The 57,511-nt window shown below is 40.4% G+C and carries 58 protein-coding genes and 16 tRNA genes (1 of these 74 cut by a window edge); 10 read left to right on the top strand and 64 right to left on the bottom strand.

Annotated features, from left to right (window positions below):
• Positions 1-150: 150 nt before the first annotated feature.
• From AB986_RS17705 to AB986_RS17785, 17 genes are all read right to left on the bottom strand, one after another.
• A tRNA-Ile gene (locus tag AB986_RS17705) sits at positions 151-227 on the bottom strand.
• An 83-nt stretch (positions 228-310) separates the two neighbouring features.
• A tRNA-Ala gene (locus tag AB986_RS17710) sits at positions 311-386 on the bottom strand.
• A gap of 32 nt (positions 387-418) precedes the next feature.
• Positions 419-492 (bottom strand) — tRNA-Gly (locus tag AB986_RS17715).
• A gap of 38 nt (positions 493-530) precedes the next feature.
• Positions 531-607 (bottom strand) — tRNA-Pro (locus AB986_RS17720).
• Between the two features lie 20 nt (positions 608-627).
• Positions 628-704: transfer RNA gene (locus AB986_RS17725), tRNA-Arg, on the bottom strand.
• 27 nt (positions 705-731) lie between these two features.
• Positions 732-808, bottom strand: a tRNA-Arg gene (locus tag AB986_RS17730).
• Between the two features lie 10 nt (positions 809-818).
• Positions 819-904: transfer RNA gene (locus AB986_RS17735), tRNA-Leu, on the bottom strand.
• A gap of 35 nt (positions 905-939) precedes the next feature.
• Positions 940-1,024, bottom strand: a tRNA-Leu gene (locus AB986_RS17740).
• Between the two features lie 7 nt (positions 1,025-1,031).
• Positions 1,032-1,107 (bottom strand) — tRNA-Lys (locus AB986_RS17745).
• A 17-nt stretch (positions 1,108-1,124) separates the two neighbouring features.
• Positions 1,125-1,200: transfer RNA gene (locus tag AB986_RS17750), tRNA-Thr, on the bottom strand.
• A gap of 7 nt (positions 1,201-1,207) precedes the next feature.
• Positions 1,208-1,282: transfer RNA gene (locus tag AB986_RS17755), tRNA-Gln, on the bottom strand.
• Between the two features lie 34 nt (positions 1,283-1,316).
• Positions 1,317-1,392: transfer RNA gene (locus AB986_RS17760), tRNA-Asp, on the bottom strand.
• A gap of 102 nt (positions 1,393-1,494) precedes the next feature.
• Positions 1,495-1,570: transfer RNA gene (locus AB986_RS17765), tRNA-Val, on the bottom strand.
• A gap of 85 nt (positions 1,571-1,655) precedes the next feature.
• Positions 1,656-1,730, bottom strand: a tRNA-Glu gene (locus AB986_RS17770).
• 219 nt (positions 1,731-1,949) lie between these two features.
• Positions 1,950-2,040 (bottom strand) — tRNA-Ser (locus AB986_RS17775).
• A gap of 3 nt (positions 2,041-2,043) precedes the next feature.
• Positions 2,044-2,118: transfer RNA gene (locus AB986_RS17780), tRNA-Asn, on the bottom strand.
• Positions 2,119-2,295: 177 nt separating this feature from the next.
• The gene (locus AB986_RS17785) at positions 2,296-2,748 is read right to left on the bottom strand and encodes a SprT family protein (protein WP_048312983.1); all 453 of its coding nucleotides are present in this window, start codon (positions 2,746-2,748) and stop codon (positions 2,296-2,298) included.
• Between the two features lie 100 nt (positions 2,749-2,848).
• Between AB986_RS17785 and cmpA the strand changes: the two genes are divergently transcribed.
• Complete coding sequence (cmpA, locus tag AB986_RS22130) at positions 2,849-2,962, top strand: cortex morphogenetic protein CmpA (RefSeq protein ID WP_136948697.1); 114 nt, start codon at positions 2,849-2,851, stop codon at positions 2,960-2,962.
• A gap of 10 nt (positions 2,963-2,972) precedes the next feature.
• On the opposite strand, the gene AB986_RS17790 is transcribed toward cmpA, so the two are convergent.
• From AB986_RS17790 to acpS, 15 genes are all read right to left on the bottom strand, one after another.
• Positions 2,973-5,147: a Tex family protein gene (locus tag AB986_RS17790; protein WP_321212265.1), complete on the bottom strand. Its 2,175-nt coding sequence runs from the start codon at positions 5,145-5,147 to the stop codon at positions 2,973-2,975.
• A gap of 184 nt (positions 5,148-5,331) precedes the next feature.
• Entirely contained in the window at positions 5,332-5,934 is a 603-nt protein-coding gene (locus AB986_RS17795) for a PP2C family serine/threonine-protein phosphatase (RefSeq protein WP_048312985.1), read from the bottom strand.
• A 2-nt stretch (positions 5,935-5,936) separates the two neighbouring features.
• On the bottom strand, positions 5,937-6,728 hold the full coding sequence (gene sigB / locus AB986_RS17800) for an RNA polymerase sigma factor SigB (RefSeq protein ID WP_048312986.1): 792 nt from the start codon (positions 6,726-6,728) through the stop codon (positions 5,937-5,939).
• The gene (gene rsbW / locus AB986_RS17805) at positions 6,697-7,152 is read right to left on the bottom strand and encodes an anti-sigma B factor RsbW (protein WP_048313049.1); all 456 of its coding nucleotides are present in this window, start codon (positions 7,150-7,152) and stop codon (positions 6,697-6,699) included. Before rsbW ends, sigB begins: the two co-directional genes overlap by 32 nt.
• A 23-nt stretch (positions 7,153-7,175) precedes the next feature.
• Positions 7,176-7,505: an STAS domain-containing protein gene (locus AB986_RS17810; RefSeq protein WP_048312987.1), complete on the bottom strand. Its 330-nt coding sequence runs from the start codon at positions 7,503-7,505 to the stop codon at positions 7,176-7,178.
• A 73-nt stretch (positions 7,506-7,578) separates the two neighbouring features.
• On the bottom strand, positions 7,579-8,589 hold the full coding sequence (locus AB986_RS17815) for a PP2C family protein-serine/threonine phosphatase (protein ID WP_048312988.1): 1,011 nt from the start codon (positions 8,587-8,589) through the stop codon (positions 7,579-7,581).
• Positions 8,590-8,604: 15 nt separating this feature from the next.
• Positions 8,605-9,006 (bottom strand): anti-sigma regulatory factor, encoded by a 402-nt coding sequence (locus AB986_RS17820; RefSeq protein ID WP_048312989.1) that lies wholly within the window; start codon positions 9,004-9,006, stop codon positions 8,605-8,607.
• Between the two features lie 3 nt (positions 9,007-9,009).
• Positions 9,010-9,366: an STAS domain-containing protein gene (locus AB986_RS17825; protein WP_048312990.1), complete on the bottom strand. Its 357-nt coding sequence runs from the start codon at positions 9,364-9,366 to the stop codon at positions 9,010-9,012.
• A 12-nt stretch (positions 9,367-9,378) separates the two neighbouring features.
• Positions 9,379-10,200, bottom strand: a complete 822-nt coding sequence (locus AB986_RS17830; protein WP_048312991.1) for an STAS domain-containing protein — start codon at positions 10,198-10,200, stop codon at positions 9,379-9,381.
• Positions 10,201-10,436: 236 nt separating this feature from the next.
• Positions 10,437-10,787 carry a type II toxin-antitoxin system endoribonuclease NdoA gene (gene ndoA, locus AB986_RS17835; protein WP_048312992.1) on the bottom strand — a complete coding sequence of 117 codons (351 nt, stop codon included), beginning with the start codon at positions 10,785-10,787 and terminating at the stop codon, positions 10,437-10,439.
• Between the two features lie 4 nt (positions 10,788-10,791).
• Positions 10,792-11,076 (bottom strand): CopG family ribbon-helix-helix protein, encoded by a 285-nt coding sequence (locus AB986_RS17840; RefSeq protein ID WP_048312993.1) that lies wholly within the window; start codon positions 11,074-11,076, stop codon positions 10,792-10,794.
• Between the two features lie 128 nt (positions 11,077-11,204).
• Positions 11,205-12,371 (bottom strand): alanine racemase, encoded by a 1,167-nt coding sequence (gene alr / locus AB986_RS17845; protein ID WP_048312994.1) that lies wholly within the window; start codon positions 12,369-12,371, stop codon positions 11,205-11,207.
• A 161-nt stretch (positions 12,372-12,532) separates the two neighbouring features.
• Positions 12,533-13,537: a LolA family protein gene (locus tag AB986_RS17850; protein ID WP_236690414.1), complete on the bottom strand. Its 1,005-nt coding sequence runs from the start codon at positions 13,535-13,537 to the stop codon at positions 12,533-12,535.
• A gap of 60 nt (positions 13,538-13,597) precedes the next feature.
• A complete protein-coding gene (locus AB986_RS17855; RefSeq protein ID WP_048312995.1) occupies positions 13,598-15,130 on the bottom strand; it encodes a bifunctional ADP-dependent NAD(P)H-hydrate dehydratase/NAD(P)H-hydrate epimerase in 1,533 nt (510 codons plus the stop codon).
• A gap of 57 nt (positions 15,131-15,187) precedes the next feature.
• Positions 15,188-15,547 carry a holo-ACP synthase gene (gene acpS, locus AB986_RS17860; protein WP_048312996.1) on the bottom strand — a complete coding sequence of 120 codons (360 nt, stop codon included), beginning with the start codon at positions 15,545-15,547 and terminating at the stop codon, positions 15,188-15,190.
• Positions 15,548-15,830: 283 nt separating this feature from the next.
• On the opposite strand from acpS, the gene AB986_RS17865 reads away from it, so the two are divergent.
• Positions 15,831-16,595: a rhomboid family intramembrane serine protease gene (locus AB986_RS17865; RefSeq protein ID WP_048312997.1), complete on the top strand. Its 765-nt coding sequence runs from the start codon at positions 15,831-15,833 to the stop codon at positions 16,593-16,595.
• A gap of 155 nt (positions 16,596-16,750) precedes the next feature.
• On the opposite strand, the gene AB986_RS17870 is transcribed toward AB986_RS17865, so the two are convergent.
• From AB986_RS17870 to AB986_RS17895, 5 genes are all read right to left on the bottom strand, one after another.
• The gene (locus AB986_RS17870) at positions 16,751-17,521 is read right to left on the bottom strand and encodes an STAS domain-containing protein (RefSeq protein WP_053216246.1); all 771 of its coding nucleotides are present in this window, start codon (positions 17,519-17,521) and stop codon (positions 16,751-16,753) included.
• Positions 17,514-18,164, bottom strand: a complete 651-nt coding sequence (locus AB986_RS17875; protein ID WP_048312998.1) for a cobalamin B12-binding domain-containing protein — start codon at positions 18,162-18,164, stop codon at positions 17,514-17,516. Before AB986_RS17875 ends, AB986_RS17870 begins: the two co-directional genes overlap by 8 nt.
• Positions 18,165-18,220: 56 nt before the next feature.
• A complete protein-coding gene (locus tag AB986_RS17880) occupies positions 18,221-19,663 on the bottom strand; it encodes a PH domain-containing protein (RefSeq protein ID WP_053216247.1) in 1,443 nt (480 codons plus the stop codon).
• Positions 19,653-20,135, bottom strand: coding sequence for a PH domain-containing protein (locus AB986_RS17885; protein WP_048313053.1), 483 nt, complete (start codon positions 20,133-20,135; stop codon positions 19,653-19,655). The genes AB986_RS17880 and AB986_RS17885 overlap by 11 nt, the downstream gene beginning before the upstream one ends.
• Positions 20,136-20,584: 449 nt before the next feature.
• Positions 20,585-21,487: a hypothetical protein gene (locus AB986_RS17895; protein ID WP_048313000.1), complete on the bottom strand. Its 903-nt coding sequence runs from the start codon at positions 21,485-21,487 to the stop codon at positions 20,585-20,587.
• Between the two features lie 387 nt (positions 21,488-21,874).
• Between AB986_RS17895 and AB986_RS17900 the strand changes: the two genes are divergently transcribed.
• Positions 21,875-22,513, top strand: coding sequence for an O-methyltransferase (locus AB986_RS17900; RefSeq protein WP_048313001.1), 639 nt, complete (start codon positions 21,875-21,877; stop codon positions 22,511-22,513).
• A gap of 72 nt (positions 22,514-22,585) precedes the next feature.
• On the opposite strand, the gene AB986_RS17905 is transcribed toward AB986_RS17900, so the two are convergent.
• Positions 22,586-23,575, bottom strand: coding sequence for an NADPH:quinone oxidoreductase family protein (locus AB986_RS17905; RefSeq protein ID WP_048313002.1), 990 nt, complete (start codon positions 23,573-23,575; stop codon positions 22,586-22,588).
• Positions 23,576-23,703: 128 nt separating this feature from the next.
• Between AB986_RS17905 and AB986_RS17910 the strand changes: the two genes are divergently transcribed.
• Positions 23,704-24,291 (top strand): TetR/AcrR family transcriptional regulator, encoded by a 588-nt coding sequence (locus tag AB986_RS17910; RefSeq protein ID WP_048313003.1) that lies wholly within the window; start codon positions 23,704-23,706, stop codon positions 24,289-24,291.
• 401 nt (positions 24,292-24,692) lie between these two features.
• Here AB986_RS17910 and uvsE read toward each other — a convergent pair whose 3' ends face one another.
• Complete coding sequence (gene uvsE / locus AB986_RS17915) at positions 24,693-25,658, bottom strand: UV DNA damage repair endonuclease UvsE (protein ID WP_048313004.1); 966 nt, start codon at positions 25,656-25,658, stop codon at positions 24,693-24,695.
• A gap of 147 nt (positions 25,659-25,805) precedes the next feature.
• Between uvsE and AB986_RS17920 the strand changes: the two genes are divergently transcribed.
• Both AB986_RS17920 and AB986_RS17925 read left to right on the top strand, forming a co-directional pair.
• Positions 25,806-26,663, top strand: a complete 858-nt coding sequence (locus AB986_RS17920) for a DegV family protein (protein ID WP_048313005.1) — start codon at positions 25,806-25,808, stop codon at positions 26,661-26,663.
• 115 nt (positions 26,664-26,778) lie between these two features.
• Positions 26,779-28,728, top strand: a complete 1,950-nt coding sequence (locus AB986_RS17925) for an oxidoreductase (protein WP_048313006.1) — start codon at positions 26,779-26,781, stop codon at positions 28,726-28,728.
• A gap of 49 nt (positions 28,729-28,777) precedes the next feature.
• On the opposite strand, the gene AB986_RS17930 is transcribed toward AB986_RS17925, so the two are convergent.
• The 5 genes from AB986_RS17930 to mscL form a co-directional block, all read right to left on the bottom strand.
• A complete protein-coding gene (locus AB986_RS17930; protein ID WP_048313007.1) occupies positions 28,778-29,536 on the bottom strand; it encodes a nucleotidyltransferase domain-containing protein in 759 nt (252 codons plus the stop codon).
• Between the two features lie 92 nt (positions 29,537-29,628).
• Entirely contained in the window at positions 29,629-29,958 is a 330-nt protein-coding gene (locus AB986_RS17935) for a tRNA-binding protein (protein WP_048313008.1), read from the bottom strand.
• Positions 29,959-30,028: 70 nt separating this feature from the next.
• Positions 30,029-30,667 (bottom strand): nucleotidyltransferase domain-containing protein, encoded by a 639-nt coding sequence (locus AB986_RS17940; protein ID WP_048313009.1) that lies wholly within the window; start codon positions 30,665-30,667, stop codon positions 30,029-30,031.
• 96 nt (positions 30,668-30,763) lie between these two features.
• Entirely contained in the window at positions 30,764-31,450 is a 687-nt protein-coding gene (locus tag AB986_RS17945; RefSeq protein WP_048313010.1) for an alpha/beta hydrolase, read from the bottom strand.
• A gap of 109 nt (positions 31,451-31,559) precedes the next feature.
• Positions 31,560-32,075: a large conductance mechanosensitive channel protein MscL gene (gene mscL / locus AB986_RS17950; protein ID WP_048313011.1), complete on the bottom strand. Its 516-nt coding sequence runs from the start codon at positions 32,073-32,075 to the stop codon at positions 31,560-31,562.
• Positions 32,076-32,244: 169 nt separating this feature from the next.
• Here mscL and AB986_RS17955 point away from each other — a divergent pair, with 169 nt between their 5' ends.
• Positions 32,245-33,459, top strand: a complete 1,215-nt coding sequence (locus AB986_RS17955; RefSeq protein WP_053216248.1) for a DUF819 family protein — start codon at positions 32,245-32,247, stop codon at positions 33,457-33,459.
• A gap of 47 nt (positions 33,460-33,506) precedes the next feature.
• Here the strand turns inward: AB986_RS17955 and AB986_RS17960 are convergent, their stop codons facing one another.
• The 5 genes from AB986_RS17960 to AB986_RS22490 form a co-directional block, all read right to left on the bottom strand.
• Positions 33,507-34,256: an SDR family oxidoreductase gene (locus tag AB986_RS17960; protein ID WP_048313012.1), complete on the bottom strand. Its 750-nt coding sequence runs from the start codon at positions 34,254-34,256 to the stop codon at positions 33,507-33,509.
• Positions 34,257-34,369: 113 nt separating this feature from the next.
• A complete protein-coding gene (locus tag AB986_RS17965) occupies positions 34,370-34,834 on the bottom strand; it encodes a thioredoxin family protein (RefSeq protein ID WP_048313013.1) in 465 nt (154 codons plus the stop codon).
• The gene (locus tag AB986_RS17970; RefSeq protein ID WP_048313014.1) at positions 34,831-35,268 is read right to left on the bottom strand and encodes a disulfide oxidoreductase; all 438 of its coding nucleotides are present in this window, start codon (positions 35,266-35,268) and stop codon (positions 34,831-34,833) included. The genes AB986_RS17965 and AB986_RS17970 overlap by 4 nt, the downstream gene beginning before the upstream one ends.
• Before the next feature lie 129 nt (positions 35,269-35,397).
• Positions 35,398-36,498, bottom strand: a complete 1,101-nt coding sequence (locus tag AB986_RS17975; RefSeq protein WP_048313015.1) for a M24 family metallopeptidase — start codon at positions 36,496-36,498, stop codon at positions 35,398-35,400.
• Between the two features lie 606 nt (positions 36,499-37,104).
• Positions 37,105-37,272, bottom strand: a complete 168-nt coding sequence (locus AB986_RS22490; protein WP_161797404.1) for a hypothetical protein — start codon at positions 37,270-37,272, stop codon at positions 37,105-37,107.
• A gap of 169 nt (positions 37,273-37,441) precedes the next feature.
• On the opposite strand from AB986_RS22490, the gene AB986_RS17980 reads away from it, so the two are divergent.
• A complete protein-coding gene (locus tag AB986_RS17980; protein WP_048313016.1) occupies positions 37,442-38,344 on the top strand; it encodes an aldo/keto reductase in 903 nt (300 codons plus the stop codon).
• A 127-nt stretch (positions 38,345-38,471) separates the two neighbouring features.
• Here AB986_RS17980 and AB986_RS17985 read toward each other — a convergent pair whose 3' ends face one another.
• The 3 genes from AB986_RS17985 to AB986_RS17995 all read right to left on the bottom strand — a co-directional run bounded on the left by AB986_RS17985 (position 38,472) and on the right by AB986_RS17995 (position 40,351).
• Entirely contained in the window at positions 38,472-38,876 is a 405-nt protein-coding gene (locus AB986_RS17985; protein WP_053216249.1) for a DoxX family protein, read from the bottom strand.
• Positions 38,877-38,935: 59 nt separating this feature from the next.
• Entirely contained in the window at positions 38,936-39,505 is a 570-nt protein-coding gene (locus tag AB986_RS17990; RefSeq protein WP_048313017.1) for a biotin transporter BioY, read from the bottom strand.
• Between the two features lie 72 nt (positions 39,506-39,577).
• Positions 39,578-40,351, bottom strand: a complete 774-nt coding sequence (locus AB986_RS17995; protein ID WP_048313018.1) for a divergent polysaccharide deacetylase family protein — start codon at positions 40,349-40,351, stop codon at positions 39,578-39,580.
• Between the two features lie 208 nt (positions 40,352-40,559).
• On the opposite strand from AB986_RS17995, the gene AB986_RS18000 reads away from it, so the two are divergent.
• A complete protein-coding gene (locus AB986_RS18000; protein WP_048313019.1) occupies positions 40,560-41,072 on the top strand; it encodes an acyl-CoA thioesterase in 513 nt (170 codons plus the stop codon).
• Positions 41,073-41,602: 530 nt separating this feature from the next.
• Here the strand turns inward: AB986_RS18000 and AB986_RS18005 are convergent.
• The 11 genes from AB986_RS18005 to AB986_RS18055 all read right to left on the bottom strand — a co-directional run bounded on the left by AB986_RS18005 (position 41,603) and on the right by AB986_RS18055 (position 55,337).
• Positions 41,603-41,941 (bottom strand): DUF1516 family protein, encoded by a 339-nt coding sequence (locus tag AB986_RS18005; RefSeq protein ID WP_048313020.1) that lies wholly within the window; start codon positions 41,939-41,941, stop codon positions 41,603-41,605.
• A gap of 365 nt (positions 41,942-42,306) precedes the next feature.
• Complete coding sequence (locus tag AB986_RS18010; protein ID WP_048313021.1) at positions 42,307-43,452, bottom strand: mannitol-1-phosphate 5-dehydrogenase; 1,146 nt, start codon at positions 43,450-43,452, stop codon at positions 42,307-42,309.
• A 2-nt stretch (positions 43,453-43,454) separates the two neighbouring features.
• Positions 43,455-43,892, bottom strand: coding sequence for a PTS mannitol transporter subunit IIA (locus AB986_RS18015; protein ID WP_048313022.1), 438 nt, complete (start codon positions 43,890-43,892; stop codon positions 43,455-43,457).
• Between the two features lies 1 nt (position 43,893).
• Positions 43,894-46,014 (bottom strand): BglG family transcription antiterminator, encoded by a 2,121-nt coding sequence (locus AB986_RS18020; protein ID WP_048313023.1) that lies wholly within the window; start codon positions 46,012-46,014, stop codon positions 43,894-43,896.
• A 27-nt stretch (positions 46,015-46,041) separates the two neighbouring features.
• Complete coding sequence (locus tag AB986_RS18025) at positions 46,042-47,811, bottom strand: PTS mannitol transporter subunit IIBC (protein ID WP_048313024.1); 1,770 nt, start codon at positions 47,809-47,811, stop codon at positions 46,042-46,044.
• Between the two features lie 265 nt (positions 47,812-48,076).
• The gene (locus tag AB986_RS18030) at positions 48,077-50,197 is read right to left on the bottom strand and encodes a heavy metal translocating P-type ATPase (RefSeq protein ID WP_048313025.1); all 2,121 of its coding nucleotides are present in this window, start codon (positions 50,195-50,197) and stop codon (positions 48,077-48,079) included.
• 104 nt (positions 50,198-50,301) lie between these two features.
• Entirely contained in the window at positions 50,302-51,021 is a 720-nt protein-coding gene (locus AB986_RS18035; RefSeq protein WP_048313026.1) for a ZIP family metal transporter, read from the bottom strand.
• A gap of 253 nt (positions 51,022-51,274) precedes the next feature.
• A complete protein-coding gene (gene copZ / locus AB986_RS18040; RefSeq protein ID WP_048313027.1) occupies positions 51,275-51,481 on the bottom strand; it encodes a copper chaperone CopZ in 207 nt (68 codons plus the stop codon).
• Between the two features lie 19 nt (positions 51,482-51,500).
• Positions 51,501-53,909 (bottom strand): heavy metal translocating P-type ATPase, encoded by a 2,409-nt coding sequence (locus AB986_RS18045; protein ID WP_084006638.1) that lies wholly within the window; start codon positions 53,907-53,909, stop codon positions 51,501-51,503.
• Positions 53,910-53,922: 13 nt separating this feature from the next.
• Positions 53,923-54,243, bottom strand: coding sequence for a metal-sensing transcriptional repressor (locus AB986_RS18050; protein WP_048313028.1), 321 nt, complete (start codon positions 54,241-54,243; stop codon positions 53,923-53,925).
• 149 nt (positions 54,244-54,392) lie between these two features.
• Positions 54,393-55,337 (bottom strand): arginine deiminase family protein, encoded by a 945-nt coding sequence (locus AB986_RS18055; protein ID WP_048313029.1) that lies wholly within the window; start codon positions 55,335-55,337, stop codon positions 54,393-54,395.
• 127 nt (positions 55,338-55,464) lie between these two features.
• On the opposite strand from AB986_RS18055, the gene AB986_RS18060 reads away from it, so the two are divergent.
• Positions 55,465-56,772: an amino acid permease gene (locus AB986_RS18060; protein WP_048313030.1), complete on the top strand. Its 1,308-nt coding sequence runs from the start codon at positions 55,465-55,467 to the stop codon at positions 56,770-56,772.
• On the opposite strand, the gene AB986_RS18065 is transcribed toward AB986_RS18060, so the two are convergent.
• On the bottom strand, positions 56,769-57,511 hold the 3' portion of the coding sequence (locus AB986_RS18065) for a YqcI/YcgG family protein (RefSeq protein WP_048313031.1). Its footprint extends 16 nt past the window's final position; 743 of the gene's 759 nt are visible here — the last part of the coding sequence; its start codon lies off the right edge, out of view — the gene reads right to left on this strand; it ends in the stop codon at positions 56,769-56,771. The two genes, AB986_RS18060 and AB986_RS18065, sit on opposite strands and share 4 nt — an antisense overlap.

Genomic DNA, 57,511 nt, shown 5'->3' on the forward strand with positions numbered 1-57,511 from the left:
AACAATGTTTTGTTTCCGTAGAAACAACTACTTACATGGCGTTTCGTTCAGTTTTCAAAGATCGATTTGTTTCTTTCAATGTCGTTTTCAGCGACCAAACCATCATATCATGTGTGGTTTGTGCTTGTCAACACCTTTTTTTAGAAAAGATGGTGGGCCTGAGTGGACTCGAACCACCGACCTCACGCTTATCAGGCGTGCGCTCTAACCAGCTGAGCTACAGGCCCNTTCTTTCGTTGCTGTTTTCAGCGACCAAACCATCATATCATGTGTGGTTTGTGCTTGTCAACACCTTTTATTAAAAAGAATATGGTGGAGCCTAGCGGGATCGAACCGCTGACCTCCTGCGTGCAAGGCAGGCGCTCTCCCAGCTGAGCTAAGGCCCCGTTNACCAGCTGAGCTACAGGCCCATCTTAATTGGAGCGGGTGATGGGGATCGAACCCACGACATCAGCTTGGAAGGCTGAGGTTTTACCACTAAACTACACCCGCAAAATCAATGGTCGGGAAGACAGGATNGTTGGTAAAAATGGTCGGGAAGACAGGATTTGAACCTGCGACCCCTTGGTCCCAAACCAAGTGCTCTACCAAGCTGAGCTACTTCCCGACATTTATTTAAGTAAGAAATGGTGCGCCCGAGAGAAGTCGAATCCCTAACCTTCTGATCCGTAGTCAGACGCTCTATCCAATTGAGCTACGGGCGCNTTTAAAAGAAAGATGAAAATAAAAATTGGTGCGCCCGAGAGAAGTCGAATCCCTAACCTTCTGATCCGTAGTCAGACGCTCTATCCAATTGAGCTACGGGCGCATATTATATTTGGTGCGGTTGAGAGGACTCGAACCTCCACGGGGTTTCCCCCACTAGCCCCTCAAGCTAGCGCGTCTGCCATTCCGCCACAACCGCACATCGTTACTTGATGTAAACTATTATAAAAGAATTGGTGCGGGTGAAGGGACTTGAACCCCCACGTCGTAAGACACTAGATCCTAAGTCTAGCGCGTCTGCCAATTCCGCCACACCCGCAAATAAATGGTGAGCCATGAAGGACTCGAACCTTCGACCCTCTGATTAAAAGTCAGATGCTCTACCAACTGAGCTAATGGCTCTTTTCAATAAGAAAAGCTGGTGCCGGCCAGAGGACTTGAACCCCCAACCTACTGATTACAAGTCAGTTGCTCTACCAATTGAGCTAGGCCGGCAANAACATGGCTGGGCTAGCTGGATTCGAACCAGCGCGTGACGGAATCAAAATCCGTTGCCTTACCGCTTGGCTATAGCCCAACAATTTATATAATCAGATTAACGTTAAAATTAATGGCGGTCTCGACGGGAATCGAACCCGCGATCTCCTGCGTGACAGGCAGGCATGTTAACCGCTACACCACGAGACCTCTATACTGATTACATATCATGTTAATGAAACAAGTATTTAAAAATAAGTTGGTGACCCGTACGGGATTNTATATGTACCCTTACGGGTTATAAGAAAAATATGGTGGAGGATGACGGGCTCGAACCGCCGACCCTCTGCTTGTAAGGCAGATGCTCTCCCAGCTGAGCTAATCCTCCANAGGCAGGCATGTTAACCGCTACACCACGAGACCTCTATACTGATTACATATCATGTTAATGAAACAAGTATTTAAAAATAAGTTGGTGACCCGTACGGGATTCGAACCCGTGATACCGCCGTGAAAGGGCGGTGTCTTAACCACTTGACCAACGGGCCATAAAAATGGCGGAGAAGGAGGGATTTGAACCCTCGCGCCGCTTGCGCGACCTACACCNCAGGGTTTGCTCCCTGAAAACTAGATAGCACTTCCAACGATTCCAATAAGAATGTCTAGCTACGTGAGCCAAATCTTCGATCGTTTCACCTTTTTCGCCTGACGCATAAAGCGCGTCTGACTCAAAAGCTTCCAACGCTTGTCGGATTTAAACGNAAAAATGGCGGAGAAGGAGGGATTTGAACCCTCGCGCCGCTTGCGCGACCTACACCCTTAGCAGGGGCGCCCCTTCAGCCACTTGGGTACTTCTCCGTTTGGCTCCACAGGTAGGATTCGAACCTACGACCGATCGGTTAACAGCCGATAGCTCTACCACTGAGCTACTGTGGAATAATATGTGATTTGTTGTCTCCGTTATCGGCGACATTTAATATAATATCGCATCCAGCAATTAAAGTCAACAGCTTTTTAATATTTTCTTAAACTGTTTTAAAAGCGATTTGGACGTGCTCTCCGAAGAGACTTTATTAATTTACCACATACCTAAAGGAGCGTCAATGACAAGTTTCAAGAAATTTTGCGTAACCTACCTCTACACCTGCCACATACGTATTTCGCTGTATCCATTTTTCTCTTTCTTTTAAACTTCGTCATACAGTCTCTGCATTCATATAGATGTTTGTATTCCTCTATTCGCCTTTGACCAGGGACTACCTGACAGTAACGCGACCCACCAACTTGATTCAGGAGTTTCTTAAAATCCTGATCTTGATGCTTATACCCTTTACGCTTAAGATGCAGATGATAATGGCAAAGCTCATGCTTTATGATCCCAATAAGTTCTTCCATCCCAAATTGATCAAAGTGTTTTTTATTAAACTCAAGATTATGAGAACGCAGTAAGTAACGCCCACCCGTTGTTCTTAACCTTGAATTAAAAGTTGCAGCGTGATTAAAAGACAACTCGAACCACTCTTCTGAAATAGATTCAACTAGTTTCTGCAATTCCTCATCCTTCATATTCTCACCTCATTACTTATTGAACACATACAAGCAGCACCTCATAAACTAATTTACATCACCATCGCGAAAGTGTCATCTTATAAAGGAGGAGATTCTGATGCCTGTCTGGTTTAAAAGACAGCTTAAGCAAGCTTACCTTGATAAAGACCGACGTCAAATCAAACTACTAAACCAATGCTGGTTTTTTTATAAAAGAAAACACCGCCCCTGAGGGGCAGTGCTTATGAAGGATTAAGCATTGTAAGAGCGATTCGCTCCCTCTTTAAATCAACACTATCTACCCAAACTGTTACAACTTGTCCTACATGGACGACTTCCATTGGGTTTTTCACAAATTTATTCGTTAACTTTGATATGTGAACAAGCCCATCTTGTTTTACACCTATATCTACAAATGCGCCAAAGTCCACTACATTACGTACTGTACCTTCTAACTCCATTCCTTGCTCAAGGTCTTCCATTTTAAGAACATCCGTTTTCAAGATAGGTTGCGACAGTTCATTCCGTGGATCTCTTCCTGGTTTGCGAAGAGAGGCAACAATATCTTCAAGCGTCAATTCCCCAATTTCAAGCTGTTCAGCAGTGTCTTTAATGGAGATGGAGGCAAGTGCCTGAACTAGCTTTTCCGAACCAATATCTTTAGGGCTACAGTTCAGTTGTGTCAGAAGAGCCTTTGTTACTTCATAACTTTCAGGATGGATTTCTGTTTGATCAAGAGGTTGCTTACCTCCCAAAATTCTAAGGAACCCTATACATTGCTCATATGTTTTAGCGCCAAGTCTCGGAACCTTCTTCAACTGAACACGACTTGTAAACTTTCCTTCCTCATCGCGTTTCTTAACGATATTCGTTGCAACTGCTCGAGAAAGACCTGCTACATATTGAAGAAGTGATATAGATGCTGTGTTTACATTAACCCCCACTTGGTTAACTGATGTCTCCACTACAAATGTAAGCTGGTCATTTAACTTCTTCTGAGATACATCATGTTGATATTGCCCAACTCCGACTGATTTTGGATCAATTTTCACAAGTTCAGCAAGCGGATCCTGAATTCTTCTTGCAATAGAAACGGCAGAACGCTCTTCAACCTGTAGAGATGGAAATTCTTCTCGTGCAAGGTCAGATGCAGAATAGACGCTTGCTCCAGCTTCATTTACGATTAAATAGGCTAATTCCGCGTCCACTTCTTTAATAACGTTAGCAATAAATTGCTCTGTTTCACGAGAAGCCGTTCCATTTCCAATTGCAATCATCTCTATATCATAGTCCTCAATCATCTTCTTTACAATTGCCTTTCCTTTGTCGACCTCTGATCTAGGAGGAGTAGGATAGATGACTGAAACGTTCAACATTTTACCAGTATCATCTACAATCGCTAACTTACATCCAGTTCGATAGGCAGGGTCAACACCAAGTACCCGCTTCCCTTTTAGAGGAGGTTGAAGTAAAAGATGCTTAAGATTCTCTGAAAAAATATGAATAGCTTGATCTTCAGCTTTTTCTGTTAACTCTTTACGTATCTCTCTTTCAACAGATGGCTGAATTAGACGCTTATAACTGTCTACCATTGCTTCTTCTAAAAGAGTAACGCATGCATTCTGATGAATGTTAATTGTTTTTCTTTTTAAATAATCATGAATTGAATCGATAGGTGGCGTAATAGATACGCGTAAAACTCCTTCTTTTTCACCCCTATTGATTGCTAGAATACGGTGAGGAACAATTTTGGAAATCCCTTCTTCATACTCATAATACATTTCAAAGATCTGCTTTGGATCATCTTCCGCGGATTTCACCGCCGTTTGAAGAAGCCCATGTTTAAACGTCTTTAAACGAATCCATTTTCTTGCTTCAGCATCATCTGAAATCCATTCTGCAATTATATCTTTCGCTCCCTGAATGGCATCTTCAACAGAAGTAACGTCATTCTCCCCGGAAAGAAAGTTCACAGCTTCTTCAGAAGGTTCACGGTCTCCTACAGTCGTAATCCATTTGGCAAGAGGCTCTAACCCCTTTTCCTTCGCAATAGTCGCTTTTGTCCGCTTCTTTTGCTTATAAGGACGATAAAGATCTTCTACCTCCTGAAGCTTTGTTGCTTTAAGAAGCTGAGACTTCAATTCATCTGTTAGTTTGTCTTGCTCTTGTATAAGGCGTATCACTTCTTCTTTACGGTTCTCAAGGTTTTGTAAATAAGTCCATGCTTCCTGAATATCTCTAAGCTGCACCTCATCTAGACCACCAGTAAGTTCCTTACGATACCTCGCTATAAAGGGAACCGTATTCCCACCGTCTAGAAGGGTAATCACTTCTCGTACACTGCGCTCAGCAATATTTAAGTTTTGCGCCACTTTATGAAAATGTTCTGCCTGTTGTTTATCTGCCGTAATTCCCAAAACCATTCCTCCTTAGGACCATTTGAATAATAGTATAAGTTTACCGAATAAAAGGTCTCGTTAAAAGTCTCCCGTTGAGAAAAGAGCCACGAAATAGAAACATCTTCCATTCCTAGCTCACCCAAACATACTGATACCATGGACAAAATAAAAAAGCTCTTCCTTCTAGATGCGGAAGAGCTTTTTAAACAGTTTTCCCTACAAGCAGGGTAATGTCATCATTTGTTGACGGAAGAGAATTCGTTAAATGCTGAAAAGATTCTTGTACTGAATCAAAACGAGCAATCATTGCATAATTTTTGGAGCTAATTTGAACTCCATCTGAATATGTGACAAATGAAGATCCTGATGGATAATCAATTGTTTGTACTTTTACTTTCTGAGCCTTTCCAGATAAATACCCAGAGAATGAGATTGGACGATTAATGCTTCCATCGGGTTGATAGATAATTAAGTTTATATTGCCTATGCCGCTAAATTCCATCTGCCTTGTCTTCAAATCAAGCTTAAATATAGAAAGAACACAGCCTCGTTTCCCTCTCATCTCTTCATTCGCACGCTTCATCAAGGATTCAACATCTTCATCTTGATACTCTTTCACTACATTAATAGCGGCAAGAGAGGAATCTTTAGCCATATCTCCACTTCCAAGACCATCAGCTACTGCACAAATAAAATATTCTGGTGTTTCGGCTACATAATAGCTGTCACCACACATCTGATTGCCAGCTTTCGGTTTCTGATAGGCTGCTACAGTGAGCTTTTTGAAATCATGATGGTGAATCATAATTAAAAGGCCTCCGTCGGTTCAATTCGAATGGCTTGCCTTAATTTTTCAAGCGCTCTACGCTGTAGACGTGATACGTGCATCTGAGATATGCCTAGTTTCTCTCCCGTTTCTTTCTGACTCATGTTCTCGAAATAAGTGCAATTAAGAATTTCTTGTTCTCGCTCTGTTAATACTGCGAAAGCTTTTTTAAGAAGCATTTGCTGATCAACTAAGTCGAATCCTTGTTCTTGATCGCCTACAAGATCCAAAAGGGTCACCGTACTACCTTCTTGATCTGCTTCAATCGAACTATCTACCGAAAGTGCCTGGTAGCTCTTGCCCATTTCCATCGTCTCAAGAACTTCTTCTTCAGAAACATTCAAGTATTCAGCAAGTTCATCAACCTTAGGAGAACGTTGTAATTCATTTGTTAGTTCTTCAACAGCCTTCTTAATACGTGGACCTAGTTCTTTAATTCTTCTAGGAACATGAACACTCCACGTTTTATCACGAATGAAACGTTTGATTTCTCCTACAATCGTTGGAACAGCAAACGATTCAAAACTTCTGCCGAACTCAGGGTCATACCGACGTAGCGCGGCTAGCAATCCGATCATCCCAACTTGTGCTAGATCATCATGTATGCTTTTGCCTTTAGAAAACTTACGAGCAAGAGATTGAACTAAATCCTGATACCTTTCAACCAATTTTAGTTGAACGACTTCATCAGTAGGATCATTTTGATATTGTTCAATCCACTCATACACTTCGTTGTTGTTATTATTGCGGGGATGAGGAGATTGTGTCGGCATCTACTTCCACCCCATCTCTATGGAGGAACTTCGTCATCATAACTACTACTCCGTCCTCTCCACTGATTTCCACTTTGTCCATCAGCGATTCAATAAGAAAGAGACCTAGTCCTCCCTCACTGAGTTGTTCCACAGATTTATCACTATCAACTGGGCCTAGCTTCTCAGATACCTTGGTGTAATCGAAGCTTTGACCACGGTCAAGCACCATCATTTCAAGGCGGTCTTCATATATGCCAAATCCAATTGTAATTTGACCTTTTTCATCTTCCTTATATGCATGGTTCACTGCATTAGTACATGCTTCTGATAAAGCAATTTTGATGTCTTCAATTTCATCATAAGAGTAACCCATACGATTTGCGATACCAGAAACCGTTAATCTTGTAACACCAACAAACTCTGCCTGAGCAGGGATTTTCATTTCAACGAAATCTGAAATGTTTATCACTTGGATCCCCCCTTTACGTCTTCAATATCGATCACTTCATCGAGGCCAGTGATTTCAAAAAGACGCTGAACGCGTGAAGTCATACCAGTCAATTTAATCGAGCTACCGTGCTCTTTAGACGATTTAAGTGCCCCAACAAACACACCTAAGCCTGTGCTGTCCATATAGTTAACATCACCAAGGTGAACTAATGTTTCATGACCTTCTTTTCCGGTTAGCGGAAGCAAAGCTTCACGAAGCTGAGGTGCTGTATAAGCATCTATTTCACCAGCTATATGTAAATGATGTGTATTCTCATGATCTTCTTGTTTGATCTGTAAATTCATAACATTACCCCCTGTAGGTTGCATCAAATAATAAATAATATCATTATTTCCTTATTCCACGACTTAAGAGAAGTTAAACCTCTCTTCTTAAAATTACCAATGTAAAATCATCACGAAGTTCAAATTCTTGCAACCGCTCAAGTTCTCTATATACTTCGTCAACGATTTCCTGAGCAGAAAGGTGAATATACTTACGTATCATTGCCACAATTTCATCTCGCTCAATAAATCCACTACTCGAACGACACTCCGTTACACCATCAGATAGCATAATAACCATATCATTCCCATATAAGACACGCTGATATTCCTGATATGATGTTTTCTTAGAAACACCTAGAACAAGCCCTTTTGTATAGAGCTCCTCAAACTCATCTTTCTCTGCATCGTAAAAAAAGCCCGGCTCATGACCGGCGCCAGCATAATAAAATGAATGGACCCTTGGGTCATATAATCCGTAAAACATTGTAATAAACATATTAGGATCTACATTCTGTTCAACCACTCGGTTCAAATTCTCAAGCACGGCTCCTGGTTGCATTCGCTGTTCAGGCGCACTATCCATTGTGTACTTAATCATACTCATACATAACGCAGCAGGGATGCCTTTTCCGATTACATCGGCAATTGCTACACTCATGCAATTATTCTCATCCTGAACAAAATGATAGTAATCTCCACTCATCTTTTGAGCAGGTTTACTAATAGCACCAATATCGAGACCTTTCACATCAGGCTTATCACCCGCCAACAACGTTTGCTGCATATTAGCAGCAATTTCAATTTCTGACTCTAGCTGTTGTTGACGGCTTCTAAGACTTTGGTGCTCCCTGTAGGCAAACCCATAACCAATCATCATCTCTAACAAGAAATCATAAGAGTTTTTAAGACGTTGTGGAATATCAGGAAATAGTTCTTCAAGTACACTTACATGAAGGCTAACAGCTTCTTCAGGGGAAATTTTTTGCTCAATCATTTTCCTGCTAAACTGCTGTCCTTTGTATAGTGTTTGCTCCGACTGCTCTTGTAAATAATTCTCTAATATAGATTTGTATTTTTGATATTGAAGATCTCGGTCATCCATAGTGGCCTATCCTCCTTAACGGAGCCATTTAATAGAAGTAATAATTGTTCCTTCATTTTCTTTCGAATCAATCGTAAACTCATCCATTAAGCGTTTAACTCCCGGAAGACCTGCTCCAAGACCACCAGAGGTGGTAAAACCATCTTCCATTACTTTTCGTATATCCTTAATTCCAGGACCCGAGTCAGACGCTTCAATTTTAAGACCTAATTTACCACCGTTTTCCACACGTTCAATGGCAACTTCGCCACTTCCAGCATAAAGGTATATGTTACGAGCGAGTTCAGAGATTGCCGTTGTAATTCGAGCCTGATCAACTGTGCCAAACCCAAGTTCTTTAGCAATGTTTCTACCCGACTGTCTCGCCTTAACAATATCCCATTCATTTCGAACTTCCACACAGGATTGGATATTCATAGCTTATCCCCCCAATTCCTGTTGTAATTTCTCTAACCCCTGTTCTAAATCTAATGCAGTTGGGACATTTTTCATCATGATGCCGAGATCGATCAACGTGATAGCAACAGCAGGTTGAATTCCTGTTAGCACCACTTTTGCCCCCATTAAATTCGACATGCGTACAACATCACCTAGTACTTTGGCGATAAATGAATCAATCATATCGACAGATGTCAGATCAATTACAACGCCCTTTGCTCCGGTTTCGTGAATCTTTTCGAGCAAATCCTCCTGAAATTGAAGTGCCGTTTTGTCATCAAGGTCTACCTGAATTGTAATTAACAGATATTGATTTAGTTTCAATATAGGAATTCGCATGGTCTTCCCCCCTTACTCAAGCTCAATCATTTGTCGTTTAGTCAATTCTAACGCTGATTTCATACCTTTAAATAGTGTACTCTTAGTCGGGAATTGTCCCAAATCAATTCCAAGGTTAACAATTGTTTGCGCAATCTCAGGTCTAATACCAACTAGAATACATTGTGCTCCAACAAGGCGGACTGCTTCAGCTGCCTGAATAATATGGTGAGCAACCATTGTATCCACAACAGGAACACCAGTAATATCAATAAGAACTACTTGAGATCTATGTTTAATAACACCCGTCAACAAGTTCTCCATGATAAGTTTAGCGCGTTCTGTATCAATGGTTCCGATGAGTGGCATTACACTGATATTCTCAAAAACTGGAATAAGAGGTGCAGATAATTCTTGAAGAGCAACTTTCTGGATGGATACAGTATTCTCCCAATTCTTAGCACTCTCATTAATTAGCTGATTAACAATAGGATCAATCCAACGATCAATTTCATCGTACATAGCGAATACTTTTTCATTAGACTGATTTGCATCCAGAATGATTGCTAAGATAATACGGCGGAAATTCTGCAAACCTTGCGTAATATAGCTAAGTCTCCACCCTATTTTCATTAAGTGCTCGGCAAACTCTGTCATACGATCTGTTGGCTTATGAACATTTTGTTCAATATGCGTGTAGATAATCTCAAACAATTCTTGATTTGTTTCCTCGTAAGCTCTATCTGTTATTGATTGTAGCCGATGTTCATCACGTACTCTTTCCATCTCGTCCATCCATCTAGTATAAATACGTTCACGGCTTTCATTCAATAATTGTATTACTAACTTGTCCATCTTGCTCCTCCCTACGATCTTACTGCGTTCATTTATCTTCTCATTGCGAGGAACTCCCCGCAATCATTATGCTTTCCTAATTCTAGCGCATCACATCATTTTAATCTTAACACACTTTTCGACAGAACTAGAATATTACCTGCCATACCCCACACGAAAAGCATCAAATAATTCCTTTAAGATACAAAAAAACTGCTCATAAGAGCAGCTTCGCTTGGGTATTATTCTATGCGTTTTCAAAAATCAATAAGTCCAAGGCTGATCTGCAGGGCTTCTTGTACCCGTTGCATCATACCCTCATCAAGGTGAGTGATCTTATCAGTTAGACGCTGTTTATCAATGGTACGTATTTGTTCGAGCAATATAACAGAATCCCGTTCAAATCCATAACGCTTGGCATCAATTTCCACATGGGTGGGAAGCTTCGCTTTTTGAATTTGGGCAGTAATTGCTGCAACAATGACAGTAGGACTAAAACGATTCCCAATGTCGTTCTGGATAATCAAGACAGGCCTTACGCCACCCTGTTCAGAACCTACAACAGGAGAAAGGTCAGCAAAATACACATCACCTCGTTTGACAATCAAGCCATTACACCCCGCTTACTAAGCGGTCCACGGTGTGCTCTGCTTCCTCCTCAACAAGAAAGGCTTCTGCTGCAAGGTTCAAGTTAATCTTAGCCATCTCCATGTACCCCTGGCGCATGGCATCACGAATTTGTCGCTTCTTGCGTTCGCGAATATACATTGTCGTGGCCTGTGATATGAACTCGTTACGATCGAGCTGTTCCTGTTGAATGATACCATCCACCTCATTTAAAATATGTTGTGGGAGAGTTACAACAATCGATTTTTTGTTTGCCTCTGACACAAACATACACCTCCGAAGCACTGCTACTCATATTGTATTCCACCATTAATCTTACCATTGCTGACGACGCATTGCAAAACAACTTTCCACAAGACTATTTCATCATATTCTTGCAAAATCCTTCTTTTATTTTACTATTTTTTTAAAATTGTATTCATTACGCCCTTTTTTTCTCCGTCATCCCGAAAAATTCTCGGAACACGTGGTCCAATCATACAAGGAATTTCATAGTTTATCGTCTCAAGTCGCTCAGCAATGTCATCTATTGTAATTTCTTCTGAACCCTGTTGACCTATTAGCGTGACATGCGTCCCAATAGTAGTTGGGTGAGGTAGTCGAACCATAAACTGATCCATACAAATACGACCTACAATTGGTGCTTGTTCACCATTCACTAGTACATACCCATCTCGTAACTTTCGGATCCAACCATCCGCATAGCCAATAGGAACTGTCCCAATCCATTCCCCTTCCGTTGTATGATAAGTCGATCCATAACTAATCGGTTCCCCTTCTTTCATTTGCTTCACGTGAACAAGTTGACTATGAAGACTGAAAGCGGGATAAAGATTAAAAGGTTGAACTGATTTCATTTCTTGTGAAGGACTAAGACCATACATCGAGATCCCAACACGTATCATATTCCCAATGCGTTCAGGTATTCTGATAGCGCCGGCGCTGTTTCCGAGATGAATCCATGTAGGCTCAATGCCTTCCGATTCTAAATAAGAGGCCATTTCCTCAAATCTGTTACGTTGCACTTCAATAAATGAATTATCGGGTTCATCCGCTGTAGCAAAGTGTGTATAGAGACCCTCGACATTAACTAGAGGCTTATTTCTTAACCACTCTACTATCAGTTTAGCTTCCTTTTCTTCCTTTATACCTAGTCGTCCCATTCCAGTGTCTAATTTCAAATGAATCGCAAGAGATAGACCGCTTAATATAGCTTCAGCTTGCTCCAACCATTCCAATTGAAAGACTGTCAAAGTGATGTCCTGTTCCGCTGCCAATTTGGCATGAATTGGCGGAACCCACCCTAGTACTAGAATTGGTGCAGTAATTCCTTCTTCACGAAGTGCAAGCGCCTCATCGAGAATCGCTACCGCTAGGTAAGATGCCCCTGCCTGAATAGCCGTCTCAGCTGTTGCTACTGCACCATGTCCATATCCGTTCGCTTTCACGACTGCCATTATCGAAACACCAGATGGAACATGGTTTTTATATGCGTTGATATTCTGTTTAATGGCATCGAGATTAATCTCTGCCCACGTCTCTCGATAGAAAGGTTGATTCTGCATACTTCATTTCCTCCTGAAACAAATCACTCTGCTTTCTATTTTAGGAGTTTTTAAGAAAATCGCAAGCAGGACTATCTGAAATGAGTGAACTTGCTTCCTCTTAATCAGGTACATAATTTCTAAAGAAGGTTCAGCTGTGTCAGCTGAACCTTCTTGGAGTATTATTTAATTTCTGTTGTTCCATACACAGATCTTGCAACAGAGACCATCTCGTCTATTGATAAATCGTCTGAAGCAAGGAAGAAGTCAACCCCATTATGGTTCCAACTAACTGTTGACTCTGTCATAACGCCCATTGTGAAACCAAGATCTACCGGCTCTCCTTCACCAACTGATACAGGTGCACTTGTCTCAAGTGCAGCCTTACTCTTTTCCTCAATCAATGTGAATGATTTTTCACCAGTAAAGGTTAATATCACCTTATCCGTTGCCACTTCTTTCTCGTCTGTAAGCCCCGTACCTTGAGGCTCATACATCGGGTAGACGACTTCAAAAGGTTCATTGGTAGCTGCAATGACCGGCACTTCAAGCTGAGCTGCTGTCATATTTCGCTCCATATCAAAAGCACCTTTGTCGAATGAAGCATTGAATTTCATATTGGAGAATTCAATGTTCACTAACGGCTTCAAATCTTGGTTCATTATTGTCACTTTCTCAGGAGCAAGATCTTTCTTGTTTAGCTTAATTGATTGCTTAGATAAGTTTTTGTTCTGATAGTTTGTTTTGGTCGTGAAGACATAGTCATTATCTTTTGCTTCAAAGCCAGCACTCGAGTCATTTAGAATATCAGACACCAGCGTGTTGTATAGATATGCCTGACTTCCGTTTTCAGGCCAATTACTTTGAAATCTGAAACTTTTATTAAGCGCTGGGGTAAGGACGAACACACCCTCATCATTTCTTAAAATAATTTGGCTTTGCTCTTTCGTTGCGTTCTTTAGTTCTACTCGATAATAAGATGGCTTCTGATACCAGATTTCTACATCATACCGTTGCGGTTCTTCTCCTGTTTCAAGTGTCATCTTAGCATTTACTTTATAGCTGTCCATTTCATTTAACTTTTTATCTAAAGCGTCTACTACATCCTGCTGACTTTTTTGTCCGCATCCAGCAAGGGCAACAAGCATCAGTATCCCGATAAGTAAAACAGAACCGAACCTTTTCACTATATCCAACTCCTTTGCCTCATTTAAAACGACAAAGGAGGTTCCTGTGCGGTGAAAAACCTATCCGTGGTTTTGCTCAAGAAATGAATGCAGAACAGCTGGTATAGTTGCGATAACGTCGGTTGCCAATACGTCCAGGGTTGAATGAGCTGTTTGAACCAGAGTATCAGCGGATTTACCGTGAACAAAAACAGCATTGCTTATCCCTTCTTGAATGGACTGACTATGCATGACAAAAGCGAGTACCATCCCAGTCAACACATCACCGGATCCACCTTTTGCTAAAGATGGGTTTCCTGTCGTGTTGACGAATTGATCTCCTTCAGGTGTGGTCACAATTGTATAAGGTCCTTTTAACACAAGGTATACACCATACTCACGTGCAAACGACCGAGAGATTTCGAATCGTCTACTTTGAATGTCTTGAATAGAACATCCAGTAAGCCTCGCCATTTCTCCTGGATGTGGAGTCAAGATCGTCGGTGACTTTCGTGCTTTCACTTCATCCTTCAGTTCCTTCAAATGATATAGCGCATCGGCATCCAGAACGAGAGGCACTTCAGTTGCAAGCACTACCTGAACGATCATGCTGCATCCGACTTCCCTTCCAAGACCAGGACCAATTGCAATACCATCGAATTCAGAAAGATCACCAGACACTGCTCCAGAGAAAGTACCATTATGTGAAGACCACCCTTGAAACAACGCCTCTAACATAGTACTTGTTACTAATGAAAGGATATCATCTGGGACAGCGACCTGTAGTAATCCTGCGCCACTTCGATAGGCAGCTTTCGTTGTCATTACAGGTGCTCCAGCCATTCCCCTTGATCCGCCAATCACCAGACCTTTTCCATGGCTTCCTTTATGAGAGGATGACGTTCGATCGGTCAGTGTACGCTGAACATCCGAATTATGCCAGAGCTTTCTGTGTAAAGCTTCTCTAAAAGCATGTTGTGGCAGCCCAATATTAATTACTTCTAATTCTCCATAATAATCAGCATCAGGGTAAAGGAAGGCTCCTAACTTCGGGCATTGAAGTGTATAAGTTCTGTCAGCATGAATAGGCTGAACATCTCCTTCGAACCCACCATTAGCTTGTAAGCCACTCGGCAAGTCGACAGATATAATGAAAGCAGACGACTCGTTTACTTTCTGTACAACTTCATCATATGGCGAACGAATCACCCCTGATATGCCAAGCCCTAACAGACAGTCGATTATGACGTCATACCTTGCAAGTTTTTGTTGAAATGCTTCTCCACCCTTATAGGCATTCCACTCATAAGACAAGCTGGTATAAATGCCAAAATGAGTAGCAGCATCCCCCTTTAATTTTGATTGGGGAGGAATGACCCATACATCAACATTGTAACCATTATCTTTTAAATACCTTGCAAGAACGAAGCCGTCTCCTCCGTTATTCCCTGATCCAATTAACACAGCAATCCGTTCATTTTTGTGAATTCTGCCCTTCATTGCTTCAAAAAGTGCTTTACCTGCGTTTTCCATAAGCACTACGCCACTTAAACCAATCTCCTCCATGGTAAACCGGTCCGCTTCATACATTTCTTCTCCGGATACGATTCTCACAACAGGTCCCTCCTGACCGTGGTAAAATATATGAGGCAAGTCGCAAAGTTATGCAGACTAGCTTGACGAGCTCTCAATAATGATTTGCGCCACCGCATGTTGCCTCGTGTGTGAAATGGTAATATGTATGCGTTCATCCTCACCTCTTGCCTCAATATAAGGTGCGCCTTCAGAGGATTTTTTGATTGAAATATCCTGAAAGCTTAGTTTACCAATTCCTGTTCCTCTCGCTTTCGCATAAGCTTCTTTAGCTGCAAACCGACCAGCAAGAAATTCCACACTTCTATGTCCACTGAGTTTGCTATACATCTCATGCTCACCACTCGTCAGAATGCGTTCTGAAAAAGATGGGTTCCTTTCAACAGCTTTCTGAATACGCTCAAGTTCAATTAAGTCGACGCCAATTCCGATAATCATGAAAAACCTCCATAGTACTATCTTCTTAAAATAAAGCATAAAGTTATAAATAGTGCTCAAGTTGAAAGCTATGCTAAACTAGTAAGAAATAAAAAGATAGTTCATTGTATTTAAATGTCGCTTACTTTATAAAAGTCTCTTTCCTAAATGATTGTTGCTGTTAAAACAATTATTGAATAAAAAACATCGCTGATTGGAGCGGAAATTCAACCACTCTTACAGCAACAATGTATACGAAAAGAGCCAAACAAAAAATTTAATCTGTAGAAAAGGTGGTTAATATATGTTTTTGCGAAATGAAGATTTTCGCTCATTTATCCGCTATTATCCTATCATCTCCATACTTATTGGTATACATATCCTCCTCTTTATTATGGTAAACCTTTTCGGGACGTACTCCATTTTCAATTTAGGAGTAGGCTCAAATCGAGCGATTGAGGCCGGGCAGTACTGGAGACTTATCACACCAATCTTTCTACACGCCGGCTTTGCTCACGTGTTGTTCAACTCTTTCTCGCTTTACCTTTTTGGCCCTGCTTTAGAGCAGATGTTAGGTAAAGTGAAATTCTTAATTGGTTACTTTGGTGCTGGTATCATTGCAAACATCGCTACTTTTTATTTACAGGACAGTACATTTAGTCATGTAGGTGCGTCCGGTGCGATCTTCGGCCTATTCGGAATCTATTTCTATATGGCCTTCTATCGAAAAGAGCTCATTGATCAGGCAAACTCCCAGCTGATTTTGATGATTCTTGGAATTGGTCTAGTTATGACGTTCATTAGTCCCAACATTAACGTTCTCGGTCATTTATTCGGCTTTCTCGCTGGTGCAGCATTAGCACCTATACTTCTTATTGGTGCCAAACCCTATATTAACCGAGGTATGATTCGTGTTAGGCGGGCAGCTGATACTAGTGGGGATATTCGCTTTAAACCTAACAGATGGCAAAAGCGTAGAATTCGTTCTGGTTCTGGAGCAGGAAGCAAGATCATCTGGGGAATCTTCATTGTTCTCGTAGCACTTGGCTTCATCGTACGGTATTTCTAATGAATGAGTATATAAATAGAAGGCTCTTTCTAAAGATTGTTGCTTTTGAAACAATTATTGAATAAAAACCCCACTTATACTCTTGTAGCAACAATCACTAAGAAAATAGCCAAATAGAAAGAAACCGGTGATTAGATAGACAATCACCGGTTTCTTTATTTCAATGGAGATTCCATATAGTACTGAATAGCGTCCTTTAATTTGCCAGTTAGTTCAAAGTTCTGATCTAATTCGAAATCAAGATTTAATAGGTGAAAGACATGCGAAGGCTTTAATCCACATAACACGGGTATCACTCCGATCACATTCACCATTTTGCAAAAGGAGTGTAAGGCATGAGCACCGCTCTCTTCTATTTCTCCAACACCACTAAAATCAATAATAACGCGCTCATAGTCTTCATTGCGAAGTGAGTAAAGCAGTTCATTCTCATTCACTTCAAACAACTCCTGTTCGAGCGTTCCGAATAAAGGGATAACTCCAATAGTTGAAGAGATTGGCAGGAAAGGGCTAGATAACTTTTTAATTCTTTTTAAAGCCGTTTCTAGCTCTTCCTTTTTATCTAGCAAATCAAAGTTGGTTTCAGATAATCTCTCTCTTTGTTTTTGGATTGACTCTCCAAGCTTTGCAATTCTTTGGTCCTGCTTAACACATACAAGTTGAGCTGTTCCCTCTTTTGTCCAATTTGAATACACGTTATAAAGCGAATAAGATTCATGTTCCGTGTTCAGTACCAACTCGATCTCTACTTGCTCCTCATGAGGCGTGAGATACTTTTTCGCCTTTGTCCTGCTATACTTGTCCACAAGATCTAGAAAAGAAGAGGGGGAAGTAAAGGACTCACTGGCTAGTTGTGACTCATCAATAATTTCTAGCTTTTCGTTAACGATAAACGCAGGGAGTGGATGATTCTTAATATTAAACATGACCATCTCCACCCTTTCGATTTTCTAACCATAAACGAACCTGATCGAGATTTGGAACTACTATCGTTTCCTTAGAGCAATACTTTGATAAGTCATACTGTGCAGCTAGTCTACCGCCAACTATCACTTCAGGAGTCTTTTCTAACCCTTCAAGCTCTGTCACATAGTGATTAAGTCGCTCAACGTGAGACATAATGGAGACCGAAATTCCTACAACGGACGCATCCCACTCCTCTACCGTATCAATAACGTGCTCTAGTGGTAAATTCGCTCCAAATAATTTAGTTTGCCAACCGTACTCTTGAAAAAGCAGCGAAATCATTTTTAACCCTAAATAATGTTGCTCTTGTTCAATACATAGAAATAGTGCACGTGGACCGTTCGTATTCTTACTCGTTAATTTTCTAGTATAGGCATACCGAGAAAGCACATAATCGCAAGTGGTTGTAGCAAGATGCTCATCTGCTACAGAAATTTCATTTTCTTCCCATAGCTTTCCTACTCGTTGCATGGCTTTCGTTAATGCTTCATACGTTAAATGGCTATCTTCCATCAAAATCTTATGCTCTGCAATTCTATCCCACGCTCGATCCTGATCGCCTTCAAGAAAGTCGTTTGTTAGTTGTTGTATATCAATTGTCATACTTTCACCTCTCCTTCTTCTAAGACCTCTATCGTAATATTCTTATTCCAACCAATTTATTCACCATGTTTTAATTCAATAGAACGCTCACTTGCTTCATATGAATACCAATCCAGAAGTGACTGTCCCTCAAACTGATCAATATCTCTCACTCGAAATTGTTTACCTGCAAAGCTCGAGAGAATCGACAGCTGGAATGTTGTTAATAATCTTCGTTTCTGAAAATAAGTCGTTTGCATCTCCATAGCTTGAATTCTTCTTCGCGCTACGTAGACACGCGTTCTCCCAATCTGCCTGAACTGTAAGAGGGCAATCCCTTTCTTTACACTCCAACCTGCATCACGATAATGCAAATAACCAATTAGGCAGGCGAGTGGAATCAATAGAATGGATATATACCCATATGGAATGAAATAACTAAGAACACCAATTGGTATAAGGGTTGGAAGAGTAAATCGAATCATATAACGTCGTCTTGCACGAGTAGGCAAAGACTCGACATCGTTATGAATGGGAATTTCCGGTAATGCCTCTTTAAGAAAAGACTTAATATGTTTACGCTTCATTAGAGGGTACAAAACCGTTGAGAATTGTTCATCTTTCCCTCCGCCTCCGCCGCTTTCTACGTAAATTGCAGCATAACCAAAAGGCTGGCGTAAAAGACCTTCTACCACCCTGATTGCTTGAATTCTGTGTACAGGTATTGTTAATTGTCTCTTTTCAAGAACACCTCGATGGATAAGTAGATCATTTTCCTGACGAGACAAAACAAACCCTCCGTATTTTAAAACCGTTCCTGCAACCGAGAAAATCCATGACAAAATCAGAATAAAAGCGACTGTAATCAGAATAAGTGGAATTGTTGCATCCAAAATCGTTTCTGTTGCTCTCGTATAGAATTCACCAGGAATAAGATCATCCAATTGGGAACCAATCGCCGCCACAAAAGAGAGAACAACGCCTATTCCACCTGAAGTTGATGCAGCTATGAGAAGCTGACGCCACGTTAATTTATACTCTAAAACAGGTGCGACTTCTTCATCCACTTCTTCTATTGTACTTTTCTTGTCATACAATTCTTCTTTTAAACGCTCCGCATCAAGACGCCTTAATGCTGGCATAACGACCTCTGGTTCACCGCCTCCACCAGCCGTCTCAATTTGCACTTTTACTAGTCCAAAAAGACGTTGAATAACACCTTGTGAGAAATCAATAGATTGAATTCTCTCTCTTGGAATAAAACGTTTTTTGCGAAAAATAAAGCCCTGATGAATGCGCAATTCATTGTTTTGTATTTGATATGTATAGAAGAGCCAGCCCATAACGCCATTTACCAGCGTGAAAACAAGTAGTCCTCCAATTGCTACGAAATGCCACCATGAATAGCCACCTCGTCCAACAAAAACGAAAAAGATGAGGGGAAGTGCCGCCTCTCTAATAGAACTAATAAACGATAGAAGCATTGCTACAGGATGAAGACGCTTGCGATCAAACATCATCTTCTGCCATCCTCGCAAGAACTGAAATTCGATCCCTTAGTTCATCTGCGATTTCATTAGAAAGAGCTGGTATTTCATGTGTTGTTGCTGCGGTTGAAATAGTAACAGATGATAGCTGATTCGCTCGTAGCAATGGTCCTTGTCTCGTGTCAACATGCTGAACTCGAACCATTGGAATCAATGTCCGTGTCACCGTAATAACACCGTGCTTTAACTCTACTTCATGCTCGCTAACTTCATATCGCCATTTTCTCCACTTAAGCTTAGGGAGGACCCAAACTTGTAGAATAGTAAATAGAATGACGAGAAGGATGCTTACTACTAAAACCCAATAAGGTATGGTGTAGACGAGAAAGTGGATCATAAATAAACCCACAAGAATAACGATGCTTACAAACGATACAATCGCGCCTGTTATTTGCCATACTTTTAACCCTTTTGGATCAATTTTTTTCGAAGGTTCTGGTCGCATTCTTTTCCTCACTTTCACATTTATAGCTTCATCACTCATGGTCTTTCACATATTATAGCATTGTTGCAGTTCACCTTCTATCTTCACACTTTATTAAAAAACCGTATACTTAAACGTCTCTACTCCACAATCTTTCAGAACTACTCACAACAAAAAAACCTGAGCATATTCTGCTCAAGTTCATTGTTCTCTTTTATTAAGGCTCTTTTCGTAAACATTGTTGCTATAAGAGTGAGGGGGATTTCCGCTTCAGGATGCTCGCTTTCCGCGGGGCGGGCGGTGAGCCTCCTCGGCGCACAAAAACATTGCGCCTGTGGGGTCTCACCTGTCCCGCTAGTCCCGCAGGAGTCGAGCACCTTCCGCTCCAATCAGCCAAGTTTGGTTCTTTATACAAAATTCTTTCAAAAGCAACAACCTTTGAGAAAAGAGCCTTTAGAAAAAAGCCTTTATTAAAAATGATTCGAAGCATAAGGCCGTTCTGCTTCTCTCATACTGATGATTTCTTTTTCTTCATGATCCCAAATTGCTAAGATTTTTGATTCTGCATTATAGAAAGTTAAGTGTTGATCCGTGCACGTTAAAAGCTCGCTACTTGGGATAGGAAACTTTTCCTGCTGACCGGTTTTGGGACAGATATAGACAAGCTGATCACTTTTCCCAGTTCTACCGTTTATGCCATGGACAATTAATAACCCACTCCATGAGTATATCGTACGAGGAGAGAAATCAAGCTTAAACGAATTCTTCACTTGAAAATGCTCATCAAGAAGAAGGACCTGATCTTGTCGAGCGGAAGAGATTGATAGAGCAGCTACATACAAACCTTCATCAGCAATCATCATGTTAACCGGTGAATAACCTTCTTCAAGTGGAGTCACCTTTTTACCAGTATCTCCAAATGTGGTTAAGAGAGCCTCATCCCCTTCAACATGGTAGGACGAAACAATCAGCTGGTTTCCCTTTCGCTTAAGGTCACAGAAAATCCCTTTTACATGCCACTGATGTATCATGCGCGGATCGTCCTTTGCGAACTCATAAATCCATCCATTCCACTCTTCACCTTCACATGCAATGCAGACTGAATTAGGAAACTCATAGAAGCTTGGTTTTCCGTTTACCTGAAAGGTTCTCAGTTGAGCAAGACTATGAACAAAAACATAAACTTCAACATGATTCGATGACAGCTGTTTAGTAAACCAATAATTCTGATTGGAATCTCTAATTACGTTAGAAAAACCTTCATCACTAGCAATGGGTAGTTTGGGCACATTGTCCTGCTTCGTAGTATATGCTGTGATAGACGAATCATGTTCATCAGACTTTAGTGCTTTGTTCCCTTGCTCAAGCGGCATTTTGAACTCCCCTTTCATATTCAGCTGCCTTCTTCCGTTCAAGCAAGTAGGAAAAAGGATGGACTTTAATAACCGATCCTGGCTGTTACTACTAGTTTAACAAACAATTGACAAAGCGGGTATTGGGAAATAACAATATCTTTCGTAGGATTAATGACGTTTTTTGTTTCCTACTTTCCCAAGTCTATCTAACTGAACAAGGACTATAGTCACGAAGCGGCGCTATCACTTAGGGTTAATTTACATTTTTGTGTTAGTGTTGGTAATTAAGTGATCGCCTTATTTACTTATCCTACCTTATTTTAACACTGCTTAAGTCTTGACAGTACATATTCGCTGGATAACAATGAAAACGAATCGACATTTAAAAGGAAGGGTGAGATCTGCTTGGCTCTTAATCACGATGTGTATATTCACAATCTTTTTGGTAATGAAGACACAGCATTACAAACCGTTAAAGAAAGCATTCAAAAAAAAGGAATGCCTTCCATTTCAGTTCAGCCAGAAGTTGGACGCTTCCTTTCCATTCTTGTAAGTATTAAAAAACCAAGAAATGTTATGGAAATAGGGGCTTTAGGTGGCTATAGTGGAATTATGCTTGCTGGTGCACTGGAGAATGAAGGATCTTTAACATCGCTCGAATTAGAAGATTCCTACGCTGCTGTAGCCAAAGATAACTTAACCAAAGCAGGTCTTGGAGATAAGGTGAAGTACGTTATTGGACCAGCGCTACAAAACATGGAATCTCTACTTAGTGCAGGTCAGCAATATGATTTTTTCTTTATTGATGCAGATAAAGTCAACTACCCGAATTATCTAGAGATGGCTTTAAAGCTTGCCGTACCAGGTGCTGTGATCGTAGCCGATAATACCCTCCAAGGCGATCGCGTTTTCGATGAAAACGTTAAAGAGGATAATGTAGAAGCAATCCGAACGTTTAACAATATGATGGCAAACGATGATCGAATTGAATCAATTATGCTTCCACTTTGTGATGGTCTAACGGTCGGAAGAGTAAAACCTTAAATAAGAGCCTACGATTGAATGTAATAAGAAAACAAAAAAAGAGAGAGAATCTCTCTCTCTTCTCCCTTACTTCTAGTATTTCACGATCGTTCTACCACGAATGTTTCCACTTAATATCGAGCTTAATACTTCAGGAAGTTCTTCAATCGTTACTTCATTGTGAATGGCCTCAAGATGTTCTGTAGGCTTGTAGTCTTTCGCAGCTTTTTTCCAGATTTCCTTCCTTTTTTCCATTGGGCAATAAACAGAGTCAATCCCGAGAAGATTCACGCCTCTTAGAATAAATGGAAATACAGTAGTCGGAACTTTAGGACCACCGGTCAACCCGCTTACAGCGACAGCTCCTCCGTACATCGTGTTACTTAATATAGCAGCAAGAGTTGTGCCACCAACAGGATCTACAGCACCTGCCCATTTTTGCTTTCCAATTGGTTTAAATCCTTCAGGAGCAACCTCATCTCGACTGAGAATACTCGTTGCACCTAGCTCCTTCAAATACCCATGTTCAGATTCTTTGCCTGTACTTGCTGCAACTTCATATCCTTTCTTGGCAAGCATCGCAATCGCCATACTTCCTACTCCACCTGTAGCACCTGTCACAAGGACCGGACCTTTATCGGGTGAAAGACCCGCTTGTTCAAGTTGATGGATCGAAAGGGCAGCTGTAAATCCTGCTGTTCCATAGATCATGGCTTCTTTTAAAGATAGACCTTTCGGAAGCGGAACGATCCACTCTGATTTCACTCTTGCGTATTCGCTAAACCCGCCAAAATGAGAAACGCCTAGTTCATAGCTTGTGACTATAACCTGATCTCCCTCTTTCCAATCAGGGTGATCTGATTCTTCCACAACGCCAGCTAAGTCAATCCCCGGAACGTGTGGGTATTCCTTTACAATATTACCTTTAGGATGTGTGGCTAATCCATCTTTATAATTGACGCTAGAATAATGAACTTTAATGAGAACATCACCTGCAGGGAGCTCCTCTTTTGTTAATCCTTTTATTGAGGTTTTTGTATCTTCTTCAACTTTATCCACTACTAATGCTTTAAATGGTTCCATTTCAAAATCCTCCTTTAACGTAAGTTCGCTACTACCATAACAAAAATTATTCTGACCGGTCAATTAATCTGAATTCTTTCCTCCTGTTTATAGGATGTGTATAATAAATCTGTAAGGAGTTGTGATCGATGAGTCGAAAGACAGAGTTACGACGAAAACAAATTATTAAAGCAGCCTATCAAGCAGTTTCAGATAAAGGATACGAAACAGTCACCCTACAGGATATTGCTAATTACGCTGATGTTAGTAAAGGGGTCCCGAATTATTATTTTCAAAACAAAGAAGATGTCCTAGCACACCTTCTTGAAGAAATAACGGAGCGAATTTATCAAAAAGAAAAAGCAGCCGTTGAGAACGAAACATCATTTCAAGAAATGCTTCAAGCTTATATAAATGCTGTTTTTGTTAATCCTGAGGACAATGAGAAATTCTACAAAGTGTATCTCGATTTCCTTGCTCAAGCTACAAGGAACGAACGATATCGTAAAATTAATGCTCGCTTCTACCAAAACTGTTTTTCCATTAGCCAATTAATTATAATGCGTGGTGAAAGCGAAGGTCTACTCCATAGTATGAACTACGATGATGATGGAAAAGCGATGAGATCACTAATTGATGGCTATATGATTCAATGGTTGATGACAGGGGATCATCAGAAACATAGGACGTATAAAGAAAGCTGTTTAAAAGCTATCCAAACTTACTTAACAAGCTAATTATACGTATTATCCAAATTGCCAAACCTGCCTTTCGCTTCGAATAAAGAGAAGGTATTCGGGCACGCTAACATCATGTAAGGAGGGATCTTTTTGGCGAAAGAGAAGAAACGGGGTATGAAGAAAGAACTTGCTCAAGCCGTGGAGCAAGCCAACCAAACAAACCCTACAACCAAACAAAGAAGCAAAAGAATTACAGAATAAAACCGGGCCACCGTGCCCGGTTTTTTAAATTGGCTCTTTTCGTATACATTGTTGGTATATGAGTGGGTTAATTTTCGCTCCAATCCTAAGTCATGTTTTTGAAACAATTATTGAATAAAACTCAACACTTCGCTGATTGGAGCGAAAGGATGCTCACCGCACGCCAGTAAAAGCAACATTGTCTATGAAAAGAGCCTTTAAATTAATCTGAATGAAGAGCCATCGATGATTTCAACGTCATCCCTTTTCTTAACCTCTTCCATTAATCGAAATAGCGCAGCATCTTTTTGCTTTGCTTCAATCATGCAGTCGATTTGAGGGGTGCTGTCTCTCACTTTGTTTAGAAATTGAAAAAATAGATCAACATCTATGTAATCCGCATGACTACGAAATTCCTTGTCGTTTTTGGGTGATGAGATATGCATCTTCACAGGTAATGGAGATCCACTCCACGTATCTACTACTCTTGCCCACTGAGTTTCCCACTCCTCCGTTTCATGACAGGCAAGGTGGTGATGATAATCGAAGACCATCGGCACGTTCAGCTTCTCACACAAATAGAGCGTATCAAGTAGTGTAAAAGTGGTATCATCGTTTTCAAGAATAATGGTTTGCTGTATTTTTTGAGGGGTATACATCCAATTATGAATAAAACGCTCAAGCGACTTCTCTTTATCGTTATAACCTCCACCCACATGTAATACACAACGATGTGTGATGTCCAGTCCCATCGCTTCAAGAAGTCTCACATGTAACGCAAGGGTTGCTGTGGAAGTTTGTAGAATTTCTTTCTTTGGAGAATTTAATAGGACAAAATGATCGGGATGAAAGTCAACACGCATCTCTTCTTGTTTCGCGAAGTCACCTAACTCTTGTAACTCGCTTTTTAGCGGCTGCAGGTAATTCCAATCACTTAACGCCTCGTGATTTGCAAGTGGGATTAACCTGGAACTGAGACGAAAGAAATGAATGTCGTTGCCTTTATTATGCTTGAGAAGCCGTAGACAATTTTGCAAATTTGATTTAGCAATTCTCTCGAGCTTACGAATAGCAGCTTCTCTATTTTCTAGCTTTTGAAATTGGGCAAATGTCATCGTTTGAGAAGGTGAACTGTTTACAAGCTCCATGCTCATTGCAACATACCCAAGTCGAATAATTGTCATTCACGTTTCACCTCACAGAAATTCTTCTATTAGAGTGTCCAATATAGGTAGATTCAATGAGTTATATCTAACATCTATTTCGTGTTGAAGCATGGTACAATAGAAATAATACCTGGATGCGGGTAATTTGAATAAAGGGGTAATTGTATGGCAACTCAAATTATTACGGACAGCAGTATTGACTTCCCTGAAGAACTGCTAAATGAATTAAACGTTAAGGTGGTTCCACTAAATCTTCTCTTTGGTGACAAAGAATATAAAGCTGGGGTCGATCTTGATTCACCAACGTTTTATAAAAAATTACAGGAATCAAAAGAACTCCCTAAGTCCTCTGCCCCATCACCACAGGACTTTCTTACAAAATATGAAGAAACTAGCCCGGAAGACAAAATTCTTGTTATTGCCCTCTCTGAAGCGCTAAGTAGCACTTATGATAACGCTGTTCTAGCAAAGAAAATGTTTCATGAGGAACATCCTGATCGGACCGTAGAAGTAATTAATGCCAAAACAGCTTCATCAGGACTTGGCGTAATTGTTTGTCATGCTGCTGAAATGGCTCGTGACGGGGAAAGTTTTGAGTCTATTGTTGAACAAGCCCATGAGTATACAGAAGATACGCTTACCATGTTTCTACTTGATACGCTTGAAAACGTTATTAAGGGCGGAAGACTTGATCGTGTACGAGGAACAATTGCCTCAGCACTTAATATCAAGCTATTAATGAGAGCAAGCAATGAAGATGGATCCCTCGAAGTACTTGATAAAGTACGAGGAAACAAACGTGCCGTGCGTGAATTTATCAAGAAAATTGGAGAATATGGTCATAATCTTGAGGACAAAGTAATTGCTGTAGCACACAGCAACTGCGAAGATAAAGCCAAAGCGCTAGTCGCACAAATTCAAGAGCGGTACAAATTCAAAGGTGTTATTCTATCTACAATGGGGCCACTCATTGGAACATATGCAGGTGAAGGCGCTCTCCTAGTCGCATTTAAAAAGAAATAAATAAAGTTGAAAAACGTGCGCAAGCACGTTTTTTTATGGACAAATAAGAAAAAAACAGGAAATGAATGACCATTCATCGAATTGTGTTCAAAACGAAGAAGTGTGGTGAATAGAAATGGAATGGAAAAAGTTATTTGAACCAATTCAATTACGAAGGTTAACATTGCCAAACAGAATTATGATGGGTTCTATGCACCTTGGTATGGAAGGAAGCAAAGAACAAGAAGAAGCGCTGATTTCTTTTTATACTGAACGGTCAGGAGCTTATGGTCCTGGAATTATTGTAACTGGTGGTATATCAGTTTCACCTGAAGGAGATGGTGGACATCACTTTCTTGGGTTCTACCGTGACGAAGATTTAGATGTAATGAGACGGTTAACTGAGCGTGTTCACATAGCGAATGGCCGTATTGCTGCTCAGCTCTTTCATGCTGGGCGCTATGCCTATTCAGAAATGAATGGCGTGCCATCAGTAGCACCTTCTCCAATAAAGTCTCCCATCCACAGAGAAACACCAGTAGAACTATCTGAGCTTGATATTCTCAATTTGCTTGAATCTTATGCTGAGGCTGGTAGAAAAGCAAAGGAAGTAGGATTTGATGCAGTAGAAATCATGGGTTCTGAGGGGTATCTGATTAACCAGTTTCTCTCGCCCTCAACGAATAAGCGGACTGATAAATGGGGCGGAGATTTTGAGAAAAGAACAAGATTCGCTATTGAAGTACTAAAGTCGGTCCGACAAGCTGTTGGTGATGATTATCCTATCATTTTTCGAATGTCAGGGCTTGATCTTGTACCAAATTCTTCAACACCTAAGGAAACCATTGAACTTGCAAAACGTTTAGAAGCAAACGAAGCAGATCTTCTAAACATCGGCATAGGCTGGCATGAATCAACTGTACCGACCATATCTATGATGGTACCTAGAGCTGGGTTCATCGAGCCTTCCTTACAAATTAAGCAGGCTGTAAACATTCCTGTCGTTGGCAGTAATCGTATTAATGACCCTGAACTCGCAGAGGAGCTGCTACACAAACTGGATATGGTTTCGATGGCACGACCTTTTCTTGCTGATCCTCACTTACTTAAAAAAGCGAAAGAAGAGACACTTAATCAAATCAACACGTGTATTGCATGTAATCAAGCATGTCTTGACCATGCATTCGAAGGGAAAGCTGTTTCATGTCTCGTGAATCCACGAGCTGGACGAGAACATAAATGGCATATCAAACAAACAAAAAACGCGAAAAATATAGTAGTGATCGGTGGTGGTGTTGCTGGAATGGAGGCAGCACGTGCTCATGCTGAATTAGGTCATAAAGTTGTTCTTTATGAAGCGAGGCCTTCGATTGGTGGACAGTTCAATCTGGCACGCAAAATACCGATTAAGAAAGAATTTGATGAAACGATTCGCTTCTATACAACAGAATTACAACGATTAGGTGTTCATGTTGCTCTAAACCATAAACCGAGTAGTGAAGACATTCTTTCCCACTCACCTCACCTTGTCGTTCTAGCAACTGGCGTTACCCCTAGACAACCAGTCATTCCCGGTATTGAACATACGGTTCAGTACCCTGACGTTCTTTCTGGCACAGCATCAATTGGTAAAAAAGTTGTAATCATTGGCGCAGGTGGAATTGGTTGTGACGTTTCACATTTCCTTATAGAAAAAGGAATAAACGACATCCTCTTACTTAGACGAAACGGAAAAATGGGTGAGGGACTTGGCAAAACAACGAAATGGGCTATGCTACAAGAATTAAAACAAAATGGCGTACGCTTCCGCACTAACCTTGCGTATGAAGAAATTACGGAGAATGGAATTCGAATTAAGGATACGAAGACAGGAAAGCAGGAAACACTTGAAGCAGATACGGTTATTCTTGCAGCAGGGCAAGAATCTAACATCCCTCGAGAATACCAAGCTCTTGAACAAAAAGGCATCCAAATCGCGATTATTGGTGGTGCCCGCCTTGCGGGTGAACTTGATGCTAAGAGAGCCATTTATGAAGGTGCAAAAATCGCCTTTGAGCCAGAGACAATACCCGTTAACCACTTATAATAGATACAAGAAGAGGTGCTCTAGCACCTCTTCTTCCTTTAGATGAATGTTAATTACATTCGATCATTTCCTTCAAAAACCCTTGCGTATATGTCGTTTCTTCCATTTGTTCCAAGATCCACTTTTTTTCTTCATTTAACCAGCTTCTAATCAGTTCAGCTGCTGTTTCATAATAATCAACGGTTAGATGTCGGAAAATCATTTCTACTTTATCGATTTGTTCACCATCTAACGTTGAGTCGAGCGTTTTCAGACCGAGTTGTGCTCTATTTGGATGGTAGCGATGTAAAAGTACTCTTGCAAAGTGAACCATGACGTTGTTTAGCATTTGAACGGACCATATTTTATTTCCTCTTCTTTTCGCTTTTTCATACTGAAACAAAAAGAAGGCTGTATCATCAACATCATTGATAAACTCCTGATGAGATAAAGTTAAATGCTGATCATAGTTGGCCATTCGATTGTCTGGGTCATATAAAACTGAAAAATAGTCCTTTTCGATAATTGTCTCGTCCGTCACAGTAAATAGATCGAGGTGAAGCATATCATCGTACACTGCTATAATCTGCGGTGCAATGATAAAAATCTCATCATAGAATAAAAGAGTACCATAAGATTCCACATGTGATTTTCTATCTTTCAGAAAGGCTTCCTTGTCCTCCTCTTCTACTAGACAATATAGATCGACATCTGAGTTTTCATCATGCTCATTTCGCCCCATAGATCCTTTTAGAAAAACTGCTTTGACGCATGGATCACTCATTAAACTAGCTGAAATAGCGTCAACCGCTCGCTCTTGCTTCACCATCTAACACCTCTCCCACAGAATTGATATCACCTCATCATATCCCATTTTTTACATTTCCTACAACCAAAAAAAGGATGCACAACAGCATCCCTTTACCCAAGCTTATCTCCATTTCTTACTCTTTGATCCGGTTTGATTAGAACCACTCCGTTCTCACCGTATACACCTAGGACCAAAACCTCTGACATAAAATCTGCAATTTGCCGAGCAGGAAAATTAACTACAACCATCACCTGTTTTCCTATAAGCTCTTCCTCATTGTATAAGTCTTTTATCTGAGCACTGGACTTTTTGACGCCCATCTCTTCCCCAAGATCAACCTTTAATTGATAGGCCGGTTTCCGAGCTTTTCTAAAATCGTTAACTTCTATAATTTCGCCGACTCGAATGTCCAACTTCAGAAAGTCTTCAAATGTAGCCATACTCTTCACCTTACCTTTAATTCGATACCTATTTCTTATTACTCATTCGCTTACTATATGTAGATTCCTTCTACTGCAAACGTTTATTTAGAAATCCGTCCATCCCGTTTCGAATTTCATCTTCACTAACCGTTCTATCTCTATATAAGTAAGAGGAATAATATTCAACAAGCAAACGATCTTTTTCCTCCAATTGATTCGCATATAATTCTGATAATGTTAATGGATACTGAAATGTACTGAGATAGCGTTCAATCCGGAGGAGGTACATGACATCATTGAGGATCTCGTAATGATTTACAGGAGGCATAGTTCGAGTTAACCTCTGTTCAATAGATACGAGTAGATGTAAGACACCTTCTTTTATTTTCTTTCGAGAAGGCAAGACAAATGGTGTCTCTCCAAAAACGATAAGCTGCTCAAAGCATGGAGCTACGTATTCTCTTGTTCCATCAGCATCATTCTTGAAATCTTTAAGACATACTTCCCTCAAATCCAGAGTGATTCCCGCTAATTCAGGTAGAGATGACGTTTTTATTTTCTTATCATGGTAGAAACACCAGACATCTAAATCAGAAAATGGACCGCCTTCTCCTCTAGCGAAGCTTCCTGTCAAAACAATCCCGCGTAAAGTAGAAGACTTTAATCGATCGACAAGGCGTTTTGCATATTTTTCAATCATTAATGGAGTCATGAGTGGATTTAACATAGGTTTTTTCTCCTTTGTGACGAGACCCTAAGAAGGAGCAAGCAAATGTGTTTCCGGCCCGCATAATAGAAACCAAATAAATTGATATGTGAAACGTTAATTGGTGAGGAAATGAAAGACTTTATCTATTACATCGTTCTGATCTTCACCGTGACAGATGAGATGCTTTGATTTCTCCATTATACAAATCTGCTTCTCATTTGAATTAATGAGATGATAGATTGTGTGAGCGGTTTTATATGGGACCATTCCATCTAGCTTTCCCTGAAGAATGATTGTCGGGACAGATACTCTTTTAAAAGACGGTTTGAGTTTCTGAACAAGTTTACGAAACTCAATAGATGCAAGTACAGGCGTGGTTTTCAGCTTTTTACTATAGCGACTAAACAATTCGTTTTGAAGAAGGGTCCCTCTCCTTAAGTCTGTTATCATGCCACCAATGTCTTTCATCATTTGGATAGGATGAATATAGTGAATGGCAGCACTCAAAAGCACCAGCTTATCCACTTGATATTTTGTAGCTAAATAACCTGCAAGCACGCCACCCATTGAAAATCCTATAACATAGACTGTATCACATTTCTGCATTAACTCTTTTAAGTTTGCTTCAGCAGTATCAATCCATTGATTGAAAGAAACGCCTCGCAAAGTTTCTTCTTCTCCATGTCCAGGAAGCGTTGGTACAGAAATGACCCAATTGGTATGGCTTCTAAAATACTCTGCTAATGGTTCAACTTCATAAGGCGCACCAGTAAAACCATGAATAAGCATACATCCAACCATATTTCTCCTCGCCTTTCGTTCAGTGGTTTTAATTTATATAATACCACTCTACGAAAGATGTTAATCATCAGGAAAGTAAGGACGAACTGCTTTAACAGAAGAAGTTCTTTTATCTTCTAATTGAGTCTCTAGATGAAGAAGGTTTATTAAAATAAAGGGCTAGCTTCGACTTTTCTTCTTCCTTTTGTAAGGAGGTTGCGCAATTAGGACAAATAACAGCACGAGACGGGATCGGCGTACAACAGTAAGGACATTCTTTACGCGTCATTGCATTAATGGGATCTTGGCCGGGCTTCCTCCACCGATTAAGTTGACGAACGACTAGAAACACAGCAAAAAATACAATGATAAAACGAATGGAGGTTGTCAGAAATACTCCGTAATTAATCGTAGCTGCTCCAGCCTCTTGAGCATCTGAGAGGGATGGATAGTAATGCCCATTCAAGCTAATGAACATATCCGAAAAGTTAATTCTTGCTAATACCAATCCTACTGGTGGAAGGATAATATCAGATACGAGTGAATTTATGAAATTACTAAACGCCGCGCCTAACACAATACCAATTCCCATATCAGCTGCGTTCCCTCTTATTGCAAAGTGACGAAATTCATTTAAAATACCGATGGGAACTCACTCCTTTATGCTTACTCTCCACAATATGTATGCAGCAATTATACAAGCTATGATTTATAATCATTTCAATTTTCCTACAATTCGTATTGAAAGCAAAAAATAGATAAGAGGTGATATAATTTATGTTTACGACTAGAGCTAACATCAAGGAGTGAACAACATGATATTTGCACTTTCCTGGTCAAAGGCTTCTCCATTAATAGAAGATCCTATGGCTGTATTTGTTTACCTAACGGTAGTAGTTGGACTTATCTTTATGTTGGGGGAATCAAAGAACCCTGTTCTTAAGAAACTATTCCACTATGCACCGCCGTTAATCTGGACATACTTTATCCCTATGCTTTCTACGACCTTTGCAATCATTCCGCAAGAGTCGTCCCTATATGGATTTGTTGCCACATACATTCTTCCAGTCGGACTGCTGCTACTCTTGTTATCAGCTAACGTTCCTGCAACGTTACGACTTGGACCTAAAGCTTTATTAATGTTCCTCGCTGGTACACTCGGGGTCATTATTGGTGGCCCCATTGCTCTTGCTATTTTCCAGCCATGGTTACCTGAGGACGCATGGAAAGGCGTAGCAGCATTAGCAGGGAGTTGGATTGGCGGTTCAGCGAACATGGCCGCTATGATTGAAGCTGTAGGAACACCTAAAGAGATTCTGTCTCCAATTATCGTAGTAGATACTGTCGTGGGTTACAGTTGGATGGGAATCATGATTTTCCTAGCTGGGTTTCAGGATAAATTCAACAAATGGAACAAAGCGGATGATTCGATTATTCAAAGTGTAAATAAAGAAATGAACGACATTCAACGCAAAAACGAGCGACCTATTCAGGTACCACAACTACTTGGTCTGCTTGGATTAGCTTTTGGTGTATCTTATATTGTTCTTAAAATTGCAGAGAAACTTCCTCAGTCAGCTGTTCTCTCAACGACAACTTGGACAGTTATGATTATTTCTGCCATCGGAATTCTTTTCTCATTCACACCAGTGAAGAAACTAGAAGGCTATGGTGCTAGTAAAGTAGGTTACACTGCCATTTACCTTTTACTCGCAACCATTGGTGCAAGAGCCGACCTTACGTACGTCATTGATTCCCCACAATATGTTCTAATGGGAATTGTCTGGCTCAGCATTCACATTCTCGTGATCTTTATCGCAGCAAGATTACTACGAGCACCTTTATTCTTCGTTGCCGTAGGCTCTCAAGGTAATATCGGTGGAACAAGCTCTGCTCCTATCGTTGCGTCTGTATTCCAACCTTCTTTAGCTCCAGTGGGACTTTTGATGGGAATTGTAGGTAACGTTGTGGGTAGTTACGCAGCTGTGCTCTGTGCTCAACTCGCTAAAATGGTAGCAACTATGCTCTAGCCAATATAAAAACCGTGCTCCTAACTGGAGCACGGTTTTTATGTGTATTAACCTTGAGATGTTGGGCGCACTAGTACTTCATTAATCGAAACACTATCTGGTTGACCAACTGCATAATAAATAGCATCTGCAATTGCCTCTGGATCAAGTGGGTCAAGGCCCTTAGGACCGCGATTGTTTAATTTCTCTTGCACATCTTCATCAGTGATCGTATTTGTTAATTCGGTTGCAACAGCTCCTGGAGAAATAATCGTTGCTCGAATATTCGTAGAAGGTGACATCTCTTTACGAAGTCCTTCTGTAATGGCACGTACTGCAAACTTCGTACCGCAATAGACTGCTCCTGCTGGCATTATTTCATGCCCTGCAACAGACGATACATTAATAATATGTCCTGATTTTCTTTCTTCCATATGTGGCAGAACGCCTGCGATACCGTAAAGAACACCTTTAATATTAACATCTACCATCTTGTCCCACTCATCAATTTTAAGTTTATTTAAGAACGAGAGGGGCATTAGGCCGGCGTTATTGATAATAACATCAATTTGACCATACTCTTCAATTGTTTTATCAGCTAGAGCTTGCATTTGCTCTCTTGAAGTGACATCTGTTTTTTGAATAATTGCTTCGCCACCGTTGTTTGTAATTTCTTTTTTAAGCTCTTCTAGGCGATCTTCACGACGTGCTGCAAGTACTACTTTCGCTCCATCACCTGCCAACTTTTTAGCTGTAGACTCGCCAATTCCACTACTTGCTCCAGTAATAATAACGACCTTACCATTAATATGACTCATGAATATCCACCTTTCGTTTTATCTTCACCACACTAGTTCCCGGGAGTGTAATAACTAAACATTCCTGTATTCTCTTTACATCCAAAAAAGCACCCTAGAGGGGTGCTTTAGCTTTACTTATTTGTTTCAATCCATTGTTTGAACGTATCTTCTGATTGAGTGCCAACAATACGATCCACTTCTTTTCCATCTTTGAAACGAACAAGTGTTGGGGTCGATTCAATAGCATAATCATTCCAACCATTCTCAAATTCAAGAAGGTTAAATTTCTTTAGATCAATTCCCATTTCTTCCGCAACTGGTACGAGGACTGGTGTCGTATTTTTACAGTGAATACAAGTAGGACTATAAAAATAAACAAATGCATCTTCTTCGTTGGATAGCATTTCTTCTAGTTCATCAGGTAAAATTTGATTCTGATAAAGTGGATCTTCCAGTTGATCCACTGTCGCAGGATCGAGTGAGTCTTTTCCGTAAGGATTACCTTCAGCTTTTTCACTATTACTAATATTTGTGACAACAGCTAATGCCCCAAATATGACGATGACAATTCCAAGAAAAATAATAACTTTCTTCATTTGGTTTTCTCCTTTTTGGTTAGTTTATAAAGGATGATCATTAGAATGGCAATACTCGCAAAAGCTAGTAAAGCAAGAAAAGGGATTGTAATAAACCCAAGTAAATTAATGTATTCTCCTGTACACGGTACTCTTCCACAAGCCGGTGCTGAATCAGCAAAAAACGCCGCTTTTTGTATGAGGTAGTGATAAACTGAAATACTACCTCCAATAACTGCAAGTGGCAAAACATACACGCACTGTTTGGCGTCTTTTTTCACCATCGCAATACCTAGTATGAGAACAAGAGGGTACATGAGGATTCGCTGGTACCAGCATAATTCACACGGTTCATATTTAAGTACTTCTGAGAAATATAAGCTTCCTGCAAGAGCAGAAACGGAAACCGCCCATGCACTAAAAAGCAGATACTCTATTTTTTTCTCTTTATCCATTCGTGAACTTCACTTCTTTCACACTGAAATAATAACCCCATTATACACATCACAGATCGTGATATATAGACCAAACGTGACAATTCCACTACTTTTTAAAGCCGGCTCTTGTGAAGAGCCGGCTTGTTATTACTTAATAATTTGTAACTCTTTCGGAAACTTTGTGAGCGTCTCGTATCCATTTTCTGTGACAAGTACATCATCTTCAATACGAACTCCGCCAACTTCAGGAAGATAGATACCCGGTTCAATTGTATACGTCATTCCTTTTTGAAGAAGGCTATCATTTTTCTCACTCATCGAAGGATACTCATGTACTTCGATTCCAATGCCATGTCCAATTCGATGAGGGAAGTAGTCTCCATAACCAGCATCACTAATAACATTTCGAGCAGCTAGATCAATATCACCAAGACGCGTGCCAGGCTTAGAGATAGCTAGTGATTCGTTTTGTGCTTGTAACACTGTTTCATAAATTTCTTTTTGTTTCTCATTAATAGTTCCGAAAGCAACCGTTCTAGTGATGTCTGAACAATAACCATTCAAAACGACACCAAGATCGAATAACACTAAGTCGCCTGTTTTCAGTTTACGCTGCCCTGGATTTCCATGAGGCTGGCCAGATTTCTCTCCAAATAGAACCATCGTAGAAAAAGACATTTCTCGAATTCCTTTTTTCTTCAATTCAAATTCAATCGTCGCAAGAACTTCCATTTCAGTAACGCCTTCACGAAGAGCCGCTACTCCAGTTTGGACACCAAAATCAGCGAGCGATGCTGCTTCTCTTAGGATCTCTATTTCTTTCTCGTCTTTAATAAGGCGTAGTTCATTAAGCCCGAATTCTGCTGAATGGAACTTAAGCCCTGAGAATAGATTCTGAAGCTTTTCAACACGCTCATAAGCTAGTGTAGATTTTTCAATTGAAACTGATGAAGGACTTTGTATACCTCTTGCTTTCAATGCTTGATGTATAAAGTCAAACGGTTCTTCTGAATCACTATATCCGATAATATCGTATCTCCAACCTGCATCACGTGCTTGCGATTCTTCCATACCCGGGCAGACTAGAAAAGGCTCATGATTCGGAATGACAAAAAGACCAAGCAGCCTTTCATGTGGCTCACAATGAAAGTTTGTTAAATAGAAAACATTTGATGGTGAATGAATAAAAGCAAAATCCTGATTCTGCTCAGTAAGCCACTCAGTAAATTTGGTTAAACGTTCGTTCATAATAGCACATCCTTTTTCGATTACTTTAGCAACTAACTACCTGATAAGTAGTTTAATTTCATCACTAGCTTATCATAAATAACTCAAACCCAACGCTAACAAAAACCCCGCTTATATTTAGTGGAGTTGCTACTGCAAGAATTTTTGTATAGATACCTCACTTAGCTGATTGGAGCGGAAATCAGCTAAGTGTTGAGATTTATTCAATAATTGTTTCAAAAACAACAATCTTTCATAAAGGCTCTTTTCTAAAAGATTGTTGTTTTGAAAGGATTTTCTTAAAAGAACCTGACTTCGCTAATTGGAGCGGAAGAATGCTCGACTCCTGCGGGACTAGCGGGACAGGTGAGACCCCGCAGGAGCGTTAGCGACGAGGAGCGCGGAAAGCGGGTAGGAGCGTAAATTGATCACCTATAGCAACAATGTCAACGAAAAGAGCCTTCTTAAACTACAAAAAGGGCTGCCTACAATAGGCAGCCACTTTATTCAAACAACTGAGAAGAGGGAACTTCGCTTCGTTTGAGTTATGCAATTTGAACGTGTCGGGGAACACCATTCATGTTTATCTTTCTGTACTGATAATGATAATCTTTATCAATTATAAAGTCAATACGATTTTCTATAAATGAATTGAGATGCTTTTTCTGGGCGACTTACTCTTTTCTTTTGCATATATCCACTTTTTATCGCTTCAGCTCTAAGGACGACCGCAAATGCACCGAATGAAAGAACCAAGATCAACAAGAACATTGAGATTTGTATGATATCAATCATTTCACACCTCTAATTCCAATAGTTTTCATTAGTATAGCACGCCTTAATGATAATGAGAAGCATTATCATTAAGAGAAACTTCTTAGTATCCAAGAACGTTTTGGTTGTGCAAGCGTTTTTATTACACTAATATGTTAGATGTACATACATACTTTTAGGAGGTAATTTAATGCAACGTGTTGATATAACGAATGATTTATCGTTTTCCCGCATCATTCATGGTCTCTGGCGTCTTGCTGATTGGAAGCAATCAAGCGAAGAAACACACTCTCTAATTGAACATAACCTTGAACGCGGTATAACCACGTTTGATCATGCTGACTTATATGGAAGTTACGAATGTGAAGAGCTTTTTGGCAAAGCGCTTGCGCTTAAGCCTTCTCTTCGCGATGAAATGGAAATTGTGACGAAATGCGGTATCGTAATTGAATCTCCAAATCGTCCAGCACATCAATCTCACCATTACAACACGAGCAAAGAGCATATTATCGCATCTACTGAACAATCACTGAAATCTCTAGGCATTGATCATATTGATGTTCTTTTGATTCATCGTCCGGATCCATTTATGGACCCTGAACAAGTTGCTGAAGCTTTTTCCTCTCTCAAACAAGAAGGTAAAGTTCGTCATTTCGGGGTTTCTAACTTTAAGGATCACCAATTTAATATGTTGCAATCTTATGTTGACCAGCCTTTAGTTACGAATCAAATTGAGCTATCTGCTTATAACCTGGAAAACTTTGAAGATGGTACCCTTAACCTATGTCAGGAAAAGCGAATGAAACCAATGGCATGGTCTCCTCTTGCAGGTGGACAAGTTTTCACTGCTAATGATGAGAAAGCCGTTCGTCTTCGTCAGACAGTTGAGAAAGTAGCATCTGAAATTGGTGCAGAAGGCATGGATCAAGTTCTTTACGCATGGCTATTAAATCATCCAGCAAACATAATGCCAATTGTAGGCTCAGGAAAACCTGAACGAATAGACAGCGCAATTGATGCATTAAATTACTCGTTAACACGCGACCAGTGGTTTGAAATTCTTACAAGCTCAATGGGATATGACATTCCATAAACTAACCACCTGTATTCAAAAGCATCTTCTCTAGAGAAGATGCTTTATTTCTATTGATATGCTAAGACCTACTCCATTAATCAAACGTTTGTTTAACTTTCGTTTTCCCCTAAAAAAAATCAGCACATTAACTGTGCTGATCTATTTCTTTATTCTTATTTAGTAGCACCTCAGAGATGGCAAACTTCTTACTGCCTGTAAACGCCAGAATGAAAGATAAGCCAAGTAGAGAAAGTGGGAATTCGTACCCACCAATTAACCCCATTTGAAACTTTACAAGTACAATAGCTCCGATCATCGTTAATCCAAGTAAAATGGCAGATGGCACGACGAAAATCCCTAGAATAAGAAAGGCTCCTCCGGCAGCTTCAATAATGGCTGTAGCGTAAGCAAGCCAAGCTGGCTGACCAATTTTTTCGAACATTGCAACCGTGCTCTCGATTCCGCCAAGCTTCTGTATGCCATGAGCCAACATAATGATACCAAGAGTCAATCTTCCTCCTAGTAATCCCCATTCAATTTTTGATCCCACTACGAACACCCCATTTTGTTGTTTCTTAGCTAACGTTTGGGAAGCTTATATGGATCACTTTATGCTTTAACTGGTTGTTGACTACTATGTAATAACCTTGCTTGAACGAGTCGTCTACGCACCGTTACTCCTAACCAACTCGCAAGAAGTGCCTTAATGATACCGACGACCACAAAAGGATAAAACCCAAAAGCAAATGCGTCATTCCAAGTTAACTCTGCAACAAATTTTAACTGAATCGTTCCAATACATAAGATCAACATCATAGCAAAGAGATTTGCAATAATAGCGTTTACAAATGAAAAAGATGTCTTCTCAAGAATTAATCCTGTTACATAAGCTGCCGCAATAAAAGCAAAAATATATCCTCCTGTAGGTCCAAAAAGAACGCCTAGTCCCCCTTTTGCTTGAGCAAATACTGGTAAACCAATTGCTCCAAGTGCCGCATAACAAATCATACTTATTGCACCATAGCGGCTACCGAGAATAGTAGCCGTTAAACCTACTGCTAATGTCTGACCGCTTATCGGAACAAGTGGTAGTGGAATTTCTACTTGAGCGAGAATTGCAGTTACTGCTGCAAAAATTCCACATACGATCGTCATTCGAAGCTTATTTGCTTGCCTCATTTCTCTCCCCCCCAAAAATGTTAACTACTTCATTTAATAAGTTAACATTAAAACAAAGGAAGAGAAAGGTTCTTATGGCATACTTTCATCAATCATCTCAAATCCTGGAATCATCTCAGATAATCTAACAATCACTGCCTCATCCTTAAAGATAGGGATGTATTCGTTTAGCACCGCTACCATCTTCTCCCCTGCAATCCCTACGTGTCCAATGGCTATATGTGCTTCATGATCTTTCAGTCGTTCAGCTAGCTCTTGCGCTTTTCGACTCATATGTCGAAGCGTATAGACGTCATCAAAAAACAGTTCATTTTCAAGATACGGAACGCCAATTTGTTCTGCTAACGTTGGAATGACACTCTTGTCCGTTGTTTTACTATCAAGGTAGTAAAGACCTCTTTCTCTGCAGACCTCAAGAACAATTCTCATTACCCTCTCGTCGGCAGTTGCTTTGGAACCCATATGATGGTTCATCCCAACCGCATGTGGCACCGCATCCACAGCATCATTAATTCGCTTCCTAATCTCACCATTCGATAAGTTTGTTGTAATAGCACCTGGCCCAAGCCAGCTTTTCTTGCCTCTAAGTGGTTCCATTGGAACATGAACAATCACTTCATGCCCAAAGCTGTGAGCAAGTTTAGCATCACGCTCGGTTGTTTCGAGAAATGGCATAATCGCAACCGTTAATGTAACAGGAAGCTTTAGCATTTCTTCCGTTCCCCCCATGTTATTCCCAAAATCATCAATCACGATCGCAAGTTCCCTATCTTCTTTCATACGTTCAGCGGACACTTCATTTGGCAGGAATGTAATGAGCAATAGAATACAAAAGAACATTTTCATCTATTTACGCTCCTTTCACTCCTTACCTTCCCCTACCTATAGTAGCTTAATGAATTTTCTATTGATATGGAAGAAATCCCCTACAAACGATGTGTTTTAACTAATTTCTTTTACTTCCTCTTCTAGAGAGAGGTTTTTCAGGAAGTAATCAAGGGCATAGTAAAGATAGACTACAAGAAAAGCATATTGATTTAAAGGAGAGACAACCATGGAGAACAAATACATTCGTGAATCACGTGTCGTCAAAACAAGCCACGTATTCCCTGAAGCAACTAATAACCACAAAACTCTATTCGGCGGTCAGCTGATGCGCGACATTGATGACATCGCATCAATTGCAGCCATGCGTCATTGTCGAAGTGAAGTCGTAACAGCGTCAACGGACTCAGTAGATTTCCTTTATCCAATTACACCTGACGACTCTGTTTGTCTTGAAGCATATGTTACCTTTACCGGTAAATCTTCAATGGAAGTGTTCGTAAAAGTAATCGCCGAGCACCTCTTATCTGGCGAACGAAAAATTGGAGCAACAGCTTTCCTTACATTCGTTTCCCTTGATGAAAACAAAAAACCGCTGAGTGTTCCAAAAGTAATACCAGAAACCGAAGAAGAAAAAAACCTCCACCAAACAGCACCAGCCCGTGCAGAAAAACGCCGTGAACACCGTCAAGCAAGTAAAGAACTAGCCGGCCTCCTAACTACCCAAAAACCCTGGGAATAACAAAAGCGGAAGTGCCCGTTTAGCCTCGACAAGCGTTGGAACCTTTTAAAAAGAACACGGTCTTTGTGTTCATTTTAAAAGGTGAAACGATCGAGAGGCTGGGCACTGCAGCTGGATGATACAAAAGCAGAAGTGCCCCGGTAGGCCCGAAAAGCGCTGGAGCCTTATGTAAAGAACACGTTCTTTGTGTTCATTTCATAAGGTGAAGCGATCGAGGGACTGGGGCACTGCAGCTGGATGATACAAAAGCGGAAGTGCCCCGGTAGGCCCGAAAAGCGCTGGAGCCTTATGAAAAGAACACGGTCTTTGTGTTCATTTCATAAGGTGAAGCGATCGAGGGACTGGGGCACTGCAGCTAGAAGATACAAAAGCGAAAGTGCCCGTTTAGCCTCGACAAGCGTTGAAGCCTTTTAAAAAGAACACGTTCTTTGTGTTCATTTCATAAGGTGAAGCGATCGAGGGACTGGGGCACTGCAGCTGGATGGAACAAAAGCGACGGCCGAAGACGGCCGTCGCTTTTGTTCGTGTTATTAATTAAATGAAATGAGATTATAACCAATTGCAAGAATAACAAGAAGTAAAACAATGGCCCCAATCCAGAATTTCTTCGTGGATTCAGAGCGTTTTCTACGCCCTACAATTACTTCCATAAATCCGATTAGCATAATAGCAAGGATACCTTTGAAAACATATAAAAGTGGGAATCCGAGCATTACTAGCATACCAACCCCAGAAATAATCATAATTAGGTAGAATAAACGCTGAATCATCGGCGTGATTTTTTGTTTAGGGGCGAAGTAACTGACAACTAATAGTAGAACAAGGATCGCCCATGACCCCGCATGAGATTGTAGTAGAATATTGTACATTAATGTTCCCCTTCCAATTCTTTATGGTTATGACAATTGCCATACCTTAATAGTAGATAGGAAGTAGAACGGACACAAGTCCTAATATGAAATAGTCTCAAAAAATTTATGCTAATGTGAACCTATAATGACTAATATAGTGAAAATAAAAGGCTCTTTTCTTAGACATTGTTGCTATTACTGTATAGCATTTGATTTCCGCTGCGGGATGCTCGCTTTCCGCGTGGCGGGCGGTGAGCCTCCTTCCGCTCCAATCAGCGAAGTGTGTTTTTTTATTCAATAATTATTTCAAAAGCAACGATCTTTTAGAAAAGAGCCAAATAAAAAAAGAAGCTCCAGCATGAGCTTCTCTTTCAGCAGATCAACTACTTCATTTCCTCAAAATGTTTCATAATGATTTGGAATAGCTGATCTCCCTCTTGAATTTCTGTAAACGAAGTAATGGCATTTGTAATTCCATCTTCTTTAATCTTATTTTGGATTGTTGCAGCTTCTTCATCATTTTGTGGATCAAATAGCAATGCTGCTGCAATTCCTTTTGCGAGATATGTTGGTTCTTTGTTTAACTCAACAAGCTGTCTAGCTGGCCCTACTAGTCGATCGTTAGGCCCGAGTTTACGAATTGGAGCACGCCCTACACGAGTAACTTCATCTACAAGATGTGGATTCAGAAAGCGGCTAAGGATCTTTGTAATATAAGCATCGTGCTTACTAGACTCAAAACCGTGCTTTTGTTGTAATAACTCTCCAGTTTCTTCTAAGGCTTTTTTCACATCAGAGTAAATACCTTTATCCTCAAGTGCTTCCTTTATCGTGTTAGTTCCCGCTTGATAACCAAGGTAAGCTGTTATGGCATGCCCTGTATTGACAGTAAAAAGCTTTCTCTCAATATAAGGAGCAAGATCATTCACATACGTCAGTCCAGCAATATCAGGAACGTGACCTATCATCATCGTTTGGTCAACTACCCATTCGTAGAAAGGTTCGACCGCTACCTTTAATGGGTCTTCATGTGATTGATTCGGTACTATTCGATCTACCGCTGCATCTGGGAAGCCGGCATACTCATTAAGAGATTCTCGCTCAGCTTCATTCATCTTCTCTGCAACTGCATCCTTAAGTAACGAGCTTCCACCAATCATATTTTCACATGCAATAAAGTTAACTGGATCTTTTCCTGCTACCATTCGTTTCGCAATACCCTCTTTAATAACTGAGGAGATAAGCTTAAGAACGGTTGGACCAACTGCAGTTGTAATTAAATCAGCTTCAGCAATAGCATCTACAACAGCTTCAGGATTCTTCTGACTATTGATCCCTCTTACACCATCCACTGTGATTTGTTCACTTTCCTCACCAAGAATCTCGACAGTATAACGATTACGCTTATTCAGTTCATCAATGACTGTTTCATTGATATCTACGAAGCATACTTCATATCCTGCTTGAGAAAGAAGCTTTCCAATAAAGCCCCTTCCTATATTTCCAGCTCCAAAATGAACAGCTAGCATCATTAATTCACCTCATCAAACATAGAAATTAACGTTTCTTTCGAATCAGCCTGAATCAATTGCTCAACATTCTCTTCTTCTGAACAAACAATAGCAATTTGAGAAAGGATTTCTAAATGCTCGTTATCTTTTCCTGCGATTCCCACGATGATTTTCGCGATATTTCCATCCCCAAAGTCTACTCCTTCACGAAGCTGGACGATCGAAAGCCCTGAACTCTTTACTGCTTTCTTCGCATCTTCTGTGCCATGTGGAATAGCTACTGAATTCCCCATATAGGTTGTTGTTAATTTCTCACGTTCAAGCATTTGATCAACGTAACTTGCTTCTACGTACCCATTGTCTACAAGGATTTGCCCCGCCATTCGAATCGCTTCTTCTTTTGAACTAGCCTTTTCGTTTAATACCACATTTTCAGTTGCTAGAATTTCTTTATTCATCTTAATCGTCTCCTTTGATTTGTAATTGTTTTTCTACATAATTCTTAATCTTATTTGCGAGATAAACTTCAATTGTCTCCTGATCGCTCTCAGAAAAAAGCGCTATACTTTGTTTAGATTCAATAATTAATGAACTGATGAAGCTCATTACCTCAATGTCTTCACTTGATGACTCTTCGGCAGCAAGTTGAAGAAGGATTGTATCCATTTCTATGAAAGAATCATCCATCGCCTTCCTCTTAATGGGTTCTATCAATCGAACAATTGTAAACACAGGAGTGGTTATTCCACTTGCTCTTGTATGGAAAAGAGCAAGGGAAGTACCCGGTATCCCAATAGCACTTCTTTCTTCTCGCTCTAGGAGTGCCGTTACTATATGGGATGAATGAGACAGAATACCATCTGTCTCCAATCGTTTACACTCTTGTTCAAGTAGTGTTTCAACATTTGAGTTAGATGTTTCAACAACGCGAAAACCCTTCAAGATTGAGGAAGCTGCCTTGCTGTATAATTCTGCTTTTGTGAACCAACTCATAGCTTGATTCTTTGTAGAATAGGAAGATGTTACTTCTTGTTTTTCAACTAGAACTTTTCTTTTTTTGGTTAAAGAATTTGTCTGAATGGCTCCACGAATTCGCAAAGCTTCTTCTTTCGTTAAGAAAGGATCGACTCTTATATACTGTCCTTCATAGTCTGGCAAAGGAATAGTAGAAACAATCAAGTCATAGTTTTCTTTATCTTCATCTTCTAAATCAAACAAGGACGCACTCTTGATCAAATTTATCTCTGGAAGCTCTTGTTGAAGGCGTGACGCAAGCATTTTCGACGTTCCAATTCCACTAGAACAGACCGCTAGTATCGAGACATCTCTTTTCTCATAACGTCCCTCAAGAGCAGATCCGAAGTGCAGAACAAGAAAACCAACCTCTTCCTCTGGTATTGGGACATTTGGGAAAATCTCTTTAATTGCGTCATCTAACAAATCAAAGAGATCTGCATAGTCCTCTTTGATTTTATAGAGTAATGGATTATGAATATTCATGTTTTGTCTTATCCGATGAGTTGCTGGACCTAGATGCGTAACAAGTCCTTCTAGAAGAGACTCATTTGATTCTAGTCCAGCATGCATTCGATCATCTACGTAACGAATTAACTCTCTCGCCTTAACAACAATTGGATAATTTGTTTCTTCAAGAAAATAATCGCTCGTGTTTCTTAGCTTAGCCCCACGTATATGCATGGTGATATAGCCGATTTCCGCTTCAGGAATGATTATTCTGAAGCTTGATTCAAGTTTTGTAGCAATCAATCTTCCAAAATGAAATTCCTTCGTACTCTTTAACGTACTTAAATGGTCATCATCAATTTCTATTTTCTCACCCTTTTGAATTCGCTCAACGGCAAGAGTTAAGTGAACGATTAAACCTATATACGCACTATCTGCAATCATATAGGGTAGTTCACCGTTTACCTCATCGACTATTTTCTCTACCTTTAGTAGCTTATCTCTGTCTACAAGACCAAGTAATCGTTCAGACGCAGATTCCAAAAGAGTGCCTTGAGATTTCTTCTGAATGGATTGCTTTATCAACGTGAAGAAATCTGAATCATTAAACTCAGTAGCAAGTAAAGTACTCATGGCGTGCCTTTTCAAGGCTTCTGTTCCCTCAACTTGCACACCATACCCTCGCCTTCGTATTAACGAAAGCTGCAAATTGTGAAGCCACTCTTCAACTTTGTTTAAATCATTACTAACCGTAGCAACCGTAACTCTTAAATCATTAGCTAGGCCTACTAACTTAATAGGGTCTGCTGATTCTAGAAGTTTACATAGAATCAGCGTCTCCCGCTCCTGTTGTGTGTACTCAGTAATCTGAAGGTCAAAAATGGTTGTGATTAGTTCACTACGCTTTGACTCTTCACCATCGATCTGTACACCAACTCCAGCTTTTTTAATTAACTTAAGTTCGTATTCAGCCAAAATATCCTCTACACCGGCTAAATCACGATGTACGGTACGCTCACTCACTTCTAGTTCTTCAGCGATTCCTTTTACGGTAAAGAATTCACTACTATCCAGAAGCAACTGTAGAATTCTTCTCTCCCTTGCTGAAATAAACACATGGTTCACCTCAAATTCTGGCTATACCTACTTTTTAAGCCTTTCAACAAGCTCTTCGTATTTCGGACTATTCATGAAGTTCGCAACAGAGATGTGCTCAGCATCAGGACGTTTTGCTTTTGCTCGATCTGTTAAGTCCTGGTGCGTTACGATTAAGTCAGCATCATCCGGTAAGTTACTAATAGCCGTATTTGTCACATCAATGTCTTGAAGTCCAGCTTTCTTGAACTTATTGCGAAGAACAGATGCTCCCATTGCACTTGATCCCATTCCAGCATCACATGCAAACACTACTTTATTAATTTCTTTCTTCTCTGCTGGTTCTTGTTCTACTTCTTCCTTCACTGTCGCTTCACCTGCAGAAGATAATTCAGCAACAAGTTCATCGTACTTCGGACTGTTCATGAAGTTTTTAACCGAAATATGATTTGCTTTAGGTTGTTTCGCTTTCGCTCGATCTGTAAGATCCTGGTGTGTGATAATAAGATCTGCATCATCTGGGAGATTGCTAATTGACGTATTAATTACTTCAATTTCCGTTAAGCCTGCTTTCTTAAACTTATTACGAAGGACAGAAGCTCCCATTGCACTTGATCCCATTCCAGCATCACAAGCAAAGACTACCTTGAGAACCTTACCATATGAAGTTTTTTCTTCTTTAACTTCTTCATTATTTGACGTTAGGTTTGAAGAAACGCTGCTTTTCTTGCCTTTCATTGCTTCCATTTTCTCAGTAGCTTCGGTAATATCCTCTCCACTTTCTTTAGATCGTTTCAGGATAAAGGATGCGACAAGGAAAGAAACAGCTGTGGCTACAAGAACACCTGCTAGAACTCCAAGATAACCGCCGCGTGGTGTCATAATCATGAGAGCAAAGATACTACCAGGTGAAGGTGGCGCAATAAGACCAGCACCGAAAATAGTTAATGTAAACACACCACTCATTCCACCAAGAATAGCAGCAAGTAGAAGAGCTGGTTTCATCAAGATGTATGGGAAGTAAATCTCATGGATCCCACCAAAGAAATGAATGATTGCTGCACCAGGTGCCGTTTGTTTCGCTGTTCCTCTTCCAACAAACCAGTAAGCAAGAAGAATACCAAGACCCGGCCCAGGATTTGACTCAAGTAAGAAAAGAATAGATTTCCCAGTATTAGCTGCCTGCTCAATCCCAAGCGGGCTTAAAATACCGTGGTTAATCGCGTTATTTAGAAATAGAACTTTAGCTGGTTCAATTAGAATACTTGCGAGTGGTAGAAGACCCGCATCAACGATAACCTGAACTCCTGCTGCAAGTGCTTTATTTAGACCAAGCACCACAGGCCCAATTGCGATTGATGCTAGTATCGTTAATAAACCACCAATAATTCCTGCAGAAAAGTTATTAACAAGCATTTCAAAGCCAGATTTGACTTTACCGTGGATAGCCTGGTCAAACTTCTTGATAGCATAACCACCAAGAGGACCCATGACCATTGCCCCTAGAAACATTGGAATATCTGCTCCAACAATGACACCCATTGTGGCTGTAGCACCAACTACTCCGCCTCGGCCACCATGTATAATCTTACCCCCGGTGTAACCAATCAATAGTGGAAGTAAATAAGTAATCATTGGACCTACTAACTCAGCTAGGTTTTCATTCGGTGTCCATCCTGTCGGTATAAACAGTGCAGTAATGATACCCCAAGCAATAAACGCCCCAATGTTTGGCATAATCATACTGCTTAAGTAACTACCAAAACGCTGAACTTTGACTTTCAATCCAGATTTCTCATTTGAATTCTGTTCACTCATTATAAATCCTCCCTTTCTTACGTATCGTAAAAAGCGTTTTCATTTTGTCCGGCGACTTGTTGACATTTCTTATATTGCAAGTGCTTCACTAAAACTTGATACGTGTTTGTTTCTCTTATTAATTACAATCTTAAGGGCAGTAGGAGGTTATTACAATCTAATCCAAATGCGAATTCGGCAGTTAACTTGTTGACATGATTAAAGAACAGCGCTAAATGAAGAGTTTCATACCAAAAGAAAAACCTCTAGGCTCTCCCAGAGGTTTTTACGAATGCTGTGGTTCAGTTTGTGATTGAACGCTTGGCTTTGGGTCTTTCTTTTTATCCCATAGAATCGTGAGACTGATTAGCGTAACGAGTATCGTCGCTCCCATGTCTGAAAGGATAGCGATCCATAGTGTTAACAATCCTGGAATTGTAAGCAGAAGGGCAATGAGTTTTAATCCGAGAGCAAGTGCAATATTTAAACGAATTGTTCGATTCACACGCTTTGCGATCGTTATGGCTTCCGGTAGCTTTCCAAGATGATCCTGCATGAGTACTATGTCTGCGGTTTCTATTGCACTATCCGTACCCTTTCCCATTGCAATGCCAAGGTCAGCAGAAGCAAGTGCTGGAGCATCGTTAATACCGTCACCAATCATTGCAACTTTACCTTCTCGTGTAAGTTGCTTCACTCTCTCGACCTTTTCTTCTGGCAAAAGACCAGCATAGTAAGAACGTACACCAACACGACTGGCTACTTTCTCAGCTGTTTGTTCATGATCACCTGTTAGCATCACTGTATTTTTAATTCCTAACGCATGAAGATTCCTAATGACAGAGGTACTCTCTTCTCTCACTTCATCTGAGATTCCGAAAACACCAAGTATACTTGTAACATCTGCTACAATAACAAGCGTTAAGCCGTCCTGTTTCATCGCTTCGATTGTGGATTGGATGGTAGAAGTCATCGTAACATGATCAACACTCTTCTCATTACCAACCCAATACTTTTCACCATCAATTTCAGCTATGACTCCCTCACCCGAAACAGTTTCTACATGACTCGCTTCTTTTTCAGTAAATGAAAAGTCGTTTACTTTATCCATGATTGCTTTTGCAAGTGGGTGCGAAGAATGTTTTTCAACAGCCGCTGATATAGGTAGAAATCTTTCTCGATCAAACATTTCATATCTCTCAACGTATGGAGTACCTTTTGTTAGCGTTCCTGTCTTATCAAAAGCAAGCGTATCAATTTTGCCAAGCTGTTCAAGATAGACGGATCCTTTCACTAGAATACCGTTTCTTGCATTCCGGGTGATGCCTGAAATATTTGCAATAGGTGAAGAAAGAATTAACGCGCAAGGGCATCCTACGATTAAAACAGCAAGCCCTTGATAAAACGATTCTCCCCAGGCACCATTAAAAAATAATGGCGGAACAAGCATGACAAGTGCTGAAATCAGCATGATGATAGGCGTATAGTAACGTGAGAATCGGTTAATAAATAATTCAGTTGGCGTTTTGGTTTCTTGCGCTTCTTCTACGAGATGCAGTATTTTCGAAAGGGAAGAATCCTCATATGCTTTTGTAATTCTGACGCGAAGAATGCCTTCGTTATTAATACTGCCACCAAAAACAGCTTCACCTGTTCTTTTTTCTACAGGCATCGCTTCACCTGTGATAGCTGATTCATTCACTGAACTATAGCCTGCTTCTACTTCACCATCGGATGGAATTTTGGCACCCGATTTCACAAGAACAAGATCATCTACCTTTAATTCATGAATGGATACCGTTTTTTCTATTCCATCCTGCAGTAATAGGGCTTCTTTAGGCGCTATTTTAAGAAGAGACTCCATCGACTTTCTAGCTTTCTCCATTCCAAGCCCTTCAAGGTATTCATTCAGGCCGAATAGAATCGCGACGAGTGTTCCTTCCTTCCACTCACCAATTGATACAGCACCGATTAATGCGATGGTCATTAATGTTTCAATATTGAACGTAAGTTTCGTTAGATTTCTGAGTCCTTTAATGAACGTTTGATACCCGCTCAAGATAATAGCAGCTAAGTAGAATGGGACAGCTGGAATTGAACCCATCCCGTCTAATAGTAGTGCTAGGATGAAAACACCTGTAGAAATGCCAAGGTATATTTTCATTTTGGAATGTCCATGGTTATGCTCATGAGAATGACCAGGCTCGTCTTCTTCTTTTATAAGAGAGGCATGATCGGATGCAAGAATTTTTTCAACCTGATCAAGGTTCACTCTCTCATCTAATTTCAGTTTTCCTAAGTTATATTGGATGCGAGCAGATTCCCCATATTCTAATTTCTGAATTTGTTGTTCCATTCCAGCAGCACAATTTGGACACGACAGGCCCTTTAGGCGATATTCTTCCATAGATGTAAGCCTCCCTTCCTGAAAGGTTTCAATTATTATATTCAATATATGAGCATGTGTTCATATTGACTTAAGTTCAATTCTACTGAATCCTTTTTGTAATGTCAAAGAAATTCATGAGATAGCTGAAGATAAAGATACAGTACAAGTATTCCCAGAGTAACAAAGAAAAACAGCTCTCTCTTTACTATTCTTCCCAGCACTTTACCAATCATTTCATGAAAAGCCACATAACATAGGGAGCCAATTGCAATACCCATGAAAATACCATTCCAATCCTTTGTTGGAGCAGTATACATGCCTATTCCAGCTGAGAATGATAGGACTAGTGAAACAATACAAGCTGCTAGCACAACAACCATCTCGTTTAATGTGCTTATTCGAGTGAGAATATATAACGCGATTCCCTCTGGTAAATGATGAATAAAAAGAGCCAGTAATAGCGCCATCCCAAACGCTTCATTGCTTCCGCTCATTCCAAGTGCAATACCAACGGGAACGTTATGAGCAAGAATAGCGAAAACGAATGCGATGAGAGAGAGGTAACTTTTATGCTTAAACATTGAATGAAAAGCACTTTCCATATAGTTAAATAGAATGAAAGAAAGGGAAAAGCCAGCGAGAAGTGACCAGAAATTAAATAATTGAATACTTTCCGGTACTAGCTCAAACCCAATAACACCGATTAGCATGCCTCCACAAAACAAGTAGAGTGCTTCTAAATGATGTTGATAATAGGTATAAGCCCACTTTCCTAACACGGCTCCTAGCAATAACCCACCAAAACCAATAATAAAAATCTTGATTAAGATAGAAAGTAACATGTGGTACCCCCCTCGTCCCATCAGCGCATTATATTAAGAAAAGTGGGATATTATGAATCTAAAAAAGCGAGAGACAGGGAACCTCCTGCCTCTCGCTTATCTTTTATTTAGGCTATGCTAATGAACAGTGTTGATTTTTGGCTCATTTACGCCCTGTGGTGACCTTTCAGCAGAGCTGAAAGGCGAGTGAAACTGAGGTTTCACTCGAATGAGCCAAAAATCGAGAAATCAACAATTTGAGCTAACATAGCCTTTATTTAATATCGTAACCTTGTTCTTCTACAGCTTCATTCATAGCCGATACGGATACACTTGAATCGTCGTAGGAAACAGTTGCAGTTCCTTCTTCTAGATTCACTTCAACGCCTGAAACACCTTCAAGCTCTTTCAATGCTGTTGTCACTGCAGATTTACAGTGGCCACAAGTCATACCATCAATTTTCAAAGTTGTTTGTTCCATAGTAATCCCCTTTCAAAAGTTAGTAAAGTTTTATCCTTTTTAGCCTAAGTGAATTTGTCACAACAGAAACAGAGCTAAACGCCATAGCCGCACCAGCTACCCACGGAGCTAGTAGACCGATTGCTGCGATTGGAATCCCAATTGAATTATAGAACAATGCCCAGAATAAATTCTGACGAATATTCCGCATCGTTTTGCGGCTTAACTGGATTGCTTTTGGAATGTGTTCAAGATCTCCTCCTACAAGCGTAACGTCTGCTGTCTCAATCGCTACATCTGTACCAGTACCGATCGCCATTCCAATATCCGCTGTAGCCAGTGCCGGTGCGTCATTAATACCATCTCCGACCATGGCGACCCGCTTTCCTTGTTTCTGTAATTCTTTCACTTTATTTGCTTTTTCCTCTGGAAGAACTTCAGCAAACACACCACTAAGCTCAACCTCGCTTGCAATGGCTTCAGCCGTTCTTTTGTTATCGCCTGTAATCATATATACATCTATCCCAAGCGACTTTAATTCGTTAATAGCGTTTTTAGACGTCTCTTTAACCGTATCTGCTACAGCAATGATCCCTTGCACTTCACCATCGAAGGCAATAAACATTGCTGTCTTACCATTTGTTTCGTATTGAACCATTTGATCCTCATGCATTGAAAAGCCAAGCTGTTCCCGCTCCATTAGCTTTCTTGTACCAACAAAGATCTGCTTTCCGTTAACATTAGCTACAATACCATGTCCTGGTATTGCTTCAAATTGTTCAGCTTCTTTCACCTCTACTTCTCGTTCGACTCCGTATTGAACGATGGAACGAGCAAGAGGATGTTCAGAAGCTTTTTCTGCTGCTATCAAGTTCTCTAATACATCTTTTTCGTCAAGCTGAAACGCATGAAAATCCGTAACCTCAGGCTTACCCTTTGTAATCGTTCCCGTTTTGTCTAGGAGAATGGCATCAATTTGATGAGTACTTTCTAAGAACTCCCCACCTTTAAAAAGAATACCATGTTCAGCACCTTTCCCTGTACCAACCATGATCGACGTAGGTGTTGCAAGACCAAGTGCACATGGGCAAGCAATAACTAAGACGGCGATAGCTGCCTCTAGCGCCTGAGGAAGGTAATAAGGATCAACGACGAAATACCAGACTAGAAACGTTACGCCCGCTATACCAACTACAATCGGTACAAAAATACCTGAAATAACATCTGCCATCCTTTGAATAGGCGCTTTTGATCCTTGCGCCTCCTCAACGATTTTAATGATTCCAGCAAGCGCTGTGTCTTTTCCAACTTTCTCTGCTTTCATTGTTAAAGTTCCGTTCTCATTCAGCGTAGAACCTATAACTACTGCGCCTACGCTTTTTTCGATCGGAATGGATTCCCCTGTAATCATTGACTCATCGACTGATGAAGCTCCTCTTTCAACAATGCCATCGACAGGAATCCTCTCGCCTGGTCGCACAACAATTACATCGCCAACTTGAACCTGATCAATCGGAACTTTTACCTCTTTACCACCTCTAATAACACTCGCTTCTTTTGCCTGTAAACTTAGAAGCTTAGTGATCGCCTGTGTCGTTCTGCCTTTCGCAAGGTCTTCAAACAACTTTCCTACTAGAATAAGCGTGATGAGAATCGCACTTGTTTCGAAATATAGAGATGGATTATAAGTAGGAGAAAGATATCCTCTAATTCCTTCTACCACACTATAGAAATAAGCTGCTGATGTACCGAGTGCGACTAGAACATCCATATTCGCACTTTTATTCGCCAGTGCTCGATACGCGCCCGAGTAAAATGAAGCTCCAATATAAAATTGAACTGGTGTAGCTAAGAGAAATTGGAACCATGGTGTCATGAGTAATCCTGGCACAGGAAGAGCTGTTTCAAAAGGAAGATGCGCAAGCATCGTGTAGAGCAATGGCAATGAAAGAATGGCTGACATAAGTAAGCGCAGCTTCTTCTTTTTAATTTCTTCTTCCTTATGCGACTTTTGCTCCTCTCGATCCTTTTTAACTTCAGCTTCATATCCTAACTTCTTAACTTTTTGCAAAATCTCATCTAGCGTAATGGCACCAGACATGTATTCCACTACACCTGACTCAGTTGTTAGATTAATAAAAGCTGTGTCGACACCTTTCGTCCGGTTTAAGACTTTCTCAATTCTCGTTGAACAAGCGGCACAAGTCATTCCGTAAATATCAAGTTCTACTTTCTCTTTAGGAACACCATACCCCAGCTTTTCAATTTTGCCTACAATGTCTTCTGCCTTAACCTTCTCTTCATCGAACGTAATGCTCGCCTTTTCCATTGTAAGGTTGACGTTAGCCTCTACTCCATCCATTTTGTTTAACACTTTCTCAATTCTTGATGAACACGATGCACATGTCATACCTGTCACATCAAGAGATAATTGCTTCTTTGCCTCCAAAGATCTCACCTTCTTATTTAGAGAATTGTTGGATGACCTTCATAAGTTCCTCTATATGATGGTCTCCATCACCATCTTTAATTGAACTTGAAACACATGTCTTCGTATGTCTTTCTAGGAGTGTATAACCCACCTTTTTTAAGGCCGCTTGAATAGCAGAAAGTTGAATAAGAATATCAACACAATAACGATCATCGCTGACCATCTTTTGAATCCCTCGTATTTGACCTTCAATTCGTTTTAAACGGTTTTGAAGTTGCTGTTTCTCTTCTTCTGTTCTCGGCTCAGAGGGACGTTTTTCTGGTTGTAATGACATGTTCAATTCATCTTTCATACCAATCATCTCCTTCTCATTGAGTCACCTTTAATATACCCCCATAAGGTATATGAGTCAACAAAAGGACTCCGACAAAACAAAAACAGTCCGAATATCCCATAAGGATTGACCGGACTGTTTCTAGTGAACATTAAGGTTATATTCTCCTACTGTATTCGCTCCAGTGGTAGTGTCATACACCGAATTCCACCACCCCCGTTTTCTAATTCATCCACATCTACTTCCACCAACTTTTTATGCTTTAACTTCGGATGTTCTTTAAAAATACTTTTATTTGCTTTCGTACTAATGAGCAGTGTTTCTGGATCAATATTCAAGAAATTAATATCGGCAACGGTGTGCGTAATGTGAGATGTCCACTCCACATCGAAACCGTGTCGCTTTAAGAAGTCACCGGCCATTTGATAATGAAATGTTTTTTCTGTTCGCACTTGTACAGGAAGATAACTTATATAGCTTTTCCCAAGAAACAAGTCCTTTCCTACCACATTACAATTCATATCAAGGTGCATCGTATCTGGACGACGAGGCAAATCGATAATGCCAATTTCAGAGAAACCCGCTTTAAATAGGTCACCCTGTAACGCTTCAATACTTTCGATGCTTGTCCGAATACCTGCATTGATGAATATCGCGTTTTTATTCAATACCATCACATCACCATACTCTAACGCTTTTAACTTATTATTAGCACGAATATGGAAGGTTTCTTCATTAAACCACTGTTGAAATAATCGATGAGATTGAAAATATTCTGGTCGTCTCATGGATGTACCAGCCGCACCTGGTAGCATCGTCTCACCAAACACACAGGCGAGGTCACGAACGAAAATCCGATTAATTAATTGCTCATTAAATTTCAAATCCTCTTGAGACAAATGGACAGAGTAATCAATGACTGTAACTCCCGCTTCCTCCATTGCTCTAACCATATCTTCATGATTACGACGAGCCTTCTTTTGTTTTACCGCTTTTTCCCACTGCAAGTCTGTCGCCGTTTGTTGGTCAGGAACGTCAAGCAAAGACGGGGAACAAACCACAACCGTTTTTAATTCATCAGATTCGTTCCAACAGCTCGGATGGATATTCATCACTCATAACTCCTTTACAATGTGATCTCTCCTTACTGTTTCCTTTGTAGCCTAAAATGATTCTTCGCTATTAAAGCACATAAACAATGTATGAACTTCTCAAACTAAACAAAAGGGAGAGATCGCTATGACTTGTAAACCTCCAAAAGACAATAAATTATCCTGGTGGCAAATGTCATTCATTGGTGTTGGATGCATTATTGGAACTGGGTACTTTCTTGGTTCGAGTATCGCTATTCAAAAAGCTGGTTTCGCTGTACTGATTGCCTATTTAGCTGCAGCAACTGGCACATGGTTTGTATATGAAGCTCTAGCTAACTTAACCGCTCATCACCCCGAAAAAGGATCTTTCCGAACATACGCTAAACAAGCTTTCGGAAATTGGGCAGGTTTTAGCAATGGTTGGATCTACTGGTCCTCTGAGATGCTAATCATGGGTAGTCAGTTAACAGCACTAGCTATATTTGTACAGTTCTGGTTTCCAAAGCTCCCGATATGGATTTCAGCAGCCTTTTTTGCTGCACTTGGGCTATTAATTATTCTAATCGGCGTAAAACTCGTTGAGCGAATGGAAAACTTGTTTGGAATGATGAAAGTAGCAGCTATTATTATGTTCATACTCATAGCGGGAGCTGCGTTATTTGGTTGGATTGATCCAACCAAGGCCCCATCCTCCACATCATCGTCTCTAACGTTCTTTCCTAATGGCGGGATCGGGCTTTGGGTTGCGCTTCTTTATGCGTTCTATGCTTTTGGTGGCGTGGAAGTAATGGGGCTGATGGCACAGGAATTAAAAGATCCAAAGGACGCACCGAAGTCTGGGAAAATCATGCTAGTAATCCTAACTGTGCTTTATCTTTTATCGTTCTTTCTCGTTCTAAAGCTTGTAAAAGCTACAAAAATTGATCCAAACGAAAGTCCTTTTTTAACGGCTTTAACTCAATACGATATTCCATGGATTCCCCATGTATTCAATTCCATCTTAATAATCGCTGGGTTTTCCACAATGGTTGCCTCTCTTTATGCCGTTACAACGATGTTAGTAACACTAGCAGATGAAGGAGATGCGCCACACGTTTTCGCACAAAAAAGCAGAAAGGTTCCCCTACCTGCTTTTATCATGACTTCTTCTGTTGTTGTACTCTCTATCGGGATTGCACTATTGCTTCCTGAGAAGATATTTGAGTATACTACAACAGCAGCTGGACTCATGCTGTTATACAATTGGATTTTCATCCTTTTGTCATATCGTAAATTAATGGCAAGTTCTTCACTAGATCACATGAAAATTATAACAGCATTCATCCTCATTTTATTCGCTATCAGCGGAACCCTATTTGATAAAGTTAGTCGGCCTGGTTTTTTTGTCAGTATTGGGCTTATTACTTTAATTGCTTGTGCAACGTATATCAAGCTTAAAAGAAAGTCAGCTTAAGGTTGGAGCTTTTTAAACTTATTCATCATAGCTGTAAAAGGACATTTGGAAAGTGAGGAGTCATTATCATGCAAAAAGTACTGCTCCCATTCATAATTGTCTTGTTGACCGTACCACTTAAGTGCCGGGTGTGGGTCAACACCGTCGTATGCGACGAGACGTTTTCTGATGGCACGCTTCAACTTTTGGCCAAATGTTGTTGACGCATTAATCTCATCGAAAACCCATCTCGGTTGAAAAGCGATAAGGAATGTTGGAAACTGTCTGCTTTTACGAATAACATGAGCAGGAGTCGCACAAAAAGCAAAATAAGGTTCCCCATCAAAGCAGAACTCCCACTCATGGTGATGTGGTTCTTTCGGTATATGCTCAGGCCACTCTTGTTCATCCAATTTGTGAACTTGATTTAAAATCGTCCAGAACTGATTCTGGTACTCATCGATCGTCGCTTCTTCTTTAACCATCTCCCTGGAATCGAAAAAAACAACCAGCGAAGCATACTTCCCTGTATCACGTGATACTTTCCCATATTGTTTAAGCAGCTTCGCTAATTGTTTATGTGAACCTTGATCAGTTGGACTACCCGCGTATCCAAAGCGTAAAGTGTCACTTATAAACCCCTGCATCCCTGGTATACAAGGATATGGATTCTCCTCATCACCCATCATGTTTACAAAATCCTTATACGTAGATCTTTGCCAATCCTCAAGACAATCTCCATGTTGTTCAAACCAGCTTT

Source organism: Guptibacillus hwajinpoensis (assembly GCF_001039475.1).
GTDB lineage: Bacteria > Bacillota > Bacilli > Bacillales > Guptibacillaceae > Guptibacillus > Guptibacillus hwajinpoensis.

Excerpts from the sequence above, each read along its gene's own strand:
- AB986_RS17785 (WP_048312983.1), bottom strand. The coding sequence starts at position 2,748 with ATGAAGGATGAGGAATTGCAGAAACTAGTTGAATCTATTTCAGAAGAG.
- cmpA (WP_136948697.1), top strand. The coding sequence starts at position 2,849 with ATGCCTGTCTGGTTTAAAAGACAGCTTAAGCAAGCTTACCTTGATAAA.
- AB986_RS17795 (WP_048312985.1), bottom strand. The coding sequence starts at position 5,934 with ATGATTCACCATCATGATTTCAAAAAGCTCACTGTAGCAGCCTATCAG.
- sigB (WP_048312986.1), bottom strand. The coding sequence starts at position 6,728 with ATGCCGACACAATCTCCTCATCCCCGCAATAATAACAACAACGAAGTG.
- rsbW (WP_048313049.1), bottom strand. The coding sequence starts at position 7,152 with ATGAAAATCCCTGCTCAGGCAGAGTTTGTTGGTGTTACAAGATTAACG.
- AB986_RS17810 (WP_048312987.1), bottom strand. The coding sequence starts at position 7,505 with ATGAATTTACAGATCAAACAAGAAGATCATGAGAATACACATCATTTA.
- AB986_RS17815 (WP_048312988.1), bottom strand. The coding sequence starts at position 8,589 with ATGGATGACCGAGATCTTCAATATCAAAAATACAAATCTATATTAGAG.
- AB986_RS17820 (WP_048312989.1), bottom strand. The coding sequence starts at position 9,006 with ATGAATATCCAATCCTGTGTGGAAGTTCGAAATGAATGGGATATTGTT.
- AB986_RS17825 (WP_048312990.1), bottom strand. The coding sequence starts at position 9,366 with ATGCGAATTCCTATATTGAAACTAAATCAATATCTGTTAATTACAATT.
- AB986_RS17830 (WP_048312991.1), bottom strand. The coding sequence starts at position 10,200 with ATGGACAAGTTAGTAATACAATTATTGAATGAAAGCCGTGAACGTATT.
- AB986_RS17840 (WP_048312993.1), bottom strand. The coding sequence starts at position 11,076 with ATGTTTGTGTCAGAGGCAAACAAAAAATCGATTGTTGTAACTCTCCCA.
- alr (WP_048312994.1), bottom strand. The coding sequence starts at position 12,371 with ATGCAGAATCAACCTTTCTATCGAGAGACGTGGGCAGAGATTAATCTC.
- acpS (WP_048312996.1), bottom strand. The coding sequence starts at position 15,547 with ATGATTATCGGAATTGGCGTCGACTTAATTGAACTTGAGCGTATTCAG.
- AB986_RS17865 (WP_048312997.1), top strand. The coding sequence starts at position 15,831 with ATGTTTTTGCGAAATGAAGATTTTCGCTCATTTATCCGCTATTATCCT.
- AB986_RS17870 (WP_053216246.1), bottom strand. The coding sequence starts at position 17,521 with ATGTTTAATATTAAGAATCATCCACTCCCTGCGTTTATCGTTAACGAA.
- AB986_RS17875 (WP_048312998.1), bottom strand. The coding sequence starts at position 18,164 with ATGACAATTGATATACAACAACTAACAAACGACTTTCTTGAAGGCGAT.
- AB986_RS17880 (WP_053216247.1), bottom strand. The coding sequence starts at position 19,663 with ATGATGTTTGATCGCAAGCGTCTTCATCCTGTAGCAATGCTTCTATCG.
- AB986_RS17885 (WP_048313053.1), bottom strand. The coding sequence starts at position 20,135 with ATGCGACCAGAACCTTCGAAAAAAATTGATCCAAAAGGGTTAAAAGTA.
- AB986_RS17895 (WP_048313000.1), bottom strand. The coding sequence starts at position 21,487 with ATGCCGCTTGAGCAAGGGAACAAAGCACTAAAGTCTGATGAACATGAT.
- AB986_RS17905 (WP_048313002.1), bottom strand. The coding sequence starts at position 23,575 with ATGGAACCATTTAAAGCATTAGTAGTGGATAAAGTTGAAGAAGATACA.
- AB986_RS17910 (WP_048313003.1), top strand. The coding sequence starts at position 23,704 with ATGAGTCGAAAGACAGAGTTACGACGAAAACAAATTATTAAAGCAGCC.
- uvsE (WP_048313004.1), bottom strand. The coding sequence starts at position 25,658 with ATGACAATTATTCGACTTGGGTATGTTGCAATGAGCATGGAGCTTGTA.
- AB986_RS17920 (WP_048313005.1), top strand. The coding sequence starts at position 25,806 with ATGGCAACTCAAATTATTACGGACAGCAGTATTGACTTCCCTGAAGAA.
- AB986_RS17925 (WP_048313006.1), top strand. The coding sequence starts at position 26,779 with ATGGAATGGAAAAAGTTATTTGAACCAATTCAATTACGAAGGTTAACA.
- AB986_RS17930 (WP_048313007.1), bottom strand. The coding sequence starts at position 29,536 with ATGGTGAAGCAAGAGCGAGCGGTTGACGCTATTTCAGCTAGTTTAATG.
- AB986_RS17935 (WP_048313008.1), bottom strand. The coding sequence starts at position 29,958 with ATGGCTACATTTGAAGACTTTCTGAAGTTGGACATTCGAGTCGGCGAA.
- AB986_RS17940 (WP_048313009.1), bottom strand. The coding sequence starts at position 30,667 with ATGTTAAATCCACTCATGACTCCATTAATGATTGAAAAATATGCAAAA.
- AB986_RS17945 (WP_048313010.1), bottom strand. The coding sequence starts at position 31,450 with ATGGTTGGATGTATGCTTATTCATGGTTTTACTGGTGCGCCTTATGAA.
- AB986_RS17955 (WP_053216248.1), top strand. The coding sequence starts at position 32,245 with ATGATATTTGCACTTTCCTGGTCAAAGGCTTCTCCATTAATAGAAGAT.
- AB986_RS17960 (WP_048313012.1), bottom strand. The coding sequence starts at position 34,256 with ATGAGTCATATTAATGGTAAGGTCGTTATTATTACTGGAGCAAGTAGT.
- AB986_RS17965 (WP_048313013.1), bottom strand. The coding sequence starts at position 34,834 with ATGAAGAAAGTTATTATTTTTCTTGGAATTGTCATCGTCATATTTGGG.
- AB986_RS17970 (WP_048313014.1), bottom strand. The coding sequence starts at position 35,268 with ATGGATAAAGAGAAAAAAATAGAGTATCTGCTTTTTAGTGCATGGGCG.
- AB986_RS17975 (WP_048313015.1), bottom strand. The coding sequence starts at position 36,498 with ATGAACGAACGTTTAACCAAATTTACTGAGTGGCTTACTGAGCAGAAT.
- AB986_RS22490 (WP_161797404.1), bottom strand. The coding sequence starts at position 37,272 with ATGATTGATATCATACAAATCTCAATGTTCTTGTTGATCTTGGTTCTT.
- AB986_RS17980 (WP_048313016.1), top strand. The coding sequence starts at position 37,442 with ATGCAACGTGTTGATATAACGAATGATTTATCGTTTTCCCGCATCATT.
- AB986_RS17990 (WP_048313017.1), bottom strand. The coding sequence starts at position 39,505 with ATGAGGCAAGCAAATAAGCTTCGAATGACGATCGTATGTGGAATTTTT.
- AB986_RS17995 (WP_048313018.1), bottom strand. The coding sequence starts at position 40,351 with ATGAAAATGTTCTTTTGTATTCTATTGCTCATTACATTCCTGCCAAAT.
- AB986_RS18000 (WP_048313019.1), top strand. The coding sequence starts at position 40,560 with ATGGAGAACAAATACATTCGTGAATCACGTGTCGTCAAAACAAGCCAC.
- AB986_RS18005 (WP_048313020.1), bottom strand. The coding sequence starts at position 41,941 with ATGTACAATATTCTACTACAATCTCATGCGGGGTCATGGGCGATCCTT.
- AB986_RS18010 (WP_048313021.1), bottom strand. The coding sequence starts at position 43,452 with ATGCTAGCTGTTCATTTTGGAGCTGGAAATATAGGAAGGGGCTTTATT.
- AB986_RS18015 (WP_048313022.1), bottom strand. The coding sequence starts at position 43,892 with ATGAATAAAGAAATTCTAGCAACTGAAAATGTGGTATTAAACGAAAAG.
- AB986_RS18025 (WP_048313024.1), bottom strand. The coding sequence starts at position 47,811 with ATGAGTGAACAGAATTCAAATGAGAAATCTGGATTGAAAGTCAAAGTT.
- AB986_RS18030 (WP_048313025.1), bottom strand. The coding sequence starts at position 50,197 with ATGGAAGAATATCGCCTAAAGGGCCTGTCGTGTCCAAATTGTGCTGCT.
- AB986_RS18035 (WP_048313026.1), bottom strand. The coding sequence starts at position 51,021 with ATGTTACTTTCTATCTTAATCAAGATTTTTATTATTGGTTTTGGTGGG.
- copZ (WP_048313027.1), bottom strand. The coding sequence starts at position 51,481 with ATGGAACAAACAACTTTGAAAATTGATGGTATGACTTGTGGCCACTGT.
- AB986_RS18050 (WP_048313028.1), bottom strand. The coding sequence starts at position 54,243 with ATGAAAGATGAATTGAACATGTCATTACAACCAGAAAAACGTCCCTCT.
- AB986_RS18055 (WP_048313029.1), bottom strand. The coding sequence starts at position 55,337 with ATGAATATCCATCCGAGCTGTTGGAACGAATCTGATGAATTAAAAACG.
- AB986_RS18060 (WP_048313030.1), top strand. The coding sequence starts at position 55,465 with ATGACTTGTAAACCTCCAAAAGACAATAAATTATCCTGGTGGCAAATG.